The sequence below is a fragment of the Nonomuraea sp. NPDC050790 genome (genome assembly GCF_044456745.1).
Classification (GTDB): domain Bacteria; phylum Actinomycetota; class Actinomycetes; order Streptosporangiales; family Streptosporangiaceae; genus Nonomuraea.
The window spans coordinates 1,003,279-1,060,770 of the sequence record NZ_JBITGF010000004.1 but is presented as its reverse complement, the minus strand read 5'-3'; the positions used below and the strand labels follow the sequence as shown (position 1 = coordinate 1,060,770).

Genomic DNA, 57,492 nt, shown 5'->3' with positions numbered 1-57,492 from the left:
GCGAGAAAGGCCTCCGCTGGGGCGGACGCACACGCACGAACGCAGCCTGAAGCCAGTCATCCAACCCGGCGATCGTTTCCGGTCACGGCACTAGCCGACGAACTTCAGACGCGGCATACCGGGTGTGGCCGGGATACCCTGATCGGCCAATGGGTGGTTTGGGCTCCTGTGTTCGGGCGTGCTCTTGGATATTCGCAGAAGCCTGACGCGGGGCGGCGGTAGCCGTTCGTCACTTCAGAGCGTCCAGTGCGCGTTTCGCTCCTGGGTGCAGGACTACCGGATCGACCAATGCGGCCTTCTCCACGGCGATCTCCGTGGCCGCCGGGTGAACCTTCTCCAGCGCGGCCTTGTTGTCGAACATCACCTTCGTGATAGCGCAGGCGTTATTGGCAGGGAAGTTCTCCCGTACGAGGAGGACAGTGGGGGTCACGATGGACGGCAGATCGGCGGACTGTTCGTAGGCCGTGGCCGGAATGACGGCCTGTTCATACGCGGGATTGATCTGCCGCATGCCATCCAACTGCGAAGTGACGTCGAGGAACTGCACCTTGGTCTTCATGGACGTCACGAGGTCGGTGATCGGCGCGGTCGGCACTCCGGTGGACAGGAAGATCGCGTCGACCGTGCCGCTCTTGAAACCGTCCACGGCCTTGGTCAGGTCCAGCCGCTGGATGTGCAGGTCATTCTCGAGGTCGAAGCCGACGGCTTGCAGCAGGCGGTGAGCGATCACCTCCGTGCCGGACTTCGGTGCCCCGGTAGAGACCCGCTTGCCGCGTAGATCTTCGACGCTCATGATGCCGACGTCGCTGCGTACCACGACCTGGAGATACTGCGGGTACAGCCTGGCCAGCGCGCGGATCGGCTGCGGCTTGCCCTCGAAGGATCCCTTACCGGCCACCGCGTCGGCGGCAATGTCAGCCTGCGCGAAAGCGACGTCGTGGCTGCCCGAGGCGAGGAGCTGGATATTCTGCAGCGAGCCTCCGGTCTCCGCCCCGGTGGCCTTGAGCTTGGTGTTGCCGCTGATGAGCTGGGCGAGCCCGCCGCCGAGCACGAAGAACGGCGTGCCCAGGTCTCCGGTGGCCAGGACCAGTCGGCCTTCCGACGCCTCGCACGAGGCCGCGTTCGCACTGGATGTGGACACGGGGGCGTCGGTGGTCTTGCCTCCGCAACCGGTCGCTAACAGCCCGAGGCCTAGGGCGGCCGCCGCTAGCCGGAAATATCGTCGATTCATTAGTTCGTCTCCCTCGCTTTCGAAACCTCGAAGATTTACGCGGTCTCCGGCTTTATGGATTTGGGCTTTACAGGCTCCGGCTCCACCGGTTCGGGCTTTACAGGCACCAGCTCCACCGGTTCAGGCTCTGCCGGTTCGGACTCTGCTGGCTCCGGCACCCCGGGCTCCGGGGCGTCTGATGCCGGAGGGTCCGACATATGCCGCCGAGGGCGGGTGGCCAGGTGGATGACCACCGCTGCCAAGAAGAAGGCCGCGCCGACGGCAATCGACGCGGGCTGCAGGTAGAGCAGCAAAGCCGCGGCGGGCACGCACAGCGCCCGCTCCAGCCATTGCGCGGGCCCTACCATCCAGCCGCTGGTGACGACGGCGAGCGCCACCACCCCCAAGGCGGACACCGCGGTCGCCCACAGCACTTCGAGCGGCGGCCGCTGCCAGAGCAGCGCGGATCCGGTGTCGGTCAGCACGAACGCCATCGGCACCAGGAAGGCCGGCAGGGCGTACTTCCAGGTCTGCCACATCGTCTGATTCACCGCACCGCCCGTGACGGCCGAGGCGACCGCCGAGGCGAGCGCGGTCGGCGGCGTCACGTCGGACAGCACGGCGTAGTAAAACAGGAACATCGCGGTTTGGATGGGGCTCACCCCGAGGTCGGTCAGCGCCGGTGCGAGTGTGACCCAGGCGATGACGAAGGACGCGACGACCGGCACCGCCAGGCCGAGCACGCCGAGTGCCACCACCGAGAACACCACGGTGAGCACGAGCACCGCGGTCGGATCGTCGGCCAGGGTGCGAGCCGCCTCCACCAGGGAGGAGGACAGCACATGCCCGAGCCCCGTCTTGGTCACCGTCGAGGCGATCACCCCGGCGGCCGCGCACACCGCGACTGCGGGCAGCGCACCGTGGATGCCGGCCGCCAGCGCCCGCAGCAGGGATCTCAACCACTCGATGGCTGCCCCCAGCGGTGTCTGGCCGCGTTCGACCAGCTTCGCCACCAGGCCGAACACGGCGGCCGCTGCCGTCGCATTGACCACGGCCAGGAAGGGCGGGAGGTCCATGGCAAGGAAGGCCACGATGATCCCCAACGAGGCGAAGTGATAGCCGCCGCGCCTCAGCAGCCGCCATGGATTCTCCGCGCTCACCGCCACGGACCTGGCGCCGAACTTCCTGGCGTCGGCCTCCACGGCGAGCAGGATCCCGAGGTAATAGAGCAGTGTCGGCACGATCGCCCACACCAGAACATCGAAGTAGGAGGTGTTCAGGTATTCGGCGATGATGAACGCCGCCGCGCCCAGCGTGGGTGGCGACAGCGTCGCCCCGATGCCTGAGGCCGCGAGCAGACCGCCGGCGTTCTCCTTCGTGTATCCCGCACGGCGCAGGATCGGCCAGGTGACCGTGCCGACGCTGAGTGTGGTCGCGGCCCCGGAGCCGGATACGCTGCCGAGCAGGAACCCCGACATGATGGCGGTGCGGCCGGGAGCGGTGCGCGAGCGACGGAACGTCGAGAGACTGATGTTCACGAAGAAAGTGCTGGCGCCCGAGGCGTCCAGCACCGCACCGTAGATCGTGAACAGCAGGATGTAGGTGGCCGCGACATCGAGCGGCGTGCCGTAGAAACCGCTGGCGTTGTTGTAGAGGCCATTGATGATCTGGTCGAAGTCGACGCCCGCGTGGGCGATGTCCCAGTCCGCCGGCAGATAGCCGCCGTAGTAGGAGTAGCCGACGAACAACACGCAGACCAGCGGCAGCATCAGCCCGCTTGTGCGAAAGGCAGCCCCCAGGACCAGCAGCAACAGGGCGGCACCGGCCACGACGTCGGGGGCCGACAGGATGCCCTGGCGATCGAGGAACGCGTCGAAGCCACCGGCCCCGATCGGCAACGGGAGCACGGGGTAGAGGCCGACCAGCAGCAACAGCACCGCCAGGACCCAGTCGCGAACCGTGGGTGTGTCGGCCGCCGGTAGGCCCTCCGGTGTCGTCCGCCGATGGCGGGCAGGGCGATAGTAGAGGAACACCAGCGGCAGGCTGAGCCCTAGAAAAATCACCAGGTAGTACTGATTGCCCTGGCTGAGGGGGAAAAAGACCTGCCACAGCACCAGTAACCCGATCAGGCACGCCCAGACGCCCAGCCCGAAGTTCAGCCCGCGAGGCAGCTTTCGTACCTGCCCCGTGTCAATCTCGCCGATTTGCTCCAGTTTCGCCGCTTCCGGCACTACAACATCCTGTGCCATTAACGCCTCCCGGCCGGAAGACGCCCATGCTGGCCTGTCACAAGCTTCCGCGAAGGGATACCGCGAGTCTTGCCGCGCCGGCCTCTGAATGGGCACACGGGCATCACCATGCCTTCGGGCGGGATTCGCAAATGATCACAGATGAGCCGGGCAGAATGATACTACCGTCATGGACGGCAGAAGTGGGCAGCCATGATTCGTTTGCATTGACAGCTCACCCATTTATCGACCATGCATCCACTCTTGTCGCGTGTTTATGCAAGCCCCGAAGGCGGGACCGTAACCGTGCGGCAGCTATCAGGATTGCCTGAATATGGATATTTCGGGCTTCCCATATGGCGAGTCCGCAGCCCAGTTATCACGAACCCGTACCGCTGCGTTGCGGCATGCCTGCCGACGGCCGCAATACGGCCACCTTTCAGGTAAACCGGACAGGGGGTTTATGCGGATCCGGCGCAGGAAATACTCCTTCTCCCTGAGCTTGGCGCTATTCGGAGCCCCGAGGCGGCGGCCAAGCCCGCGGAGGCGGATGTCCAGGCGGTCTACTGCCTCGCCACCGCGCACCGGGTGCAACTCGCCGAGGCGGCCGCCGATCTGGGCATCGCCGGGCAGGTTCCGGGCACGGTCGACAGGCTGTCGTTCAAACCGGGGACCTACACTGTCGAGGAGTGGCACGCCAAGGCGCCCGACGCCTTCACCCGAGCATGCAAGGCGCTGATGTCCACCGTGCCGCAGCCGCGCCGTCGCCCCGTACGAGACGGTGGAGCCACGACGTTTCCAACTGGAGGCGAAGCTTCGTGCTTCCTCCCTTTTCGGCGCCACCAGGCACGCGGCTCGGCGTGGTGTACCGCGACCGTCCCGAATACCGGCTGAAGAACCGACCCGGGCGGGCGGTCCTCGGCAGGGAGCAGCTCCAGCGGATCTCCCAGACCGTCGTGGACGTGGAACGGCTGATCCACGATCACAGGTTCGGGGCATCCATGGTTCTTCCGCCGTAACGTGGGCCGGAGTCTCGACCCACCGCGTGCGGCAGCCAAGGGAGCATAGTCGTGACGTTCAACATCTTCGGTGTGCCGGTGGTGCGCAGGAAGATCGACGGTAACCCCGAGATCGCCAACGCGAAGGGGCCCGCTGCCGTACCCGTGGCTGATCGACGGTCTCGAGGACCTCTACGTGGATGTCGACGACTCCGAAAAGGCGTACCCGGATTTTGTCGCCGTAGGACCCCAAGTGGACGACATCCTCGAAGACGGTCACCTCGACTTCCGGAACAAATAGGGCACGAGGAGCATTCGTGTCGTCGACCTCGGCAACGACCCGCAAAAAGTCACCCATGATGACAAGAGGCAACGTCGGCCACCCAATAAGATAAATCTCAATATATTCAATAGAATAGCCCGAAGCATCCGCGACTTCAGCGAGAATGCAAATCTTTCCGCTCATCCGGGACACGTTGTTACACGTGGAGAACTCCGGACTGAGTGACAGATATCAGCAGCTCAGTGAGATTCTTTACGACACGAAGCGTTTTGCTTTTGATCACACCCTGACTTCATGCTGTCACACCTCACCCACAGTGCGCGCCACATCGTCTTCTTCGCCGAGACGACCTCGCCGGATGTCCTTGTCCCGATTTCCCATCGGGAGCAACCGCAGCGACGCAAAGGTGTTCGTGACGGCGAGATGGGCCAGGCGAAAGAGCACGACCGGTCATCCTGCCGCACTGGCTCTATAAGGGCCGGAGCCTGCCCGCAAAGAGAGGCAGTGCATGGCCGTGACTTGGACGGATGGAATTATCGGCAGGCGCAGGGCTGGCCGGACTGGAGAAGACCTACACGTTCAACCTCTCCGGCCACGTGCTGCACTCGATCTTCTGGCAAAGCCTCTCCCCCGACGGCGACCTCGGCGACTCCATCACCGAGCACTTCGGCTCCTTCGAGGCCTTCCAAGAACAGCTCACCACCGCCACCGTCCAGGGCTCCGGCTGGGGCATCCTCGCCTGGGAGCACCTGGCCCGCCGTCTGGTCGTCGAGCAGGTCTGCGACCACCACGGCAACGTCGGCATGAACACCACGCCGCTCCTGGGCTTCGACGCCTGGGAGCACGCGTACTACCTGCAGTACCGCAACGTCCGCCCCGACTACGTCGAAAAGCTGTGGAGCCTGATCAACTGGGACGACGTCAACGCCCGCTTCGCCGCGGCCAAAGGCGCCTGACCTCCGTTGAGCTCGGCGCCTGCCCACCAGTGTGGTCAAGAACAGCGGGCAGGCGCCGTACAGGCCCGCATCCTCCTCGTCTCCGCCCCGGACGTCGCCGCCTTCCCCGCGCTCGCGGACGTCGGTGGCTCCATCTTCACCCGGCCGCCCTGGCGCGAGCCCTACCCCGCCGCCCGTTCCGTCGCCTCCCCAGCCCTCGCCGACCGCCCCCGGCCCGGCTTCGTCCTCGCCCCCGCCGTGCACGGCGAGGAGGTGTACGGCTTCGCCTTCGGTCACCGCTGCTCCACGCTCGCCCTCGCCTCCAGCCCTCCCCGCGACGACTTCACCCGTCCCACCGCATGATCATGCGACGCGATTGACGGCCCCGCCGCACGGTCCTGGCCACAGGTGTCAGTCGCTCCATTCCGGGCGGCGTTTGCCCAGAAACGCGGACATGCCTCCGCAGGCGGCGACCGTCTGCGAGGAGGCGGCCATGACCGCGGTGGCCAGCCGGTAGGCATCGGCCTGGGGCAGGGACAACTGCTGGTTCAAGGTCGCTTACCCAGAGCCTTGGAGGCGCGACTGCCCCGGGTGGCACGGCTGAGCAGGTCGGCCACGGCGCTGTCAAGATCGTCGGCGGGCACCACCCGGTTGAGCAGTCCCCACTCCAGAGCCTGGGCGGCGGTGATGGTGTCACCGGTATAGGCCAGCTCAGCCGCACGCTTACGGCCGATGGCGACCATCGGAGTGTGACAGAACCAGCCGCCCTTCCCACCGGGCGCGGCAAAGCCCGCGGAGTCGGCGGCGATCGCCAGGTCGCAGGCGGCGACCAACTGGCAGCCCGCCGCGGTCGCCAGCGCGTGGACCCGGGCGATGACCGGCTGAGGTACGGACTCGATCAATTCCATCAGCTGGAGACAGGCGTCTAGCAGGGTACGCACCGCGGCCTCGTCGGCCTCGGCCACATGGGCGAAATCATGCCCGGCGCTGAAGACCGGACCTGCCCCGGCCAGAATGATCCCCGAAGCGTCGCTTTCACCCGCGGCATCGAATGCGGTGATCAGGTCGCGCAGATGCGACAGTGACAGGGCATTGCGGCGCTGTGGCCGGTTCATCGTGATCGTCACGAAATCGGCTTCACGACTGACCAGTACATGATCGAGATTCATGGGCGAACTCCCTGATGCTTGCGCGGTTACGGCCACAGGCGGATCGTTCCCACCTCGCGGCGGTCGGACGTCCTGAGAACCCTCCACCCACCCGCATCAGGGAACGGATCGATCCGCGCCCATGCGGCATCGGTCTGCTCAAGACGACGGACCACGTGAACACCTCACCCCAGCCCGGTGATCGGCCTCAGCCCAACTCCAAGATCGAACGGACACGGCCTAGTCTCCCTTCCCTGGCTGATCTATGCGCTGGCAGGCGGGGAGTCTGGTGCGCGGCTCTTGTCGAGTAGTTCGCGTTTTCCGTAGGCGTGGTAGGCGGCGGCGGCTTCGCATGGAAATCGGGGGATGGCGTCGCGCTGGTCGGCTGAGTAGGACGTCAGGAGCGCCTGGAGGCGATCGTCTGCGGCTGTTGCCTCCATGTCCCCGTGATTGGGCAAGCGCCACCGCGCTCGCGTAGGCGCCGACGGCGGCGGCCAGCGCGCCGACGGTCGGCGCGACCGAGGGGAATGTGGTCAGGACGGCGGCCAGGACGACCAAGGAGATCCCCGAAAGCACGGCGCGTACCCGTCGTCTGTGCATCGGTCAGTCCAGGTAGTCGCGTAGCACCGCGGCGCGGGAAGGGTGCCGGAGCTTCCGGAAGATCTTGGCCCGTAGCTTGTCCAGCTGATACCTGGTCATCCTGAGGTCGTTCGCGATCTGGACCCACGTTCTCTCATCGAGATAGGCGCTGCGGACGACCTTCTCCTCTATGGGCGACAGGGAGTCGAGAACCGCGGAGAGGTGCTCGTTGAGGAAGGCGTTCGCGACGGTGTCGTCGACGTTCTGGGCTGAGCCGACTATCGCCTCGACCAGCGCCAGGGAGTCTTGGCCAGGCAGCGTGTCCAACAGCATGGCCACCGGAGCTCCGCGTACCTGTGTCTCCCAGACCGGCCGATGCAGCCGGTGCTGCCGCTTGGCCTCGCGGCGGAAAAGCGTGGCCTGGACGCGCAGGTCGGTGACGACGTCCTGGACGTCGGTGAACTCAGCGCCGATCGACGCCCGTCGCCAGCCATCGGAGAGCAGGGCCGCGATCGTTCCGTCCACGCGGCTGTCGGTCGGCGCGAGGCCAAGCCAGCGATCGACGAACCAGCGGACGGTGGCGGTGTCACCGTCCAGGGCCGCACCGCGCGTGAGCAATGCGGCCGCCAGAGTGAGCTGAGCGACTTCGCGCCGCTCGCCGGACGCGTGACGCGCGATGTCGCACCAGTCCCGTAGCACTTGTCGCAGTACGGGGACGATCTCGCTATCGGAGCTCCAGTGGCTCAGGAGTTCGCTGGGCAGCCGTGGACGCGGCGCGACCAGGAGCGCGCCGTACTGTGAGGTTTCTTGCGGACCTTGGGCGTCACCCACCGATGCGATGAGCGCCTGCGCGGGGCGGGCGAGTGCCTCCCAGATTTGGCGGCGCGTCGGCGCGAGGAGGTCGATCGCGCCGAACGCCTTCGTGACCTCCCGCAGCACCTCCAGGTTGTGCCCCGTTTCGGCCGGACCCCTGATCCGCCGCAAGAAGCCCACGGCCTCGGCTGACTCATCGACCCCGCCGGAGATGCTCCAGACCGGCTCCAGCACGGGCGCCACGTCCGCGAGAAGTCGCTGCGCGCCGTTCACGGCGGGTGTCCCGGCCAGGTCGTCGAGTTGCTGCCGCAACCACAGCAGGCGCGCGATCTCCTCGGTCTGCTCCATCAGCACCAGATCTCCTCGGTCCAAGAATGCGGTGGGTTCCTCACTTCTCAGGGCGAGAACAGGGTGCTCTGTCGTAGGGGAGGAGGCGTCCGCGTCCCCAGCAAGGCTGCCTACCGTAGCTGACCTGGCGAATGTGGTGGTTTAGACACACCTCCCTTACCCCTGCCTGGACTTGGTGAACGGAGCACCTGACCAGCGAGCATCTGGCCGGCGGCACCCTGATCGAACTGGACGCCACCAACACCGACCAGCTGAGCGCCTGCATCCAAGGCGGGCATCCGCGGCCCGAACTGCCGCTGGTGCTGGACCTGGCCGAGCTGACACTTCCTGGACAGCGCCGGCCTGCACCTGGCCGCGCCGCACCGACGCGTCGGTCGCATCCTGCAGCTCACCGACATCGGCCAGATACTGCACACCTATCCCACCGTGGAGCAGGCCGTGACGGCAGCCGACCTGATCGATCCCGAGGTGATCGACAAGGCGTGGGCCGTGGTCATGGGTAAGTCGATGGAGCGTCTGGACATCGACCTGGACGAGATGTTCGTCCGCCGCAGCGTGGACTGCGATCCCGTCGAGCAGCCCGAGGTGTGCGGCTGAGGATCTGGTGATCTTGCCGGGTTTCCCGTGGGCCCGCTAGGTTCGACGAATGCCCGGGAACGCTTTGAGGACAGTCCGCTTGCCCTCCCGCCTTGCACTGCTCATCTCTGTGGTTCTGCTGCTGCCTGCCGTCTCTTCCTGCTCGAAGGGCTGGAGCAACTCCGAGGTCGGAACGTGCTTCACCACCAGGAACTACGAGGTCGTTGAGTGCTCGTCACCTGACGCGGGCCGCAAACTGCTCAGGATCTTGGAAGGTCCGTCGCCCAGCATCGGCGATTGCCCCAACGGCACCTCCGTCATGCGGGAAGACGACGGCAAGGGCTTCTGCATCGGATGGCCGTGACGGCCTGGCAGAGCCCGTTGAGGGCCCGTACTTCGAAACCGGCGCCGGAGCCATGGCTCCCGGGCGGAGGCGGAGCGGCCCATCGACTCGGGGACCGGGAGGGGAGCTGGATGACCCTCCGCTTTGGGGCCGAAAGGTCTTTACGGGAAGGGACAGGGCGTCATGCGTGCAACACGGGGGGCCGGGCCGCCGCGCATAGGCCCGTTCCAGACGGTGGCCGAACTCGGGCAGGGTGCCGTAGGGCGCGTCCTGCTCGCCGTCGCCCCCGACGGCCGTCTCGTCGCGGTCAAGCAGGTGCACCCCGCACTGGCCGAGGACGCCGGGTTCCGGGTCCGGTTCCGGCACGCGGTGGCGGCCTCTCGCAAGGTGTCGGGTGCTTACACCGCCGCCGTACTGGACGCTGATACTGAGGCCGAAGCGCCCTGGCTGGCCTCGGTGTTCGTGCCCGGTCCCTCGCTGAGTCAGGTCCTGGCCGTCGCGGGCCCGTTGCCCGAGGAGGCGGTCAGACTGCTCGCGGAGGGTCTCGCGCAGGCGCTGGTCGATGTGCACCGGGCGGGTCTGGTCCACGGCAACCTCAAGCCGTCCAACGTGCTGCTCGCCGAGGACGGCGTACGCGTCATAGACTTCGGTATCGCACGGGCCGCAGAGGCACCCACGAAGCTCACCGGCGCCGTTGTGAGCTCGCCGCCGTTCATGGCGCCGGAACAGGTACAGGACCTCCCGCGAACCGGCGCCGCCGACGTGTTCTCGCTCGGCTCGACCCTCGTGATGGCGTGCACGGGCAGGCCGCCTTTCGCGGGTACGTCGGTGCCGGGCGTGCTCTACAACATCGCGCACCGAGCACCGAACCTGGACGCGGTGCCGCAGGCACTGCGGTCGTTCATCGAGTGGTGCCTGGCCAAGGACCCGGCGCAGCGCCCGTCGCCACTGGAACTCCTCACCGCGATCGGCACGGTGGCGCCCGCGCCCCGGCCTTGGCCCGAGGCGGTGCATCGGCTCGCGGCTGAACAGCAGGCTGAGATCAATCAGTTGGTCGGTGGACCCATCGCGTCCAGTGCCCCCACGCTCGCCGCACCCGTCAGGATCCCGGCTCCGCCTGTCGTGCCCCCGCCGCCGTTCCCGCCCGCGCCGCCTGCCACCGCGCCTCGTCGCAAGCACACCTGGTGGCTGGCGGGGGCCGCGGTGGCGGCCACGGCGGCGGTCTTGACCTTCCTATTCCTGGACGGCAGCGGCGGCGACCCGTCGAACCCGCTCCCGGGGAAACCGGACGCCCAGGAGCCGGGCAACAGCGCCACCGTCCCAGCCCCCGGGACGACGCCCTTGTCGAAGGTTCCCGACAAGTACACGCAGCGGGTGCCGACGTGCAAGGAGGCCACGGGCAAGGTGGAAGTGCCGGCGGGCTACGGAAAACCGAGCGGCAACCTGGAGGCTGTCGGTGAAACGCCGAAGCAGTCCAACCAGTGCTTCTGGAGCAACCAGAACGGAGACAGGATCGTCGTCTCCTGGGATCATCACCTCTCCCAAGGCGGCAAGACCGGAGCGGAGCTGGCAGACGAGCGCTTCGAGAGCGGTTACGCCTCCGCCCACGGGTCGTACGAGCGCACTGCCGTGGGTGTCGGTGAGGAGGCGTTCTGGCAGCGGGGCATTGCCAATCTGTACGCCCGGGACGTCAACATGAGGCTCAACGTCATCGTGGAGAGCCAGCGATACTCCCCCGGCGAGGCCAGGGACATCGCCCAGACCGCGGGGAAGTCCGCCTTGAAGCTGGCGGAGTCTCAGTGATGACCACCGCAGTGCACACCAAGCCTCGGGTATAGCGCGGCGGCCCGACATGGGCTTGTCCGGCTGTACTGCTTCGCCGCGGTCGAGCACGCCACCCGGCGAGTCGACGTGCTGGGGTCACGGCGAACCCGACCGCTGGCCGGGTCGCCCAGCAAGCCCGCAACCTGACACTCGACCTGGGCGATCGGATCGGTGACTTCCGATTCGTGATCAGAGACCGGGACAGCAAGTTCACCGCTCTGTTCGATGAGGTGTTCACGACCGAGGGCATCCGTATCTCCCGACGAGACTGGCTCGGCGGCTTTCAACATGAATACGCCCAGGTTGCTTGAGATATTCGGCACCCACAGATCCGGAAATCGATGACGGTGATAACGAAGGTGCGGGACTCACAGATGGTCACCGGCCGGTGAGGAGCTTTTCCACCTCGTCGGCGGCCGCCGTCGCGCCGCCGGCGGTGGTCAGTTCGCCGTGCATCCAGTCGAGGCGTTCGCGGACCCGTTCGTCGTCCGCGACCTGTTCCACCGCCGTCCACAGTGTGGTGGCGTCGACCTGGGAGGGTGGGAGCGCCGTGCCCAGTCCGAGTTCGGCGATGCGGTCGGCGTTGGCCCGCTGTTCGGCCATCTGCGGCACCGCCACCATGGGCACCCGGCTGTGCAGGCTCTCCATCGTGCTGCCCATGCCCGCGTGGGTGACGAACGCGCGCGCGTGCTCCAGTACCGCCAGTTGCGGCACGTGCTCGCGCACGTCGACGTTGGGCGGGATCGGGCCGAGCGTGGCCGGGTCCGTCTGGCCCACGGACAGCACCACCTGCCAGGGGCGGTCTCTGGCCGAGTCCAGCACCATGCGGTAGAAATCGGGCCGGTCGTTGTAGGCGGTGCCGAGGGAGACCAGCACCACGGGCAGGTCGCCGGACGGGTGCCACCCGCCCTGGTAGGCCCGTTCGGTCAGCGCCGGGCCCACGAAGGCGTAGCCGTCACCGAAGGTGGAGCCCGCGTACTGGAAGGCACGCGGCAGCATGACCAGCCGCACGCCCGCCTCACCGCCCTCCATGAAGCTCCGCATGTCGGCGAACCCCTCCCGGCGCAGAAAGCCGGCTATCGGCACGACGGCGAACAGGAAGCGCAGGCTCCGGGGGTTGAACGTCGTGTACTTCTCGGCCATCGACCAGTGCTTGTTGCCGACCAGGTTGGGCCAGACCTCCGCGGAGGGAACCTGCCAGCGCCTGGCCATAATCCGCCCCCACCAGCCGAGCGGCCCGTCGTGAACCACCAGATCGGGACGTTCGCCCTGCTGCACTTGCGTCAACATCGCCTTGGTCTCGGCGAACAGCATGCGCATGGCCCGGACGAACTCCTTGCCGTGCATCTGCGGCGCCCGCGCGCCGTCGAGCGACTCCCACAGCGAGGTGACCGGCACCACCTCGGCGCCGGTCTCGGCCACGCGCCCGGCGAACGCGGCCGTGGTGGCGAAGGTGAGGCGATGGCCTCGCCGGACGAGCTCCGCGGCGAGGCCGAGCATGGGGTTGACATGCCCCGCGGCAGAGGGAGCGAAGAACGCGATGGTCGCCATACCGCTGTATTATAATACGCCGGTATGAGAACGGAGCACCATGCCGAAATGGGTTGACCACGACGAGCGGCGGCGCCACATCGCCGAGGCGGTGCTGAGCATCGCGGGCCGCGACGGGCTGGACCGGGCCACCCTGCGCGATGTGGCGCACGAGGCCCGCGTCTCGCTCGGATCGGTGCAGCACTACTTCCACACCAAGGACAACATGCTCCGCTTCGTGGTCGGTTACCTGGGCGAACAGGTCACCGCGCGGATCGTGGCTGGGACGGACTTCGAGGCGGAAGACGGTCCGGTCCAGGCGTTCCTGCGCTCGCTGGCCGCCGAGATACTGCCCCTGGACGCCCGGCGCACGTCCGAGCGCCGGGCCGGCCAGGCACTGGCCGCACGGGCGCCCGGCTCTCCAGAGCTGGTCGAGGTCCTGCGCGAGAACAGCTCCTGGCTCCACGCCCGGGTGGCCGAGCTGATCACACGCGCCCAGCTGGACGGCCAGGCCCCTGCCCACCTCGACGCCGAGCAGGAGTCGATCGTGCTGCTCGCCCTGCTGGAAGGGCTGGCCGCCGACATCCTGCACGGCGTACGCGAGCCCGGACAGGCGCTGGCGAGCGCGCACTACCACCTGGACCGCCTGTTCACGACAACCTGAGGGGCGCCGATCCGCCGCAGCCGCGCGTGGACACCGGCTGACATCGATCAAGCAAACTGATATTCCGTGGGTCGTGGGTTAAGTCCCACCCGCCCTATTCTCCCATACCTCGTTTGACATGGGGTTTCTCGGACTTCAGCCCCCTGAACCCCGATGTTGATCATGTTTGGTCGCTCGCGCGTACTGGCAGTCAATGTCATCTCAGATCCCTAAGGCGACCAGGAAGCGACCGAGCTGATCATCGTGCACATCCCCGCACGATGATCAGCCTTCCCATGGATCGGCTCGACGCGACGCTGGGCTGCCGGTTGAAGCTATTCGCGGCCTCCCACAACGTCTCTCTCCGTACCCTGTACGCCCTTTTCGCGGGTCTCCCGAGCCTTCCGCCAAACCTTCGGCACCAGCCCCAGCGCCTACCGCCGCTCGGTGCCGTCACCGTCTCCTTGACGCAGCCTGCGCGCTTTCCCCGCAGCGCTCGTACGAGGCTTCACGTGCCAAGCCCCCCATCGCGGGTCGCACTGCCCGGCGACACCCCCAGCAGTCGCCGTGACTTGTCACAGCGTGCGGACATCCTTTGCCATTCCTGCAGAAGGCTTCCGGATCGGGCATAGGGCCCGATATCACGAATAGACAGCCTGCAGACCAGGGAGAAGCAGCAGCGCGTCTGTCGGCAGATCCAAGGCCGTCGATGCCCCCGAAACGGAACGGGTCACGTCAGCTTGGTCTCTGGATGCCGTGCATGACCGCTTCACAGTGATCTTTGTCGAGGTGGACATCCCCCGGAAGGGACCGACTTGTCTCAGCGCACAGGAATCGCGGTGGAGACCTGGGCCTTGCCTGCAGAATCCGTGTCAGGTCCAGTGGCCGACGCAGCCCTGGCCTGCATTGTGGAACCTCTCTCCATCGAACGGCACAGCCAGGCGCGTACCGTGTCCATCGCGGTGACGATGAACCGGGACGGCTTGCGCCTCACGGTAAGAGACGATAGGCGGGCAAGAGCCGGTACGGGCATGGCGCGCTCAAGGCGGCCCTCGGCGAGCTTACGAGAGCGATCGGCGATGTCGGCCACGAGGGCGCGGGTACCGCAGCGGTGCCGAACCCCGTCAGAAGGAGCTGGACCACCATGCTGGCGTGCGAGGTCGGCCAGTTGAAGCCTGAGTATCCGGTTTCGCCGGAGAACGCAAGACTCGATGATCGAGAATCGCGATTTATCGTGAAAAAGCCCCATCGGCAGCCTCGCCAGTGATGGGCGCCAGAGCACGCGTGCCACCACCGAGTCCGGGATGTTCCGCGAACGAAAGGGTGTTACATGTTGTCGCGCTTAGCCAGGTTACCGATCGCTGTCGTCACGACGGCAGCCCTCATCGCAGCACCCGCGCAGGCCCGGCAGGCTTGTACCGGAGCGCCGGGCCACGTCCAGAGCCCCGTGGAGATCGACCGCTCCCAGAACTGCGGCGCCGCCACCCCGGCGATCACCATCAGCTACGGCTTCGCCGACGGGCAGATGCAGTTCCGCGACAAGAACCTCAACGGTGTCGTCGACAACCACGACGACGTCTCCTTCATCCCCGACAACTTCAGCGACCCCCACATCATGTACGGCACCACGAAATACGATCTCACCGAGGTCCACTACCACTTCGACGCCGAGCACAAGTTCCAAGGCCAGGCCGCAGCCCCGGCAGAAGCCCACTTCGTCCACAAAGACGCCACCGGCGACACCGTGGTCCTCGGCGTCCTCATCGACGGCGTGAGCGTTCCGGCCACCGACGCGCACGACCACCCCCTGAACGGCGTGCCGACCACGCTGGGCGCGAGCTGGAGCGTCGGCTCGGTCAACCTCGCCGGAATGCTCCCGGCCGGCAAGGCGAGCTTCCGCTACTCCGGCTCGCTCACGTCGTCCCCCTACACGCCAGTGCACTGGGTCGTCTTCAACGATCACGTCGAGGCCACCGGCAGCACCATCGCCCAAGCGAAGGCACCTTTCGGTACGGCAGGCAACAACCGCAACCGACAAAACGTCGCGCCGAGAATCCACCCCGGCAATCCCTGACCAACGGATCGGCGAGCGCGCCACTGGCGGATGCCACCCGCTGGTCAGCGCGCTCGCGCCCGCGACGTACGCCCAGCCCGGAGCGGCCTCGCGCCGGCCGGCACCACGGTCGCGCCGAGACCGTCCTGGCCAGGGGGACAGTGATCGTAGGGACGCCCGCCGTGCACGGGCGGGCAAGCTTCGACCTTTCGCGCCGCCGGGTCCTGTTCGGCCCCTAAAGCTGAGGTACAGCAGGCTCAGAACCAGCACGTGGAGGGGACTGAAGAGCGTGCACGGGCACCCGTGGCCCGAATGCGACGCCGCTGCGACAGACCTCACCGACCGGGTTCAGAAGCGCGCTGGAAGGCGCTAGCGGCACCGCGGGGTTTCCTCAGCCACCGCGGTAGCCGCCTGACCGACCGCGCCGCCGACATCCACACTGGCCGTGGCGATGCCTGTGGCACCGACGACGACCCCTGCGGCCTGCACGTCCTGCGCCACCCAGCTCATCTGCAACGGAGAAGACCCGCCTAGGTCTTGGCTCCAACTGTTGTCCGGGATCGGTGCGACGAGTTCGGTGATCGGTGTGGGTCCGTGCCGGTGGACAGGATGAGGGGACGGCGAAGTGGCCGCTGTTGTCGAGGTTTCGCGGAGTTCCACCGCCCGCACTCTTCGGGCAGGGGTACGGCGATCGCCACGCCGCCGGTCGACCACCGCCATCCCCACATGCGCTGACCTGCCATACCCATCGGCGTACGCTGTATCTCAGCTGTCTTTCCCGCTGTCTGCTCAGTCGTCGCCGAACAGGGCGAGGAGCTCCAGCAGCTTGACGATGTCAGCCCTGAGCTCGGCGTCGGGCAGGTCGTTTCCCGAGTAGGAGTACTTTCCCTTGAATTTCGAGGGCGCGTCGGAGGGCTTGACCTCGGTCTCGTTCACGGTGAAGAAGTAGTTTCCGTTATGGGTGCCGCCCGTAATGGTGAGATGGGCGCTACTGAAATAGAAACTCTCGTCCGAGTCGCCCATCGGGCTGAGGCTGATGTGGCCGTTGTACCACTTGTCCTTGATCTTGTACTGGAGCCCCTCCAGGAAGGACTGCTCGCCGCTGCCGCCGTCCGTACGCGTCTTACCTGTGGCTATGCGGAGCGAGGGGAAGGACCACTGGTCCCAGTCGAAGGTCTTGAACGTGGTGATCGCCTGCGTGATTGTCCGGGTGGAACGTTCCTGTACGCCGTCGGTCACGTCGACTCCTTTGTCGCCACGGGGGAATAAGAAATGCGCTCGACGCATCGTGCGCCGTGCTCACCTTCTCGTCAAGAGCCCCATTTCGGGCGGAAAACAATAGCCTCCATGGCCTGTACGCCTTGGCGTACCAGTCGTGCGGCGGGGCCGGGTCCTCCGGAGGGGGCAAGTCCGGCAGCCAGGTCCCGGTGGAGGCGGCGCAGAACACCGCGCTGAGATTCTTCGCCGGCCGGCAGCCCCACACCCCGCGACCTGGACCTTCGGCACGCTTTGCCCGACACTCGGCGGCGGTCGGCGACCGCCCCGGGCGAGACCGTGCCGATCTCGTTTCCAGGGTGCGGACTCCGGCCACGCGGCGTTCAGGACAGCAGGGCCCGCCGACCTGCTCGATCGCCCGCCGCAGCACGCTCAGGCGGATTGGCTCGGCGCGGTGCACCTCCCGCACCGCGGTGATCGCGCTCGCAGCGCCATGATCGCCAGGATCCCGGTCGCGACTCGGCCGAGTGCGCGGGCGTGTCTGATCGCGCGTCCGATGACGGCCAGGATGTGCCGACGCCGCCCATCAAGGGTGACGGTCTCGATGAAATCGCAGGCCAGCGGCGCGTCACCTGAACATCGGCGCCGGGCTGCCGTTCCGAGACCATGACCTGGTGGCGTGGAACGAGAATCCCTGCGTCCTTGTCACGATCGCTCATCGGTGGCAGCCGTCGCGCGGCGAAGGCGTTCGTGATGGTCAGACAGGCCAGACGGAGGAGCACGACTGATCATCATGCCGGACGGGATCGTCGGCAGGCGCGATGTCCCGGGTGCGCCTGGTCCGCTCTCGTCTGAGCCCGCGTCCTATCGGGGCGGCGGTCCCTACCCGGCCGCAGCAAGCGCGACCGCGAAGCTGTTGATCCTGGCCTGGTCGTCGACGATCGGTGCGAGCCCCATCACCTCGTCGACGCCCGCAGCGGCCAGGCGGCGCAAACCCTCCCGCGCCTCGTCCGGCCCGCCGACGAGCTGAGCCGCCGCGTGTTCCGCACCGGCGCGACGCTCCTCGTCCGTCAGGTCGTCGCACATCCCCGGAACCGGCCGGCGCAGGCCCGCCGTACCGCCGCGAGAGGCGTCGACGGTCATGCGGAGCACGGCGTCGTAGAGACGCGCCCCCTCCTGCACGGTGTCGGCGAGTACCAGAGTCACCGACGCGATCACGTGCGGTTCGCCGCCGTGGCCCGGCTCGAAGCACTCGCGATACCTGGCGATCGCCGGTTCGAGCGGCGCGCCGCCGAGGTGGTGGGCGAGCGCCAAGCCCAGCCCGAGCCGTCCGGCCAGTTCGGCCGTCGCCGGGCTCCCGCCCAGCACGTACATGGCCGGAGCGTGGTCCAGCCGCGGAGTGACCCTCGCCGAGCCCCGAAGGAGTGATCGGACCTCGACCAGCCGGCTCTCGAACTCGTCGCGGTCCAGGGGCCGGCCCTGCCGGAGCATCCGGGCCGTGTCTGGATCCGTGCCGGACGCGCGTCCCATCCCCAGGTCGATGCGGCCGGGGAACAGCGCCTCAAGCGTCGCGAACTGCTCGGCCACGGCCAGCGGCGCATGGTTGTTCAGCATGACCCCGCCAGAGCCCACCCTGATCCGTGCGGTCGCGGCCGCGATGCGGCTCACCAGGACCGCCGGGGACGACGACGAGCTCGCGGCGCTGTTGTGGTGCTCGGCCACCCACAACCGATGCGCCCCCAAGCGGTCGAGCCGCCTCGCGTCCTCGACGACCGCGCGCAGCGCCTGCCCCGCGTCGCGCCCCTTCCAGGCAACGGCCAGTTCGAGCGCCGAAATCTTGATCGAAGTCACGTGTCACAGTCCCATCGCTCGAACCCAGCCCGACCGGCCCGATGAGAACGCGAGCCCGAGCGCCACACCTGTCGTGCCGTACATCACGCCGGGGTCGTCGACGGCCACACCCGACGACTCCACGTTCCTGAAGCCCAGCAGAGCGGCCTCGTCGAACCGCTCGACCAGCAGGTCCGTCAGCGCGTCCGCGAGCCGGAGGACCTCCGCCCGGCCCGTGTCCCGCGCGAACTCCCGCGCGATCACGAGCAGTCCGGCCACTCCGTGGCACAGTCCGGGGTTGGACGGCCAGGAAGACCGGTCCGCCGCCAGCCGCTCCATGACGTCCATGGCCAGCTCACACGGCTGCGCCGTTCCGGTGGCCGTGCCCGCCAGCCACAGCGACCGCGCGATGCCCGCGCTGCCCGTGCACCACCAGCTCAACGACGAGGCCGACACCTGGCCGCACACTCGGTGATCGCGGTCGAACAGCACGGCCCTCGGCCACAGCAAGGTGTCCGTCCGCTGCGCCATCAGCCAGGACGTCGCAGCGCGGAGGGTGTCCAGCGTGGGCCCTGCCTCGCCGTCCGCCAAGGCCAGCCGGGCCCGCGTCGCGATCAGGCCCGCCACCCCGTGGGCCATGCCACACTGCACCGAGGTCGCGACGCGCGCGGGGAAATCGTCCTCGGCGGCGACCGGGACGGCGAGTGGGTGGGCGCCGGACAGCCGCAGGGAGCGGTCGCACGCCTGCCGCACCGCGAGCCTGGCCTGCTCGTCCCCCGCGCCGGAGTTCAGGTAGACCCCGTGCCCCGCCAGCCCCGACAGCAGATCGAACGGCCCCGCCCCGGCGGCCGCCGCTGCGCCGATGGCGGGCACGAGTCGCCGCGCGAGCTGAGCCGCCAGCGTGGTGTACGAACCCTCCTCCGCCAAGGTGGCGGCGACGAAACCGAACCCGGTGGCGCCGTCGAACAAGCCCAGGCCCCGCTCGGCGGCCAGCCCCGCCACGCCGTACCGCAGATACTCGTGGGCGCGGTGCGCCCAGACGTCACCGCCGCCCGCGCGGTGCGCCTGCGCGCACAGCATCGCGAGCCCCGCGCCGCCGAAACCCCAGCCGGCGGGCGTCCACCGCACGGACGCGGCGAACCTCGACGTCGCGGCGTAGGAGTCCAAGGCCGACCGCAGCGTCCGGTCGCAGTGGAGGCGTCGCGCGAGTTCCCACAGCACGTCGCGGCCGTCCATCAGCCCAGCATCAGCACGTCGCGCCAGGGCGTCGAGGACATCCCGCCCTGGCTGTAGGCGTACAGGATCGCGGCGGTGCCGGCCGCGCCCGTGAGGAAGGTCGCGTCGTCCATGTCCGGGCTCGCCGGAGCGTGCGGGTAGCGGTACAGGAACGGCAGCTCGTCGTCCTGATGCGCGACGATCCGGTCGATCACGCCGTCGAGGCACGCCTCGATCTCTGGACTGGGCCCGCCGTCGCGCAGCGACATCAAAATGGCGGCGATCCCCGCCCAGCCGTGGCAGATGCCCATGTCCGTCACTGCCTTGGCGGCCAGCGAGTCGCAGGCCCGCACGAGCGCCTGCCGTCCCAGCGCGCCGAGCTCATCGCGGCCCAGTGCGCGCCCCGCCATGCAGAGGGCGGCCGCGACTCCGGGGGTGCCGTAGCACCAGGCCATGCGGTCGAGCATCGCGGAGCGCCCGGCCGCCTCCTCCGACGGCCACACGGCGGTCGGCCAGCCGTCCGTCGCCGCTCGCCCCCGCCAGCCAGCCAGCCACGTGGCGGCCGTGCCGATCGCCTCGTCGAGCCGGGGAACCCGGACTCCCTCCAGCTTGGCGACCGCGAGCATCGACATCGCCCCCGCCACCCCGTGCGCCACCCCGAGATCGAGGAGCCGGCTCTCGCCGGGATCATGCCCGCTGTCGAGGAGCGCCGGGTTTCCTCCCACCAGCCAGGGCGGCAGGCCGTCCGCGCGCGGGACCGGCGGGCACAGAAACCTGGAAAGACCGGTCACGGCCGCTACGGTCTCCGGCCCGTCCGCGCCGTCGCGGGCCAGGAGGAAGCGCGCCAGGCCGGACAATCCCTCGATCACGTCGTAGTGCAGGAAGGTGCGCTCGTCACCCTGCCTTTCGAGGACGGCCGCGCGTTCACGAGCCATCGAGACCGCGTCCGCGGTGCAGGTCGCGAGGACCCGAGCGCAGTCACCGGGCTGCCTGGCGATGGCCGCCGCCGCGTAGCCCAGCCCGGCCAGCCCCTCGTACAGCCCCGATCCGTACGCGCCGTGCAACCGATACTCGCCCGCGGCCGCGCTCAAGTGCGCACGTGCCGCGGGCAGGTACGCGTCACCGAACCCCGCCAGCGCCAACGCCACACCGGCGTGACCACCGGCCAGCGAGAACCCGGTCCACGTCACGAAGCCGTCGCCCTGGGACCGGCGCGCCACCGCGGCGACCTCCCGAGGGTCGGCGAGCCGTTCCGCCAGCCGTACCGCCGTCGCCTGCGCCGCCTCAGCCCGCGACATCGGACATCCGCAGCTTCTGGCCGACGCCCAGGGCGTGCTTGGCGAGATGACGCGCCAGGACCAGCCCTTCGTCCTCGTCGTTGCGGCTGCGCGTCATGTTCACCAGGCGGTTGAAGTGCATGTGCGCGAGCGTCAGCCCGATGTCGGCCGCCACCCGGGGATCGCCGAGCCGGCGGACGCGCTCACCGTAGTCGAGCCCGGCCGCCCGGAACTCGCCGAGAATCCTCGCCGGCTCCGGCGGCGGCGCGTGCAGGACGGCCTCGATGCGGCTCCTGACCTCACGCCGCCGTTTCGTCTCGGCGCCCTGCGGCAAGTGCGCGACCAGCCATGGCGCCGCCTCGCCGGGGGCGATCAGCTCGGCGATCGTCAAGATGGTGAGAACTCCGATCTCGGACCTCGTCAGGCCGCCCAGTTCCCGTTCGGGTGCGGACAGCAGGTCGAGTACCGCGCGGCTGTCGGCGCAGAACAGGCGCTCGGCGGCGGGCATCAGACCGGGGCCGCCGTAGCGGGTGAACTCCGGCGCGTACGTGTCGACGAGGAAGTGCGCGGCCTGTCCGTGCTCGCACATCGCCCGGAGGCGCCGCTCAGCCAGCCTGCGGACCTCGGCCGCCCCGTCGAGATCGGGGCAGTGGATCCGGAGGCGCAGGTGGGGGGCGGCGTCGCCGTACCGGATGAAGAACCAGCGGTCGACTTCATCGGGCAGTTCGTCGATCAGGTGGCGCACCGGTCCGCGCAGCACCGCGTCGTGCAGATCCGCCGAGACGTAGATCTTCGCGTAGTACCAGTGCCCGCCGGGCCGGTGCACGTCCGGCTGGTGCCGCACCGTGACCAGGGGACGGCCGGTCGACGGGGCGGGTGCCGTGGGGCGCAGCGGCAGATAGATCTCATGGGCCCGGCCGCCGCACCAGCCCAGATTCTCGGCGAGGCTCTCCCGATTCTCGTAGATCAGGGCGCCGGGGCGGCGGCAGTGCCACGCGAGGAGGTCGCGGTGCGAGGCCACGTCGAGGTCCAGTGCGATGCGCTGGTCCCCCATCGCCAGCTGAACCGCGCTCGGCACCCGCATCCGCTCCCGCCACTCGCCGATCACCCGATCACGCTCCGGCGCCTTCGCCAGGCCGGCGGGCGGCGTCCACTGCGCCTTGGCCAGGGTGGTGCGGCCGTGGGTAACGCGCGGCAGGTACGGAAACTCCTCGAACGGTCCCCAGCTCCAGTTCCATACGGTCCGCTCGCGATCGGGCGCGAACTCCCGCAGAAACCGCACGACGTTGTTCGTGGCGTGCGGGTTCAGCATCGTGTACGCCCGCGGAACCACCTCGTCCCCGGTCTCCATCGAGACCAGGCGCAATCTCTCATGATCGGCGCAGACGCCGAGGCCGGCCAGGTCGACCACCCCGGGCTCGGTGGGATCGTGGAAGGTGCCGACGTGAATGGTCCGGTCGAAGACAGCCGCGTGCCGGGCGACGTTCGTGGCGCGGATCGACGGAACATGGAACGAGAGGTGCGCCGCGGTCTCCATGTTCCCGAGCGTCTCCGCCACGGCCGCACGATCCAGCAGGTGGAAGAACCGCCCGAACCCGGTCAGCAGCTGCGTCGCCCCCAGGTACGGCGCCCAGACGAGCTCGAAGTCACCCTCGTCCAGGGCCGCCGTGGATCGCGCGAGCAGGTGGAACCCGAACTCGTACGGCAGCCCGGCGGAAGGGGCGTCCCCGGGCCGCATGGCCCGCAGATCGTCATCGGTGAGGCGCAGCTCCTCGGCGCCCGACATCCACGCTTCCTGCAGACGGGCCCGGAGATGGCGCGAACGGGCCTCATCGGCGTCGATCACCGCCTGCGGCCGCAGTTCCCCTTCCTGCCGCCGCGTGCTGACCGGCCGTTCGTAGGTGGCGGGTGCCCCGATCCCCCGCTCTGCGTCCAGCGCGATGGTGAGCGGCACGACCGTGGACATGCCGTACCTCGCCACGAAATCGTCGTAGTAGCCACGCAGGTGCGCCGCCATGCGCGGCACCGGGTTCGCCCGGTGGGCCGCGTCGGCCGCCCGTCCCGCCTCCCGCGCGACCTCACGCGAGATGACGACGTCGGCGTCGAGTCTCAGCTCTGCCTGCAGGTACGCGTGATCCACCACGACCAAGTCCGCCATCCGCCGTTCGACGCCCCGAAGCAGCGGCACCCGATCCCCGGCAGGCGCCGAGGGGTAGCTCACCAGCGACTCGGCCAGCTCGGCCAGCCGTTCGCGCCGGCGTTTCGCCCCTGGGTGGCGGTCGAGCACGGCCAGCACGTGGTCGAGGATCGCCGGCTCATGGAAGGGCGGGAACAGGTCGCTGACCAGGAACTCCTGCCGCAGCAACGTGACGACGAACGCCCTGGCGCCATCGGCCGTGGCAGAGGGTAGCTCGGCGAGCAGGCCCTGGATCAGGTCGGTGGCGGGGATCGGTGTCCGGGTGCGGTTCAGGACGTAGGCCAGGGCGGGCGTCAGCCGTACCGACGTCTCGGCCGGATGCGAGTCCGGCACGGGATGGAGCTCCTGGGGATAGGGGTTGACCCAGCGGTCCCCGCGCCGGAAGCCGAGGTTGCCACGCACCACCGTCAGGCATTCGAGCACATCGGGCTCACCTTCCCAGTCGGCCAGCAGGGTGATGAGCCACCCCCAGTCGGGCCGGGCGCAGCGCAGATGGTCCGCCCCGAACCGGGCGGTTGCGGGCGCGCCCGGCCCGGCCACGCGGGCCATCGCGACACCGGCCATGGTGCCGAACGGCGTCGGACGGCCGCTCATGCGCAGCAGATAGTTGGCCATGGACCGGAACAGGCGCACCAGTTCCTTGTGACCCGGCTGCTCGCCTTGCGAGAGCCGGTCCATCGACCGGTACAGCGAGGCGCTGGCCAGCAGGATCGCCTCCGGCACCGCCGGGATCGCCCACCACTCGCGCAACCGGGCGAGAAGCGGGCCGGCGGAGCCGGGGTCGGTGACCTCGACGTCGAGGTGGGTGCGGACGGCCTCGCTGACCGGCAGCGTGGTGGCGCGCAGGAAGCACACCGGCCCGGCGACGTACGGTTCGTGGGCCAATGAGATCAGCAGGCGCAGGGCACGCCGGTCCGGCCGGTGCAGGACCAGGCGCAGGTGTAGGTCAGGACGAAGGAGTTGAGACCGCAGTAGTTCGTCACCCCGGCCTGCGGGGCTCGCACACCCTCGCCGGCGATGAGGTCGATGTCGAGGTCGAAGATGTCTTCGGTCGTCGGTGTGGACATGGCGCACCCTCCAGATCGTTTCCCCGTTCGAGCTCAGCATGACCGACCCGCGTTGTAGGAAGGTTGTGGCCACGTTGCGCCCCTGGTGCCGGCGGATTCCGGCCCTGGCGCGGTGACTGATTCTCGCCGGATCCGTGATCGGATCGGGGACGCCATGGCTTGGCCTGATGAGCCAGAGTCACGCCGACCTGGGTTCGGAGCAGGCCGGATCGCGCGGCGATCTGATCACCGCGCAGCGGATCGCCCCGCCGACTCAGCGGTGGGCGCTCCCGTTTTCCGCCTCCCGTCACGCCACTCGGCCGTCGCCATCGGACGAACTCGTGACCGGCGGCCCCGTCGCCTGAGCTTCTGCGTTGCCGCCCGCAGGAGCCAAAGCACGTCGTTTTGGTGAGGATTCCTCATGAAAGGCACACAACGATCTGCCAACGATGCGTCAACGTTTGTTCGATAGCTTCGCTTCGGTCGATGTCCGACGAGCATATCGGAGGCGAAAGTGAATACCGAGCGCCTGGCGTTCCTGGAAAACATCGAAGCCGATCTGACCGCCCGAAAACCGAGCGAGCCGAGCTCGCGACCGACGCCCGCCGGCAAGTCGCGGAAACTACTCCGAAAGCTGGGCATGTTCGGCTTCATGCTGGCTGCCGCCGCCTCGTTCTCGGTGCTGAACAGCACCGCCGCCAACGCCACCCCCTACTGCGGCATCCCCAACCCCATTCCGCGCAGCCACACGAAATCATGCGGTCTCAACTTCTACAGCCACGATTTCATCTACAGCTATCCTTCGGGCCCCGGAGGCCTGAAGGAGTGCTACGTGTTCTGGTCCACCCTGCACGACTTCGGGTGCGGCGCCGATCCCGGCCGCGAGACGAGAATCTGCAAGTGAGCTAGAAACGGGTGCTTACCTCGCGAGCCGGCGAGGTAAGCACCCGGGCATTTCCTGGGGGTGGAGATCATCGTGGATCATCAATGGATAAGGCGGCTTTTCCCGCCGCTGACAGCCCTCGGCACCGCCAGTACGCCGGTGGAGTGCCCGGTGACCGTGGTGGTTCTCGCCCGGGATGAGGAGCGATGCCTGGCGCGTTGCCTCGACAGCGCGGTCGGGCGGGGCTTCGACGAGATCCTGGTCGTCGACACGGGGTCCGTGGACAAGACGCTGGACATCGTGGAGGAGTACGCGCGGCAGGGCGTCCGATTGGTCAGGTGCCCGTGGACGGACTCCTTCGCCGACGTGCGAAATTTCGCCATCGAGACTGTCGGGGCCGGGTGGATCGTCTTTCTCGATGCCGACGAATGGCTCGACGAGGGTTCCGCCGATCGGTTACGGGCCTGCCTGACCTCGCTCTCCGCCATTCCGGACCTGGATCGCATGGTGTTCTCGCCGATCATTCAGCATGTCGATCGTGACGGGTTTCTGGACGATGTCGCCCGCATCTTCAAGGCGGAAAGCGGGATCCGCTACCGCGGGGCGGTGCACGAGTATCCGGCGCTCTCCGGCAAGCCGGTGAACATGGCGGGCCTGGACCTCCTGTTTCACCATGACGGATATGACGCGGCCGTGATCGACGGCAAGGACAAAAGGGGCCGCAACCTGCGGTTGCTCGGCGCGGCGATGGAGGCGGAGCCGGACAGCCCTCGATGGGTATATTTCATGATTCGTGATGCGCTTCCCCTGCTTGAGCACGCCCAACTCCTGGAGCTGTGCGAAACGCTGCGAGATCTGGTGAGGCGCGAGCCCGTGACCGACGACCGCCTGGATGCCCGGCACTATTACCGCCGCGCGCTCGGTGTCGCCTGCCAGGGGTTCGCCGCCATGGGTGATTGGGCGACGCTGCATCGTTACTGCGACGACCTGGACCGGCTCGACGGGCACGACAACCCGGACGCCCACTATTTCCGCTCGGTCGCCGAACTGCTCAACGGGGTGGCGACCCAGAGCGATTTACTGCTGACGATGAGAATCCGCCGTGATGAGAAACTCGTCGAGACCAGCGCCGTGGACAAGGCAGGGGGGCACCTGGACGCTCTGCTGGCGGAGTTGCTGAACCGGGTCAAGGGTGAGTCGGACGGCGATCGCTACCGCGGAATGTGCGAGCCCTGGACCGACGTGTTCTTCGAACGGTCTATATTGCGGCGCTGGTAGCGGCCATTCTTTCCACCTCCGCGAAGTAGCGGGCACGCCGCGTGCCGTAGCCCTGGACTCGATCCTTCTCGACCGTGAGCCGGTCGGCTGAGGTCTTCGGCTGGAGGTCAGCATAGGCGCCCGGCTGACGCGCCGGCTGGGGGCCAGCCGCCTGCCCCGCGATCAATTCCCAGGAATGTCGAACACAGTCCCTATATCATCCCCACTAGGCCTGCAGGGGAGGCGTTTCGCGTTCAGCCTGTCCCGGTTGACGCGTTGGATACGGAGTGGAGTCGATGTCATTCGGCCAGGTCGTCCGGCAGCGACGACGTGCTCTGGGACTGTCGCAGAAGGACGTGGCCGCACGCGCCGGAGTGAGCCCCCGTACCCTGCGAGGGATCGAGCTGGGCCGTGTGGCCCACCCCCGGCACGAGACGGTGACGAGGATCGCCGCCGTGCTGGGTCTGGGCGATCAGGCGATCCACGCCGGCCTCTCCATCGCCGTGCTGGGGCCGCTGGAGGTCTCCAACGGCGGTGAGACCGTCAACGTGACCTCAATGAAGCAGCGCCTTCTGCTGGGGCTGCTGGCGATCCACCCCAACCAGGCGGTGGGACTCAGCAGGATCGCGGCATCACTTTGGGAGGATGGAGCCCCGGCCAAATGGCGGGGACTGGTGCACAACTACGTGGCGCGGGTGCGGAGCGTGGTGGAGCCGGATGCGCTCCTTACTCATACGCACCATGGATATGCGTTGCGCATAGGCGCTGCCGCATTGGATTCCCTGCGCTTCGATGAGCTCACCGAGCGGGCCCTGGCCTGCGACGATCCGGATGAGACGGTGACCTTGCTGACCGAGGCGCTCAGCCTGTGGCGCGGGCCCGTACTGGCGGATCTTCCTTCGGCGTTGTCGGAGGATCCGGCCACGGTGAGGATGTCCGATCGGCGGGCGGCGGCCGCGCTGCGGCTCGCGGATGTGAGCCTGGAGCGCGGCGAGTTCGAGGCGGCGGTTTCCGCGCTCCAGCCCGTGGCCGCGGCGGTTCCGCTGCACGAAGGAGTCCATGCGCGCTTGATGCTGGCGATGGCGGGACAGGGCAGACAGGCCGACGCACTCGCGTTGTTCACCCGGATCCGCGATCGTCTCTCGGCTGATCTGGGAGTAGATCCTGGCCCGGAGCTGACGAAGGCCCATCTGCGGGTGCTGCGGCAGGAGATTCCGGCCTCGCGTCCTGAACTCGCCTCGACATCACCCCGACTGACTCCGGCGGAACTGCCGGCCGATGTGGTGGGGTTCGTGGGCCGCGCCGATGAGAGCGCACGGCTGCGGGACCGGCTTCTCAGTGGCTCCGGATCGGTGTCGGCGATCAGTGGGGGCGGCGGAGTCGGCAAGTCCGCGCTGGCCGTCCATGTGGCCTGGCGCCTGGCCGGCCACTTCCCTGACGGCCAGCTGTACGTGGACCTGCGTGGGACCACCCCGGACGTCAGACCTGTCGATCCGCACGACGCGCTCAGCTACTTCCTGCGCTCCCTCGGCGTGAAGAACATCCCGCGCGTCACCGAGGAGGCGGCCGCCCGCTTCCGCTCTCTGGCGGCTGAGCGACGCCTGCTCATCTTGCTCGACAACGCCTCCGACGCCGAGCAGGTACGGCACCTGCTCCCGGGCGCTCCTTCCTGCGGCGTGCTCATCACCAGCCGTCGGATCCTGCCCGGCCTCGGCGCCGTCCAGGAACACCTCGACGTGCTCGCCGAGGCCCAGTCGATCGATCTTCTCCGCAACCTGCTCGGCGAGGGCCGGATGGGCGCCGAACCCGATGCGGCGAGGGAGTTGGTACGGCTGTGCGGTGGATTGCCGCTGGCATTACGGATCGTCGCGGCCCGGCTGGCCGCCCGCCCCGCCTGGACCCTGAGCTCCATAGTCGAGCGTCTGCACCAGCGGCGCCTTGATCAGCTCCACGCCGGCGATCTCGACATGGACGTGACGTTCAGGATCAGCTACAGCGAGCTCGACGCCACCCACGCCCGCGCATTTCGGCTCTGTGCCCTGCCCGATGCGCCCGACATCGACGGCGCCGCCGCCGCGGTCGTGCTCGACACACCCGAAGAGCGGGCCGCGGAATTGCTCAGGAACCTGGTCAACCTCAACCTGCTCGAATCCCGCGCCCCGGGCCGATACCGCTACCACGACCTGCTGCGTCTGTTCGCGCGCGCCCGAGCCGACCAGGAGGACGCGCCCGATCAGCGAGCCGCCGCGTTGCGCCGGCTCCTCGACTTCTACGCCGCGACCACCAGGAGCGCGGTGAACACGGTGGACGCCAATTGGGGCTGGCCGGAAAAGCTTCTCAACACTCGAAGCCTCGGACTCCGGTTCCAGGACTCGGCAGCGGCGACCGCGTGGCTGCACGAACAGGCGCCGCACGTGCTGGCGGCCATCACCCAGACCACGGAGAGCGCGGATGAGGCCATCGGGATCGCCGCCGACCTCACTTACAGTCTGCAATGGCTGATCCGCGCGGGAATCAGCTGGCATGCGGTCGCTCACGCCGCACACACGGTCGTCGAGGCGAGCGAGAACACCGGGGATCACCGCAGCGAGGCCATGGCCAGGGTCCTGCTCGGCGAACTCGCCTACTCCAGATCGGAGCCGCCCACCGCTGCCAGGCACTGCGACCGCGCCATCAAACTGGCGCAGGCCACGGGGGACGGCACGCTGCTCGCGGAAGTACGCCACCTGCGGGCGATGCTGTACATCATCCAGGGGTGCCCGGAGTCGGCCATTCGCCCCTTGCGCGAAGCGGCTACTCAGTTCGCCAAGCTCGGACGCCTTCGCGGTGAGGCCAACGCCCTTCTAGATCTTGTCGAGGCCCTTGACCAGGCCGGGCGAAGCGCCGAAGCCGGGGCCACTTTGGAGCAGGTCCACGCCCTCACAGAAGGGCGCGACGACCCCGGCATCACGGCCAACCTCGCCAAGGCCCACGGAATTCTCCTGCGCGGAATGGGCCGGTACGCCGAGGCCGTGGAGGCGTTCGGCAAGACCTTGGCGTTCGACACCGCCACCGGCAGGAGCCGAGGAAGGTCCAACATCCTTTTCGAGATCGCCGATACGTGTTTCCTGGCCGGCGATGACGGCGAGGCGATCAAACATGCCACGCAGAGTCTGGCGATCGTCCGGGAAATCGGCGATGGCTTCAACACGGCACGCGCGCTGACCGTCCTGGGGAACGCGCACACGCGTCAAGGAGAGGTCGGGAGGGGGCAGACCGAACTCGAAGAGGCGCGCGAGATCTTCACCCGGCTCGGCGTTCTGTAGCCCATCAAGCTTGCCCGCCAGGTGTGGCGGAGTCGATCGAGGTGAGCCCCAGTTGCCGGAGGATGTCGGCTGACTTACGCCAGTTGAGTTCCGCCTCCTGCTGCCGGCCGAGGTCGCGCAGTGCCAAGCCCAGTCGCCAGTGGTTCTCCGCTTCCGCGTAGGTGTTCACCAACCCCTCGCGGCGGCTGAGCCTGATCGCCTCCTCGAAGCGGGCAGCGGCCTGCCGCGCGTCGCCGGCCAGCCGATGAGCCTGGGCGAGATCGCCGACCGCGCACACCCTGGCACGAGTCCCGTGTTCCTCGGCCAGGACGACGGCGCGGGTCAGTGTTTCGATGGCGTCGTCGAGCCGGCCCAACTGGGTGTAGGCAGCGCCCAGATTGGTGAGGTTGAAAGCCTCACCGACCGGATCGTCCTGCTCCCGGTTGAGGGCGAGCGCGAGCCGAAAACAGGCGATCGCCTCGTCGAGGCGTCCCACCCGCTGATGAACGCCGGCCAGCCCCACCAGGGCGTGCGGCTTCAAGTGGTTCAGGTCGTGCTCGCCGATCAGCGACAATGCGCGGGTCAGGTGTTGTCCGGCCGTGTCGAGCAGGCCGAGCCGATGCTGTGCCCAAGCGAGATCGGTGCGCGCGTACGCCTCCAGCCGGCCGTCCTGCGACCTCAGAGCCGAGTCCAGCGCGATCTCGCCCAGCGCGAGCAGATCGCGCCATCGCCCCTGGTCATAGAAGGAGAACGACAACGCCGTGGCCAGCGCGACAGCGAGTTCATGCTCGCCCATGCGACCGGCCTGCCCGACGGCGGCGATGAGGTTGGCGGAGTCGGTATTGATCCACGTGTTGACGTCCGCGTTGCTCGTCAACAAGAGCCGGCGTGCGCCTCGGGTGGCCGGCCCGACCTCCTGACGCCACGGCTGACCGAGCCCGGCCAGTTCGCTGGCAGCCCGTGCCGTTGCCAGGTACAGATGCAGTGCCCGTAGCACCGACTCCTTCCGGGCCGGCGGGCGATCGTCGACCGCCCCACGCTCCAGTGCGAAGAGCCGGAGCAGGTCATGCATCCGATAGCGGTCCGCCGCGTGCGCCTCGACCAGATGCGTGTCCAGCAGCGCCTCAAGCAGAGTGCCGGCCTTGTCCGGATCGAGATCGGCGAGGGACGCGGCCACCTCCAAGCTCACATCAGGGCCATCGAGCAACGCCAGCGACCGGAACATCGCGGCCGCTTCGGCATCGAGATCGCGGTAGCTGCACAGGAAGCTGGCGCGGACCTCGAGATCGTCCACCCGTAGCACGTTGAGCCGGGAGTGTTCGGCCGCCAGCTTGTCGGCCAGGCCACGCAGCGGCCAGACGGGGCGAGCGGCCAGACGTGCCGCGACGATGCGGACCGCCAGCGGAAGCCGGCCACACAGCCGCACCAGGTCGGCCGCCGCCTGGGGATCGGCCTCGACCCGGCTGGCGCCCACCAGGCGTACCAGGACGTTCACGGCCTCGCCCTCGGACAGTACGTCGAGCTCGCGATGAGCGGCGCTGTCCAGCGCGGTCAACGTCCGGCGGCTGGTGACCAGCACCCCGCAACCGGCGCCTCCCGGCAGAAGCGGCCGAACCTGCGCCGCGTCGCGCGCGTCGTCAAGGACGAGCAGCATCCGTTTGCCGGCGACGAGCGACCGGAACCGCCGCGCCGCTTCGTCGTCGGTCCCCGGAATCGCCGAATCGGACACCTTGAGCGAACGCAGGAGCGCGCCCAGCGCCTCGCCCACCGTCAGCGGCGCCTCACCCGGGACTGCTCCCCGCAGGTTCAGATAGAGCTGTCCATCGGGAAAGTCCTGCGCGAGCCGGTGTCCGACATGGATCGCCAGCGCTGTCTTTCCCACACCCGCGGCGCCGGTGATCGTGGCCACTCCGCCGCATGCCAGCAGCTCACAGAGCTCATCCCCCTCTGCCGTACGCCCGACGAAGGAGGCGGTCTCGGCGGGCGATTCAGCCAGCGCCAAGGGAACGGCCACTCCGCACCCCGGCGTATCCTGAGGCGGCACCCGGATTCGCGCCTCCCGAAGCTCCCATCCCGGTTCGAGCCCCATTTCGGCCAGCCGGTCATGGATGTGCGCGTACGTGGTCAACGCGGCGGCCTGTTGCCCGTCACCGGCCAGAGCGAGAATCAACCGCGCGTGCACTCCTTCGTGCAATGGCTCTTCTCGCGCCAGACCTTCCAGTACGGCTACCGCCCGCCCGGGCCGGCCCAGCGCCATAACCGCGTCCGCGAACGCCAGAGCGGCTCTCAGCCGATCGTGGGTCAACTCGTCGATCGCGGCTTGATGCGGACGCAGCCGGTCGGACAATCCGTCGAGCACCTGTCCCCGCCACAGGTCCAGCGCCTGCCGTAACAGCTGGGCCATGCCCTTGAGATCGCCCGTGCGCCGGCACCGCAGCGCGCTGTCAAGAGCCCTGGAGAACCGTACGACGTCAATGCGCTCGTCGTTGACATTGAGCGCGTACCCACCACGGGCGGTGAGGATGGCGGTTTCCGACCCCAATGCGTTTCGGAGCCGGGCCACATAGGTGTGAATGAGACTCTGCCACGATCTGGGTGCGGGATCGTCCCACAGGACCGTGGCGATGCCGTCGAGTGTGGCGACGCGGCCAGGCCGGAGAGCCAGCAACGCGAGAAGTCTCCGCTGTTTCTCGGCTTCGATGGCGACCGGCTCGCCGTCCCTGTACACCCGGAGCGGTCCGAGTATGTGGATGCTGAGCTCGGCTGTCCGGGACAGCGCAGAAGCGCTCTCCCCGAGTACCGCCGTCAAGCTCCGCACGGTTTCCGAATGGGGATGGGTGACCGACCCGTTTTCGATCGCACGTATCGTACGGACGCTCACGCCGGCCTTCGACGCGAGTTCACGCTGGGAGAGCCTCTGCTTGACCCGCTCAGCCCTGAGCCTTTCACCCAATGAAGTCTTCATGATCACCTAGTCCCCCGAGGACCGGCAGACGATCCAGCACGCGATGTCAAGGCTATGAGTATGGACCGGCACATTCCTGTACCGCCCTTCAACCGCGCAGCCTGGGGGTTTGCCGAGGAAGAGGCAGTTACCGGGAGGCCGGGCTTCCGTCCGGGCCGTTGGTCCGCTGTGGCACCGGGTTCTGCCGGTTGGGCGGCAGAACTCGTGGCGGCATGGCGGCCGGCCTGGGATTTCTCCGGCCGGGCTGCGGTACAGGACCGTGCCATCGGCCGTGAATACGCTCATGTGGTGCAGTCAGCCGGCACCAGCGGCATCTGGATGCGCCCACTGACGACATGTTGCTGGAGTAGACCGAGAAATGCCGCCGCACCTATGGATCCCTGTGCATGATCGCCTGCACCGGACAAACCCGAGCACCACCCCGGGACGAGATCGCCAAGACGGCGCCGCATGGTCCTCATCGCCGAAGTCTCCGCGCCTGGCTGCCGAGAGAACGGGCCGGTTGATTCACCGCGCCAGAATCTTGTTCTCCATTTTCACCCGGAGCGGCAGACAGGCATGCCGCGATGTTCGCAGAAAGACATGGAGGGGGCAACGTGCACATTGAATTCGGGGTGCTCGGGGAGCTTTGTGCGTCCATGGATGGGAAGGAGGTCGATCTCGGCCCGGCCCGGCAGCAATCCGTGCTCGCCGCGCTCTTGGCGGACGCCAATCACACGGTCTCCCTGGATCAGCTCGCGGACCGAGTCTGGGGCCAGGATCCGCCCGAGCATATGGCGGCAACGGTGCGTAGCTATCTTTCCCGGCTCCGTGCGGCGCTACCCACTGAGGATTGGGCCATCGAGAGCCGTTCCGGTGGCTATGTCGTACGCGTGGAAGAGATGGCGGTGGACCTGTACAGATTTCGCAGGCTTCTCGGACGCGCCCGTGCCGTGACCGACGAAGAGGATCAGGTGCTGCTGTTTCAACAGGCGCTCGGCCTGTGGCGGGGTGAGGTGTTCGCCAACCTGGACAGCACGTGGCTGAATCAGTTCAGAAACGCACTGCGGGCCGAACATTTCGCGGCGGTGCTGGACTACCATGACATACAGCTGCGGCGCGGCGAGCACATCCTGCTTCTCCCCGGCCTCCTCGCCCTGATCACCGACCATCCTCTGGATGAACGACTGGCCGGGCAGTTGATACTCGCGCTCTATCGCGTTGGTCGCCAGGCCGAGGCGTACAGTCACTACGAGAACATCCGCCGGAGACTGGCTGACGAGCTGGGCGTTGACCCCAGCCCTCGCCTGCGGCAGCTCTATCAGAACATGCTCGCAGGAGAGCCTTTCGACGACTGGATGCCACAGCCGCGGAAAGCCCGGATCGACACAATCGACTCCGTGATTCCTCAGCAGCTTCCGGCGAACATCAGAAGGTTCGTCGGCCGCCAGTCCGAGCTACGGCAATTGAATAATCTGCTTGCTGGAAGAAGGCAGGCGGAGGTGATCGTCATTTCGGGCTCCGCCGGCGTCGGAAAGACGTCGCTGGTCGTCCATTGGGCGCATGCGATTCGCGATGAATTTCCGGACGGTCAGATATATCTGGACCTCCGGGCGTTCGCAGCGTCCAGCCCGACCAGGGTGCGCGGATTGTTGCAGACGCTGGGTGTGCCGTCGTGGCGGATACCTACGGAGCTCGACGCGCAGATCGGGTTGTATCGCAGCCTGCTGGCGACCAAGAAGGTGCTGACAGTGCTGGATGACGCCAGTGACTCCGCACCAATACGCTCACTCCTGGCCGGCGCGCCGGGGTCCCTGACCGTGGTCACCAGCAGGAATCGGTTGATCGATCTCGTGGCGACGACCGATGCTCACTTGCTGTTGCTGGAGCCGTTCACGAGAGACGAGGCTTGGCAAATGCTGAACCATCGTCTCGGCGCGGACAGAGTCGCGGCGGAATCCGTGGCCGCGGGCAAGCTCGTCGAATGGTGCGCAGGGCTCCCCCAGGGGCTCGCGGCAGTGACCGCCTGCGCCCTCGCATACCCTCATCTCCGTCTCGCCGATCTCACCAATCGGCTGAACAGATCCGGGCCTGAACTCACACCGGCCACGCGATCCTTGAGAACGAGCGCCTAGCGAACTTCGGTCGCAGGGCTTCTGCAGCTTTGTGTCAGTTTCACGACGCACGAGGAATTGCCCGCCCAACCGGGAACTCCGCTGGTCGAGAGCTTCCAGCAGGTGCGTACGGCAGCGGCGGCCTTCCCTCAGGCGCCGGTGCTGTATTCGTAGAGGTCGTAGGCGACCATCACGAGCCTGCCCGGACCGGAGGCGTAGCCCAGGGTCGAGCCGAGCGGGCTGGTGACCGCCTGATAGCCGATGGTGTCGAGGGTGGCACTTGCGGTCCCCATCCACAGCGCCCCCTCCTCGGTGGAGGCGAACCAGCACGGCCCCCCGGCGTAGGCGCCCCAGGTCGTGGCGAAGTTGAACGCCTGCGGCCGCTGGGTGTCGACGATGAGATTCGCCTTGTCGAGGAGGGTGATCTGCCAGGTCCCGGTGTCGATCGCGTAGTACCACAGGTTGTGGTCCTGCGGGCCGACCGAGCAGTTGGCCACGAGCAGCTTGTTCCCGGCGACGGAGAGGCTGTTGATGCCGCGCTGGGCCTGCGAGTTGAACACCGTCTGGGAAAGGATCACCCCGGACGGCGCCTCGACCACCGACAGGTATCCGTCCTCGGACCCCGCCACCACGCGTGCCTTGCCGGCCGAGTCGGAGACGACGCCGATGGAGTGGATGTCGTGCAGGCCCCAGGGATTGACCGGCTGGGGGTTGCGGACGTCCACCGCGCGCACGAACCGCAGCCTCCGCTCGTGCCGCGTGTACTTCCAGATCGACAGATGTCCCGTGGTGTGGCCGACGACCAGGTTCTGCTGGGTCCCGATCGCCCCGGTGGCGACGCCGAGTGCGGGGTCGTACCCATAGGTGCCCGCAGCACGCAGGTCGGACCAGCCTCCCTTGCCCGCGACCCACAGCGCGATCGACCGGTCGTCGTTGGAGCTGGCGAACGCCAGGCCGGGCAGGGCGCCGAGCATTCGCACCCCCTGGAACGCCGGGCTGGCCACCGCCTCGTTGATGAGCGGCCCCGCGACGCTGGTATCGGTGAACCTGAAGACGCTCATCGAGCCGTCCCAGCGGCCGACCACGAAGTGCTCGCGATCCAGCCAGGTGAGCTGCTGCGCCATCTCGTACGTCGTGCCGTTGGAGGTGATCGGCAGCGCCGCCTCGGCCCTTCCCGGCGCGGGGAACTCGACACCGCGCCCGATGAGTTCCCGCCGCGAGCGCACGACCGCGGGGACATCTCGATCAGTCGCCACCGCTCTCCGCCCTTCACCCGTCGTCACGGAGACCGAAGCCGTGGCCGGCCCCGGCACCGCGATGCCCGCCAGGGCAACCGCAGAAAGAAGACCACCGCGTAATATCTGCCGCCGCCCGACCGCATACGCCGGGCGTGGCGTGGAAGGCTCGCTGGACACGCCCCTCACTATCGCACCGGCATCAAGCGCGGACAAGAAATACAATCGCGACATGGAAACAGGAAGCCGTTTCTTCACGTCCTGGAGTGGCGGCAAGGACTCGGCGCTGGCGCTGCACCACGCGATTCGGTCCGGTGCGATTCCCGAACTGCTCATCACGATGATGACCGAAACGGGAGAACGTTCACGTTCCCACGGTCTCAGTCGCGACCTCCTGACGCTTCAGGCCGAGGCAATCGGCATTCCTGCGCGTTTCGCCGCGGCCACTTGGGCGGATTACGAGGACACGTTTCAGGAAACGGTCGCGGGCGTGGTCAGGGAAGGCGTCCGTATTGGTGTATTTGGCGACATGGATATCGAGTCGCACCGTGAATGGGTGGTTTCCACCTGCGCCAGGGCGGGAGCCACGGCCGAGCTGCCGCTGTGGGGACGTGAGCGGGCCGGACTGATGGAGGAACTGGTCGCGGACGGGTTCAAGGCGCTCCTGGTCGCCGTCAGAGAGCCGCTGCTGCCGCCGGAACTGCTGGGCAAGGTCATCGATCGCGACATGATCCGCCGCTTCGGCGAGGCGGGCGTGGACCTGGCGGGGGAAAAGGGCGAATACCACACCGTCGTCGTCGACGGCCCGATCTTCCGCCACCCGCTGCCGGTAATCCTCGGGGAGAGGGTGCTCAGGGACGGCGTGTGGTTCGTCGACATCGAGGCCGCCACGGGATGAGCGCATGGGATCGCTAGGCGAGCGGAGAGGGAGCAGCCCTCCGTCCAGTCGTCGGCCCGCGAGGACGTCCAGGGGTTGACGTCGGGGCGTTCGGTTGTCTGGAGGCGCCCACACGCGATGAGTAGCCGTTCCTCCCGCACCGGAAAAATGAGCAGGGTGTACTCAGGCGCTCACAGCCGGGTGGTGTGACGGTGTTCCCCTGCCAACAAAAGGGGAGTGACATGAGCGGCAGACTCTTAGGAGCCATCGTCGGGATCCTCTGCCTGCTGGCGGTGAGCCTCGTGTCGGCCACCTCGGCCCAGGCCATCGCCACGCGTACGGTCACCGTCACCATCACCCACGTCGAATGCATCGACAACTGCAGGAACGAAGGGCTGGAAGCGGCCGGCGAAGGACCGGCCGATCTCTATGCCAAGGTGTGGATCAACGGCCAGAAACAGCCGCCGGGAAGCAGCGACGACGATCCCTCGACGCCGCACGAGGACGACAAGTCGCTCGTCACGCCGTTCTGGGCGCTCAGCGCACAGGTGCCTGACACGGTGCTGAACATCCCCGTCGGCATCCAGATCTGGGACCACGACACCACGTCGGGTGACGACCTGGGCGACATCAGCCCGCGTAACGACGACAACAACCTGGACTTCCGGGTCGACCATCTCACCGGCAAGTGGATAGACCACACCGGCCAGGAGGACAAGGTGAGCTGGCCGCAGTCCTGCGCGACCGGCGACGGCGGCGATGACGACGAGCCCCGGGTCAAGGTGTGCTTCGACGTCAGCATCGACTCCAGCAACGGCGACACCGACGGCGACTTCCTGCTCGACGGCTGGGAGCGCTGGGGCTACAACGCCGACGGCGACGCCACCATCGACGTCGACCTGCCCGCGATGGGCGCCAACTTCCGGCGCAAGGACCTCTACCTGGAGATCGACTGCCTGTTCGGCGCGAACCACAACCACTGCCCGGTCCAGGGCGCGATGACCGCGGTCGTGCAGTCCTTCGCCGACGCGCCGGTGGTGAACGCCGACGGCTCCTCCGGCATCCAGCTCCATGTCGACCTGGGCAACTTCTACGGCCAGGCCGCCGGCGTGGCCACGAACGTGCCCAGAACGGGAGGCGGCGCCGTAGGCACCTTCGGCAACTACGGCGGCGGCGGCGACCAGATCAACGAGGCGGGCAACCAGATCATCGACTGGGACGGCGCCCCCGGCAGGGCCGGGACGAACTTCTTCACGCTGAAGAACATGAACGCCGCCCGCGACTTCGTCTTCCGGTACGCGCTGTTCGGTCACCAGACCAACTTCCGCAGCGCGACCAACGACTGCACCACCGGCTGGGCCAAGGGGATCCCCGGGGTCAACTTCATGGTCACGCTCGGCGGCACCAGGGGAACCACGGGCAACCAGTGCTGGGGCCTCAACGCCAACGGGCTGTCCGTCGGCACCCAGAACGAGCAGGCCGGCACGCTCATGCACGAGTTCGGCCACACGCTGGGCCTTCACCACGGCGGCCAGGACGAGGACAACAACAAGCCCAACTACCTGAGCGTCATGAACTACGCCATGCAGTACTGCGGCGTCACCGCGGTGGCCGCGGCCGGTCTGCCCGGCGGCTGCGACTACTCCCGGATCGCGGCCGGCCCGCTGAACGAGGTGCTTCCGCCCGGCCTGGACGAGTGTCAGGGCAACGGCATCCCCGCCCTGGGCCAGATCGACTGGGACGGCGGCGGCGTGAGCGGCGCCACGTGCGCGCCACCGCTGCCGACCGCGAACGTCTCGGCCAACATCAACGACGACACCACCAACGACCTCAACGGCAACGGAAACTGGGACCCAGGCGAGCCGCTCCGCCTCAGCCGCCTCGACGGCTTCGAGGACTGGAACCGGCTCGACTACGGCTTCCGCACCAGAGAGAACTTCCGCACGGCCGGCGCGCCCACCGAGAACGAGCCGGACTGGGACATCATCCAGTCGGCCCGCGCCAACCTGGCCACCCTCGTCAAGCCCGAGCTCAAGGTGGATCTCACCGGACCGGCCGACGCCACCCCCGGCGACACGCTGACCTACACCACCACGCTCGCAAACCCCGGCCGCGGCCCGTCCCTGCAGACCCGGCTCGGCGCCGAGGACCTGGACACGCTCGTCGTCGGCGAATCGCACACCAGGACCGCGACCGTCGAGGTGCCGTGCGACACCGCCGACGGGACCGTGCTGACCCGCCAGGCGTCGGCCGGCGGCGAGGACATGCTGGGCAACCGGGCGACCGGCGAGGACTCGCTGTCCACCACCGTCCACGCGCCGCGGCTGACCGCCGGGAAGAGCGCCACGGCCACGGTGAACGCGGGTGAGGCGATCACCTACCGGATCTCCTACGAGAACACCGGCAGCGGGGACGCCTCCGGGGTCGTCGTCACCGACGTACTGCCGAAGGATGTCTACTACAGCAAGGCCCTGGACACCGGCGCGGGCCCCCAGCCCGCGACGGTGGTGCGGAACGCCGACGGAACGACCACGCTCACCTGGCAGATCGGCGGCGCGGCCGGCGGATCGGGCAAGAAGACGATCGAGTACACCGCCCGGCCGAGCCTGCTCTTCCTGCCAGGCGCCGAGGTCACCAACGCGGCGACCCTGACCTTCACCAACGCGAACGGTTGCACGTACGAGCCGGTGAAGGCGTCGGCGACCACCGAGATCACCGAGGTGCCCGCCACGGGGAACCCGCGCAGCCAGGGGTACTGGAAGACGCACGAGCAGGAGTGGACCGGCGAGATCCTGGCCCGGATCCAGGCGACCGACCAGCGCTTCGATTCCGGCGGCGACGGCGCGCTGTCGGCTCCCGAGGTCACGGCGGTGTTCGGGCCCGGGGCTCCGCACGTGCGGATCCTGCGGATCCAGTTGCTCGCAACGTACTTCAACCTGGCCACCAGGAAGGTCAACGCCTCGACCGCCATCAGCTCCGAGACCGCCGACCGGCACGACCTCGGCAACGTCCGCGACGCCGCCCGGTTCGGCATCAGCACGCTGACGCTGCCGGTGGACGGCAACACGGGCATCTACAGTGACGCGACCCGCGTCCTCGACGAGATCAACAACGACCAGAGCTGACGCCGCGTCGTCTCATCTCCATCCATGGCCACGAGGCCGTGGATGGAGAGGAGCCCTTCCGCACCTGCCCGATCACCGCTCACGTCAGCAGGGGAAACCGAGCCCGGGAAAACATGGCGCGCGACGGGTTCCTCGGGCAGCATCGGGATGTCCGCCATCACCAGCTTTCCGATCCGGAGCCGCGATGTCCCAGGGACACGATTTCTCACTGCGGATCACCCCGGCCGGGGCCGGTGTGGATCAGGCGGAGGTCGAGGAGCTGGCCATCCAGCTTCGCCGGGACCTGCTGGCGTCGGGGATCCCCGGGGTCACCCGTGTGGTGGAGGGGCCGGCTCCCGACGGGGCCCGGTCGCCCGAGCTCATCGCCACCGGGATCGGCTTCCTGGTGACGGGACTGTCCACGGCGGCGTCCGTGGCGCAGATCGCGGACTACGTTCAGCGGTGGCGGCAGGCGCATCCGCGCCGCCGCCGGGTCGTGGTCGCCGTCGAGGCCGGCCGCACACCCGATGGTTCCGGTACGGCCGGCCGGCGCAGCGCGCTCCTGGTGGCCAACGCGGCCTACCAGGATCCCGGGCTGAGCCGGCTGCGTTCGCCCGTCTCCGACATCAGGGCGCTGGCCGAGGTCCTCGGCGAGCCGGACATCGGCGCCTTCGACGTCGAGACGCTCACCGATGCCAACGAATCGGTGTTGCGGCGGCGGGTCGCGGCGCTCTTCGCCGACCGGCACCCCGACGACGTCCTGCTCCTGCACTTTTCCTGCCACGGGCTCAAGGACCAGCGCGGCAGGCTCTACCTCGCCGCGGCCGACACCGAGCTCGACTCGCTCGCGGCGACCGGGTTGCCGGCTTCGTTCGTCTCCGAGCAGATGAGCGAGTCCGCGTCGCGATCGGTGCTGCTCGTCCTGGACTGCTGCTACAGCGGGGCGTTCGCGCGCGACACTCTGGTACGCGCGGACCGTACCGTCTACCTCGGCGAGGAGTTCCGCGGTGGTGGCTCGGGGCGGACGGTCCTGACGGCGTCGAGCGCGACCGAGTACGCGTTCGAGGGCGGCCGGCTCACCTCCTACGAGGCTCAGCCGTCGGTTTTCACCGAAGCGCTGGTGCACGGGCTCCGTACCGGGGGCGCCGACCTGGATCACGACGGTGAGATCACGGTCGACGAGCTGTTCGACTACGTCGCCCGGCGCGTCCGCGAGGCCGGGGTCGGGCAGGTGCCGCGCAAGTGGAGTTTCGAGACGACCGGCGCCCTGGTGGTCGCGCGCAGTGTCCGCCCGGCCATGCTGCCGGAGGAGATCCGCGCCGACCTCGGCAGCGATCGGCGCGTCCTGAGGATGGAGGCGGTCCGGGCGCTCGCCGAGTTGCTCGCCGGGGGGCGCGAGGGCTATCGGCGGGCGGCTCGCCAGGCGCTCATCGGGTTACGCGACGACGACAGCATGCAGGTGCGGGAAGCGGCCGCAGCCGCGCTGGGCGACGTCGCGCCGCCCCGGCTGCCCCCGCCTGCCGTACCTCCGCCCCCGATCGAAACGCCCGCCACGCAGACGCCCGCCACTCAGACGCCCGTCACCGAAACACCCGCGATCGAGACGTCCGTCGCCGAGACGTCACCCCCCGCGCCTGTCACGAAGCGCCGGCGGCTGCTGGTCATCGGCGCGATCGGCCTCGCCGCCGCGGTCGCCGTGACGATCGGCATCGTGTCCGCACTGACCAACCAGAGCAGGAACACAGAGGCTCTCGGCAGTGGCAAGCCCCGCTTCGGGGAGCCGCTGTCCTCGGTCACGATGAGTCACGCCGGTTCGATCGATTCAGCCGGGCTGAGCCCCGACGGCCGCTGGATGGTCACGCTCGACAAGCCGGCCGACCAGGCCGCCGCGCGGGTCGCGAGGTTGTGGGACGCGGCGACCGGCCAGAAGGTGACGACGTTCGAGACCGACTACGGCGTCGTCTTCAGCCCGGACGGCAACGTCGTCGCCGCAGCCCGCTTCGAGGGCAAGCGTGAAGTCACCACGGTGGACGGCCAGCCGCTGGGCGTCTTCACCGGCGGCAAGACCACGGTCACGCTGTACAACACCGGCGGGGGCGCGGCCATGGCCTCGTTCACCGGCCACGACGGCGCCGCGGCCGTGGTGTTCAGCCCGGACGGCAAGATCGTCGCCACGGCCAGCCAACTCGCCGCCGAGAAGTCCTTCGACGCGCCGATCCGCCTGTGGGACGTCTCGACGGGCAAGCTGCTGACCGCGTTGACCGGCCACAAGAACGGCATCCAGGACATGATGTTCAGCCGGGACGGGAAAGTGCTGGTCACAGGCGCCGCTGGCGGGGTGACGAAGGTGTGGGACGTGGCCGGCGGCAAGGCCACGCAGACGCTCGACAACGTCTGGTTCCCGCTGTGGGTCAGCCCCGACGGTAAAACGTTCGCCGACACGTGGCAGGCGGGCAAGGGCGGCTTCGAGCTGAGGCGCGTGTCCGACGGGAAACGGCTGGCCCTGGTCACCAAGGCGGGCAGCTTCGCCGGCTTCGCGCCCGACTCCAAGGCGTACGCGACCGACAACGACGGCACGATCCGCCTGTTCGACCTGGCGACCAGAAAGGCCCGCGAAACGCTGACCGCGAAGACGCGGGGCGCTGTGGTGTTCAGCCCGGACGGCAAGCTCATCGCCGCCGTGACGAAGGACGGCGACCCGGCCCTGTTCGATGCCGCCACCGGTCAGGGTCTCACGCAGCTCACCGGCAGCCACAGCGGCACGGTCACCGACCTCACGTTCACGGCGGACGGGCAGACACTCTTCACCACCGGCACCGACAAGGTGGTGCGAAAGTGGAGCGTGGTGCGCTGAGTCAGGGGCAGGGTCACGGGTCGGGCCCGAGCAGGGGCGCGCTCCCCCCGCGCATCTTGCCGGTGACCGTCATCGGGAACCCGTCCACGACGTGCACGTAGCGCGAGCTCTGGTGGGGGGAGCTTGCCCGCGCAGAACTCCCGGCCATCAGGTCCTCGCCGTACTTCTCGTCGGGCACGCCGCATGGACCTCCGGCCACATCCTGGCCTGTCAGAACGTCCCAGATCTTGGGCGCCACCAGCCGGCGCCGGGGAGGGCACCGGCGTGGTCCCCATGGCGAGCACGGCAGCGCCCAGCGCCTTCCGTCCTCGGTGTCCGTTGGGCTTAAGGGTGGTGTCGTCGGCCATCGCGGCCTCCTTTCGACCTCTGTGGATCGGGATCATTACCGCGTGGCTCTTCACGTTCCGGAGTCGGACGTCTGCCTGCGCAGCGCTCCTGGCAGCGCGAAGGCGACAACCGCGGTGGTCAGCAGGCCACCGCCACCCGCGATGAGAAGCGTCGTCGGTGCGGAGGTGGCGTCCAGCAGGAACCCGCCTGCCAGGTAGGACAGCGCGGCGGCGACTCCGATCGCTCCGTAGAGGTTGCCGAAGACTCTGCCGAGCATTCCTTGCGGAACCAGGCGCTGCAGCATGGTGTTGGTGGCCACGTCCATCGCCGCGATGCCGAATCCGCGGATGAACTGGGTCATGAACGCGGCGGCGACGGCCCAGGCCAGTCCGGTGAGGAGGTTGCCGGCGCTGTTCACCGCGAATCCGGCGAGCAGCAGGGTCACCAGGGATGTCCGAGCGCTGTAGCGCGCCGTGAGGGCGTATCCGAAGAGCAGGCCGATGCCGACGGCGCCGAGAAGCAGGCCGACTGCCGACTGGCCGGCCGCGAAGGACTCGGTGGCCAGGAGAACCAGAGCGACGTCGTCCACTCCGTTGAAGGCCACGATGGCGCAGAAACCCAGGGCGATGACCCGGACCACCTTGGCTGACCAGATGTAGCCGAGCCCGGACTTCGCGTCCTGCAGGAGGGAGGTCTTCGTTCCTTCCGGGGAGGGCGTGGGGGGAAGCGACCGCAGCGTGAGCAGTACTGCGCCGGCGAGCAGGAAGGAGGCGGCGTCGACCAGGAGCACGCCCCGTATTCCGACGAAGGGGAAGAGCGCGGCCGCGGCCAGCGGTCCGAGAGCCTCGGCCGCGTTGGTGCCGAACCCCAGCGTGGCGTTGGCGGTCTCCAGATCCTTGTCCCGGACCAGCCCGGGTATCGCCGCGCGTGAGGCGGGCAGGAACACCTGTCCCGCGATCGCGCGCAGCCCGACCAGCACCAGCAGCAGGGGGAGCGGCGGCAACGAGACAGCGATGAGCAGGAGCACCATGCCCTGCGCCAGCTCACATGCGATCATCACCCGCTTGAGGTCGAAGCGGTCGCTGATCGCGCCGGCGATCGGGCTGAGAAGCGAGGGAACGAAGTCGCCGACGAGCAGCAGAAGTGCCACCGCGATCGCTTGCCCCGTGGTCTCGGCGACGTGGAGCATCAGCGCGACGAGACTGAGCGCGTCCCCGCCCACCGAGACGACGCGTGCCGACCACAGCGAGCGAAATCCCGCGCTGTCGCGTAACAGTTGTAACCCGCCGGCCTTGCGGGGTCCGCCGGAGCCTGACATGGTCCTTCTCTCCTCGGCCTTGGAGGTGCCCTGACGGCCCGGTCGTCCCCGGACGGGGGGTCATCAGTCCTGTGCCGACTGGGCCGACGACAGGGCGACGATGTGCTCGACGAGTTCGGTCGGGGCGTCGAGGTGCACGAAGGTGCGTACGCCGGGGATCTCGACGAACGAGGCGTCGCGGAACGCGCGTTGCAGACGCCGGCCGAGTGCGGGCTTGAAGGCGCGGTCGGCGCCGCCCCATACGATCCGCACTGGTCCGGTGAAGTCCTTCAGGCGGGTGGAGACGTCGAGCAGGTCCTTCGGATCGACGGCTCGCAGGAACCGGACCGCGTCCAGGCGGATCTTCTTGCTCAGTAGGCTCGGCTCGATCCATGCCCGGGTTTGGACTGGATCCAGCTTGTTGGCGAGCAGACCGAGCCCGAGGGGTGAGTGGCGGAACGCCCGTAACCGCATGGGCTGCATGTTGAGGCGCATCCGGAGTTCGCCGCGCAGGAGGCGGAAGATGATGCTGTAGGGGAAGGGCGGGAAGGTGTCGAAAGCGTCGCAGTTCGTGAGCACGAGCCTGCCGATCCGGCTGGCGTCGATGTCGAGCAGGAACTGGCTCAGCGCGCCGCCCGTGTCGTTGCCCACCAGCGTGACGTCGCGCAGGTCGAGGGCCTCGAGGAAGGCCAGGATCTGCCGGGCGACGCCGCGCGGGGACTGGTCGGCGTCGGCTCGCAGGGGTGTGCGATGGGCTCCGAGCGGCCAGTCGGGTGCGTAGGAACGGATGCCGTGCTCGGCGAGATGGTCGGCGACGCCGGACCAGACCGAGCCGTCGACGAGGAACGCGTGGACGAAGACCACCGGAGGCGCGGTCGAGTTTGCTGGGCCCGCGACGCGATAGCTGACGGTGCCCTGTGGCAGGTCGATCGTTGTCATGCGACTATCCTCAGATAGATACAACCTGTATGTAAACTTAGGAACAGACTGTATGCAAGTTTCCCGCCGCACGCAAGCGGACCGCACGGCCGCGACCAGGACCGCCCTGATCGCCGCTGGTAGAAGGCTGTTCGCCGAGCATGGATTCGCCGGAGTCGGAACGGAGACGATCGTCAGCGAGGCGGGCGTGAGCCGAGGCGCGCTCTATCACCAGTTCGGCGACAAGACTGAGTTGTTCGCCGCCGTACTCGCGGACGTCGAGGGCGAGATCACCAAGCACCTCGCCGCCGAGATGTTCGCCGACGCCGACGCCGCCGGTGACTTCGTCTCGCTGATGATGCGCAGCGCCGAAGGCTGGCTCGAAGCCTGCCAGCGGCCCGACGTGCAGCGGATCGTGCTGCTCGACGGGCCGTCGGTGCTGGGCTGGGTGCGTTGGCGCGCCATCTGCCAGGCCAATGTGCTGGGGTTGATCGAGGAGGTCCTCGCCCAAGGGCTGCGGGACGGCGTGCTTCAGCCGCTCCCGGTCAGGCCGCTCGCGCACCTTCTGCTGGCCGTGGCGGACGAAGCGGCGCTCTACGTCGGTGCCGCCGTCGAACCGGACGATGCCCGGCGTGACATGGTGGCCATCATCCGCCCGCTTATCGAGGCGCTCATCCGACCGCAGGCTGAGCGATCAGAAGAGGTCCGGTGACTCCTCGCGGCTCAGCACCCTTATCGCGCCACCAAGCCGCACGACGTTTCCCAGGCTGCCCATGTGGACAATGTCAAGGCCGGTCGCAGGTAGCCTGGCATGGCGGGCCTGTTGACCTGGCAGAACGCCGCGCGAAGCGTCAGGGTCCCCTGCCCGCGCCTATCGACCGACTGGAGATCTGTGTTCAAGGCAACCGGCAGACGATCAGTGGTGCTCGCCACCCTCATGGCCACCGGGCTCGCACTGACCACGGCGACCACGGCCGCGGCGAGCACCGGCCGCCCCGCGATCATCGGTGGTAAGGCCGCGACCGAGACCTACTCGTTCATGGTCTCCTTCCAACTGCGGAAACTGCCCGAGCACCACTGCGGCGGCTCCCTCATCGCCCCGGACTGGGTCGTCACCGCCGCCCACTGCAAGGGACTCATGAAGGCCGGCAAGACGCAGGTGCGGGTCGGCTCACTAGAGCGTGACACGGGCGGAGCCCTCACCGGCGTCAAGCGCGTCATCACCCATCCCAACCAGGACAAGCCCGGTATGCGCGGGGAACCCAAGGACGACATCCTGCTGGTCCAGCTGGATCGGCCGGTAGACCTTGAGCCTGTACGCATCGCCGACGGCCCAGGCCGGGTAGGCGAGCCGACCCGCGTCATCGGCTGGGGCATGACCTGCGACGACCCCGACGATCCGCTCTGCTCGAACGGTCCACGGCTGCTGCAGGAACTCGACACCGTACGCGTACGCGACAGCCGGTGCTCTTCCCTCAACCGTGGCGAGGAGCTGTGCACCGCTGAGCTCAACGGCCGTGCCGCCAGCGCCTGCAACGGCGACTCGGGTGGTCCACAGATCCGCAGGGCCGGCGGCCGGTGGGAGCTGGTTGGAGCCACCTCGCGTGACGGCGACGACATCGAGGACCGCATGAACGGCGACGCCGGCTGCTCCACCAACCCCAGAGGTGGGCCAGGAGTCGGCATCTGGACCGACGTGACCCACTACCGTTCCTGGATCACCGACACCATCACGACATACAGCGCTTCCTGATCATCCGCCCGGCCATTGCGGTCAGGGGTCGCTGGCGTGACGGTTGGTGGGTGGAACGCCACTCGAAGCCTCCGCCTAGCTCCACCCACACGCCGGGCAGGCCATGCTGGGCGATATCGAAGCAAGGCGACGCTCGGAGTTCGCCCGCCTCGACGCGCTACGATCGAGCCCGTCGGCCGGGCGCTGCCGCCTCCGCTTGATGAACCGCTGCGCCCCGGCGGGGGTTGTCCCAGGAATACAGGCCCCGGTGGGTGAGCCTCACCGGCCGCAACCCGTTCGACCTGCGCACGTTCCCTAGCGCGCCCGTGCGGGTACCGCGTCTGGCTGCCGGGCTGGTCAGCCGAGGAGGAAGGTGCGGGCCTGGTCCGCGACGGGTTCGGGGGCCATCCAGAAGGCGGAGTGGTCGTGGTCGGCGAGGGTCAGGACGGTTACGTCCGGCAGGATGGCGGCCAGTGCGTGGGCTCCGGTGCGGATGAAGGGCTCGCCGTTGCCGCCGACGGCGACCGCGATGGGTGCCTTGATCGACCAGCGGTCGGTGGGCAGGGGCTTGCCGTCCTGCAGGCCGCGCATGATCTGGCCGTCGTAGGCGTAGGTGTGGGCGTAGGCGGCCATGGCGTCCCAGGAGGGGTCCTGCTTCATCGCCGGGATGTACTCGGCCGGGACGCCGATCATCTCGGTCATGAAGTATTCGACGGCTTCGCTGCGCTTGCCCGCGGCGACCAGGGCGCTCTGGTGCTGGACGTAGTCGGCGGGCGCCGGGGGCTTGGAGTCGTCGACGATGAACGGCGGTTCGTACAGGTAGAGTCCCGTGATCTTGTCGCCCAGCGCGCTGGCGGCGTCGAGGGTCAGCCCGCATCCGCCGGAACCGCTGGTCAGGGCCGCGGAGCCGCCCGCGATCTCGATGAGGGCGGCGATGTCGTCGATCTCGCGGGCGGGGTCGTAGGGCTGGGGGTCGCCGCTGGCGCCGCGGCCGCGCCGGTCGAAGCTGATCACGGTGAAGTCTTTGGACAGCGCCTCGGCGATGCCGGCGACGCCGGTGTGGTCTTCGGCGACGTTGCTGATCACGATGATGGCCGGGCCGGATCCGGTCTTCTGGTAGGCGATGGTGGTGCCGTCGGCGGAAGTGAGGGTGGAAAGCTTGGACATGATCGTTTCTCCTTCGTGGATGGGTGAGTCGCTTCGGCGTAACCGTCGGGCAAGCGCGGTGACGGAGACGTCGCAGCCCTCGCCGGCGAACACGTCGTCGTAGGCGAGTTCGCGGTGGTCGATGTCAGAAGTGTGTGATGGGTGGTATGCCGTCACGGGGTTGCGCGGTTGCGGTCGTACAGCAGGCAGATCGCGCCGCTGCCGGTGGTGTGGGCGGTGGTGAGTGACCATGAGGCGGCCGTGCCGTCGGGGAACAGGCGGGCGCCGCCGCCGAGGAGTTCGGGGCACTGGGTGATGCTGAGCCGGTCGATCTCGTCGGCTTCCAGCAGTTGCCGGATGACGCTGGTGCTGGCCAGGACGATGATGTCGCCGCCTTCCTCGTTCCTGAGCTGTTTGACGACGGTGGCCGGGTCAGTGGTGGCCAGGCGCGTGTTGTCCCAGTCCGGCTGCTTGAGGGTGCCGGTGAAGACGATCTTGTCCACGTCGGTGAGCCAGCGTGCGAAGGTGCGGTCATCGGGGTCGGCGTTGTCGTCGTCGGCGACGGCGGGCCAATACCCGGCGAACCCCTCGTAGCTTTTGCGGCCGAGCAGGGCGGTGGTCGCCGTGCTGGTGACGGCGGCCGTGTGCGAGCGGGCGCCGCGGGTGAGGGCGTGCGGGACGACCCAGCTTGCGTCGTATTCGCCGCCCGGGCCCGTGACGCGTCCGTCGAGGGACAGAGCGATGTCGGCGACGACGGTACGCGGCCGCTGGCTCTTTCCGGTGGTCATCACGGGCTCCTTCCGTGTCCGGCGGGTGGTGTCCCGGTCGTTGCTGGTGTGACCAGGTTGTCGTGCCGGGTGGCATGCTGTCGTCGTCAGACTTGGTGAGATCGAGTCCGGGCTTGGGGGTGAGATGGGGATGGTCGGGTCGGCTGCCGGCCTGGTTCTGGTCGGTCGGCACAGGCACAGTGCCGCGATCTTGGCGGCGTATGAGCGGGCTCGCGCGCGCCGGCCGGTCACCGTTCTGGTCTGCGGTGAGGCGGGGATCGGCAAGTCCCGGCTGGTGGCCGCCGTGACGCAGGATCTGCCCGGCGAGCCGCTGGTCCTGGCGGGGGGCTGTCTGGAGCTGGGCGCGGAAGGCGCCCCGTACGTGCCGTTCGTCGCCGTTGTACGCGAACTCGTCCGCCGGCTCGGCCGCGATCGGGTGCGGGCTCTGCTGCCGCAGGCAGGTTCGGCGCTCGGTGACTGGCTGCCGGACCTCGGCCCGGCGCCGCGGCAGTACGCGCGGACCAGGCTGCTGGAGGAGATGCTGGCTCTGATCAGCCGGGTGTCGGAGAGCCTGCCGGTCGTACTCGTGATCGAGGACCTGCACTGGGCCGATGCCTCCAGCCGGGAGCTGTTCGCCTACCTGACCCGCAACCTGGCGGGCAGCGCCGTCCTGCTGATCGGTACCGTCCGTACCGGCGAACTCGCCGCGGGCCACCCCAACCGCAGGCTGCTCGCCGAGCTGAGCCGCGGCGACGACGTGGTACGCCTGACGCTGGACCCGCTGGAACACGAGCACGTGGCCGAGCTGCTCGCCCACCTCGACGGGCAGCCACCGGAGCCGTCACGGAGCGTCCGAATTCACCGGCGCAGCGGCGGCAACCCGCTGTTCGTCGAGGCGCTGCGCAGCGCCGATGAGGCGGCGGCCGACGACTTGAGGACTCTGTTGCTCGACCGGATCACCAGCCTGCCCGGCCCCGCACGCGAGGTGATGGCGCTGCTGGCGGTGGCCAGTACCGCAGTGACCGACGAGACCCTGCACGAGATCGCCGACCTGCCCGAGGAGACGCTGGCGTCGGCCCTGACCGACCTGGCCGGGCGGGAACTCGTGACGGCCGGAGAAGAGGGGTATGCGGTACGGCACGATCTGATCAGGGAGGCGGTGTACGCGTCGCTGCTGCCGGTCAAGCGGCGTCGCATGCACGCCCGGTACGCCGGCGTACTCGCCTGCCGCGCACCCGACAGCGCCGCACTGGCAGAACACTGGACGGCCGCGGGGAAGTTCGCGCACGCGTTGCCGGCCGCATGGCGAGCCGCCGAGCGCGCCGGCCGCCAGAACGCCTACGACGAGCAGCTCCACCTGCTCGAAATGGTTCTGACGCAATGGACGCGGGTCGCCGACCCGCCCCGGCTCATCGGCGCCAGCCGTACGGAAGTGCTGGAACAGGCGGCCGCGGCGGCCTTCGCGGCGGGCAAGTCCGCAGTCGGCATCGCCCACTGCACCGCGGCGCTGGACCTGCTCGACCCGTCGGTGGATGCGCACCGCGTGGCCGGGCTGCTCGGCCTGCGTGGCCGTATGCACAACCGCACCGACGGCACCGGAGCACACGACCTGGAGCGCGCGCTCACGCTGCTGCCACCGGGCCGGTCGGACGTGTCGGACGCGCTTCGGAGCCGGCTGCTGTCCGCTCTGGGCTTCGTCGGCGTCGTGACACATGATCCCGACCAGGTACGGCAGCACGCGGCCGAGGCGCTGCGCATCGCCGAGCGGCTCGACGACGACCGTCTGCGCGCGCCGGCTCTGCTGATAGTGGCCCAGCTCGACGGCACCGCCGGGGAGCTGGAATCGGCCAGACGCACCTTCGGCGAGGCCCGCCGTATCGCCGAGGCGGCCGGGGACGAGCACACCTATCTGACCACCTTCCAGTGGGAGGCGGACGTCGTCGAGGCCAGTGGCCGGTACGCGCAGGCGGCGGACATGGCCCACGCCGGGCAGCGGGCCGCGCGACGGCTCGGCCAGGCCCGATCCCGCGGCAGCATGCTCGCGGCGGCACGTGCCTTCCCCCTGACGTTCCTGGGCCGGTGGGACGAGGCCCTCACGGTCGTCCAGGACGCGCTCGCCGAAAACCCGCCACCGCTCTACGCCGCGTTCCTGCGCCTGGCGGCCGCCGACATCGCGCGCTGCCGGGGCGAAGTGGGCCGGTTCGAGACGCTGCTGCGTCAACTGACGGAGTTCGCCCGGCACACACTCGCGGCGACCGAGGTCAAAGCCGGCCTGACCCTGCAGCGGATCGCCTGGGGGCTCGACCAAGGCGACCCGGACCTGGCCGATCGCATCCTCGGCGAGCATCTGGCGCTCCCGCCCGCCTGGCCGCCGCATTACGTGCTGCGGCTCGCCGTACTCGGGGCCCGGGTGCAGCAGGTACGGCGGAGCTCGGCGCCGCGCAACCGGCAGGTCGCCCGCCACAGCGCCGACCGGCTCGCCGACCTCGACCGGATGGTCGGCGACGTACGGCCCGCCACACCGACGCTCACCGCCTACCACCTCACCTTCCGCGCGACGGCCGCCTCCGACAGCCTGCCCGCCTGGGACCGGGCCGCCGCTGCCTGGCGCGACCTCGGCAACCGCTACGAGACCGCGGCCGTGCTGACCGACGCGGCGCGCACCGCCCTGGCGACCAACAACCGACCGGGCGCCCGCTCCCGGCTTCGCGAGGCGCACACCATCGCCACCGATCTGGGCGCTGAACCGCTGCTCGCACGCATCGACGACCTCACCGGCCGTGGCCGCCTCGGCGACGCGGCCACGACCCCGGCACCCGGTGTCTTCGACCTGACCCGCCGCGAACTGGACGTGCTGCGCCTGCTCGCCCACGGCCGATCCAATCCCCAGATCGCCGGAGAGTTGTTCATCACCACCAACACCGTCGCCACCCACGTGGCCAGAATCCTCACCAAACTTGCCGTCTCCACCCGCACAGAAGCCGCCTCCCGCGCCCACCAAGCCGGCATCTTCGACACCTGACAGTCAACGCACGCGCCCCGCGGCACCGGCGGGAGATGAAGCCGGCCACGCGACGTCGTCGACCGCGAGCCACGGCGCGACCGACATGGTCGTCGGCGTGAGCCCGGCGAACGTCGCGACCTCGCGGTGAAGGTGGGACCCGCACCCGGCCACGATGCTGCCGCGCTCGTGCCGGCCAGGGGCTTCGTAGACGACGCCTTCGCCTTCGCCCAGATCGACAAGCAGGGTGACGCACGGCTAGGCGATCATGGAGCTATCCACCGAGGCCGGCAGGCAACACCCGGCCGGTCCAGGCATCAGGGATCACGGGTCGTCGCCGGGCCCGCCGCCGTGAAGTCCAGCAGCAGCTTGCCGATCGTCTCGGGCGCTTCCAGCATGGGCAGGTGCCCTACACCGGGTAGCAGTTCGACTCGCGCGCCCGGCACCGCGTCGTATCGGCGCGCCGACGACGGCTCCCAACGGGGGTCGGCAGCACCGAAGATCACCTGCACGGGTACCCCGAGGGCGGCGAGCCGCTCGGGCACGCTCCGTTCGGCGATGTAGGCGGTGTTCTGGCGCAGCACCGTCCTCATCACGCGGTAGGTGATGCCCCGTACATCGGCGATCACATCGTCCGGGAGGTCCACGGGGCGAACGGCCGTCGCGCTGATCCCCTTGCGGATCATCGCATCCGAACGCCTCGGCCAGATGAGCGGGCCCAGCGGCGGGGCCAGCAAAACCCGAAGGATGAACGGCTGCCGCAGAAGCGCATCCGGGCTCGGGCCACTACTGATCAACGCGAGCGAACCCACGAGGTCGCGACGTTGCTCGGCCAGCGCGGTGGCGACGTAGCCGCCGCTGGAGTGCCCGGCCACGGCGACGTGACGAAGCCCGAGCTCGTCCAGCAGCGCCGCCACCTGACCCGCCTGCGCGGGCACGTCGTACGACGGCGCGGGCGGGGACTGGCCGCAGCCCGGCAGGTCGACCCGAATGACGTGATGCTGACCGGCCAGCGCCGGGACCACCGGACCCCAGAAACCGCCCGAGGCCCCCGACCCGTGGATGAGCAGCAACGGCGGCGCCTGCCGCGGACCGTCATGGACCACGTGCATCCCATGCGAACGTGCAATGTCGAATCCACTCATGCGAACACAATGCACGCGCGGCCGGCCACCGGTCTTGGACAAATGTTCCCGCGCAGCCGAAGACCGGGGACCGTACCGAGGGCCCAAGGCCGGAACACGGCCCGGCGGGCCCATTCCCGCGCGGCAGGAGCTTCCGAGGTGCATCGTCGAGATCGCCGTCACGACGGGTACGGCGAGCAACGCGGCCAGCCCCATCCGCCAGTCGAAGGCCGGGTTGGGTGGGACACGGCCGCCGGATCGACGCCTCGTTCGCCGGCCACCAGCGCCGCGTGTTACGGCAGGGTCTGTCCAGTGAGCGGCGTGATTCGATCTCGCACTTCCGAGAGGGCGCACCCGCTCTGCGGCAGGCACGCCTCCGGGGTTACTGCGACAGCCGTCGGCGGTACCCGTGAACTCGGCGGGGTGACCTGCTACGGCGGCATCACTACCAGTAGGTCACGTTCCATCCCTGCGAGGGAGTGGTGACGCAGGTTCCGGGCGACACGTTGGCCCCCTCCACGGCGAGAGCGGGACTCAGGCAAAGGTTGCGGCCCGTGCTCGTGCTGACAATGGCGAAGTTCTGATGCGTCCAATATTGGATGCGATGGTCGATGCAGCGCTGCAACTCGGCCACCTGGACGCCGGTGCCCGCGGATACGGAAGCGAGGCAGTAGCTGCTCTGGAGATGGATGAGCCACCCGCCGTTCCACCAGCCCCACCTCTGGCCGGCGTCGCCGCTGTGGCAACGACCCAGGTAAACGCTCCGACCGAGGTTGCCGGTGGTGTCAAGGCACAACCCCAGGTCCGCATGATTGGCGATCTTGAATGGTCCGGGAGTACCGGGAGGGTACAGGGCGCTGGAACCTTGGCCGCCTGGGTTCGCTGATGCGCTTGCCACGCTGCCGAGGAGAAGCAGGGGCGCGGCCAGGACGGCCGCGGCCAGCCGGAGCCGAAACATTTGCTGATCCCTTCGTCAAGGGGCCCGAAATGGACTGCTTGCGTGCTCACGAGGCGGCCGTGGTTCGGTGCTCAGCCAATGACAGGATGCATGCCACAGCGAAGGTTGTCTTTACCCCTGCGTGCACTATTTTGTCACGCGAGCAGTTGATGCTGGTGAGCTCGTCCATGGAACTGTCGCGAGTCGCCCGTGACGAGCCTCCCGGTCAGTCCGGCCAGGCGGTGATGTTGCGGAAGCTCCACCGGCGATGCCGCGCCCTCGGGGGTCAACGCCAGGGCATGTGCTGCAGGCACCAGGTATTGCCGTCGGGGTCGGCGAAGTACGCGTAGAACACTCCGCCGAGGTCCTCGACCTCGCTGATCTCGACGCCGCGTTCGACGAGTTCAGCGCGGGACGCCTCGATGTCGGCGACCACCAGATGCAGACCGCGCAGTGTTCCCGGAGGCATGTCGAGGGTGGGCAGACCTTCGGCGAGGGTGATCGAGCATGCCGACCCGGGCGGGGTGAGTTGGACGATGCGGATACCGGGTTTCGGGTTGACGTCGACGTCGAGGCGGAACCCGAGCTGGTCCTGGTAGAAGGCTTTGGCCCGTTCGATGTCGGTGACCGGCACCGGCACCAGCTCCAGCAGCAGCGTGCCGGGCGGCACGGGCGGGTTGCCGGAATCCTTGGGGATCTCGTTGGCAGGGGTGGGCGTGCTGGTCATAAATGGCGCCTTTCGTGGATGAGGGTGGTGAGCCGGCCAGCGCCGCGAACGTCGCGTCCAGCGTGTCGCCTGCCACCATGTCGATAACCCCTCAGTTCTATAACCAGATGGTTTATATGCCTTGGAGTCCGAGTTTGTCAAGATCGCGAACGCTCTGGGGCACCACGGGAAAGGTCTTCACACAGGCCGGCACCCCCACGGCCGATCCGGACCGGCTGACCTACCTCACCTCCGAGGCGGCCGCCCGGTACCTGCGTGAACTCCCAGAGCGGATCGGGGCCTGTGTCGTCGGCCGCGACCTGTTCGGCCTCACCGCGGGCTGGAAGGGGCGGCGCTTAACGGCTCGCGACGCCAGTCGAACTGACGGGCGGACGCCAGCCTCAGTGGATAATGACGGCCTGGGAGCTTCGAGGAAACTCAGCGGGTTACAAGGAGGGGCGCTGGGTGAGGGAGGAAACGCCGGCCAACCGTACCGGCCGGCCGGAGATCGACGCCCTGCTGGACACCGCCGACGCCGAGCATCAGGCGCTGGCCGAGCTGCAGGTGATCGGTCAGGCCGAGCACGTCGTGACCGGATCCCGGCATGCCGCGCTCGCCGCCGAGCACCAGGCCCTCTGCGAGCGGGTACGGCGGGCCGACGACGAGATGCGCGCCGCCCAGGAGAGCGGGGCGGCGGACCGGATCGCCGCGGCGGCCGAGGCCCAGGACCGTACGTGGGCCGACTTCCACCGCCGCTCCCCCGCCCTGATCGCCGAAGCCCAGCGGCTGTTGCGGGCACGACTCGAGCACACCGGGGCCGTGCTCGGTCAGGTCGGCACCGCCTGGGCGGCCGAGGCGCGGGCCCGTGACGCCCTGGCCGGCCGCCATCAACCCGAGGCAACCGATCCCCCGCGGCCGGATGACCCGGCCGACGGCCGGGAAGAGGCGTGAGCACGGCGCGTCCGTCACCCGATCCGACCCCTCGCCGCGGTCACCGGCTGACGCCGACACCTCGTGCAGGGCAGGGCCTCGATCAACCGGGCGCTGGCCGCGATCAAGCTGCTGGACGCCAGTCCGGGCCGCACATAGAGGTCAAGCCCGCGCGAAGGAGCGTGCCCGCCTGCACGTGGCCGACGTGCGGCTACCGTGCGCACCGGGCAGCCGCGCCTGCACGGCGAAGGCGACGAACTTCGCACCATCGCGCTGCCGCCGGCCGCATCGGCTGCGCGCCCTGGCCTGGTCGGCAGTCTGTTCACCAAGGTCCCGGGTTACCAGGGTCCACGGCTGTGCGAGGCCGTCGTTGGCAAGATCGCCTAATAGGGCTGGATCGCCGCACGTCTCCATCTCGGGTCGAGGACGCGCGTCATCCAGATCGTGGTGCCGCGTTCGGCGTCCTCGGTGATGCGGCCGCTTCGGTGGAAGCCGAGCTTCTCGAGGACACGGAACGAGGGTGCGTTCCACTCCCACACGGTCGCCCAGAGTCGGCGACGTCCTGTCCGAGTCGCGGCTTCCATGACCGCACGTGCGGCTTCTGTCGCGTAACCGCGGCCATGAGCTCGTTGTGCCAGCTCGTACGCGATCTCAGGTTCGTCGAAAGATCCCTGGCCGACAGTCAATCCGCAATACCCGATGAACTCACCGGTGTCCCGCAGCTCGATAGGCAGCAACCCGAGCCTCGGATCCGCCGCCAGCGGATTGTCGAGGAGCCAGCCACGGATGTCCTCGACCGTCGGGCGTCCCTCGGCGTCGATCTGCCGTACCGGCGGCACTCTTTTATCCCGCTCAAGCCATAGCCCGCGGTACTCCTCGGCGTCCGACGGCATCCACCGCCGCAACCGCAGCCGCTCGGTCACCAGTTCCGCCGGCAGATCCTCGTAGGTCCCCACCCGACCAACCTAACCAGTGCCGACCCAGACCGGAGAACGACCGTATGAGGCACCGCGGACATGGGCTGAGGAACGCCGCACCGAAGCGCACCCTCGCCGTGGCGGGCGGCAAGCACATCGTCCCGGCCGCCGGCGACCACGTACGCGTGCGCAAGAACGACTACCGCGCGGCGCAGCAGCACCGGCAGACAATCAGTACGAGAGCTCGCCATGCCGGGTAACAGGAACCACGGGGAGCCGCCGTCGTGGAGACGGCCGGTCAGGCCACGCTTCAGCGCACCGGCGGATCGGGACTCTACTGACGGGTTGGCCACGTTGAGGACCAGAGCTCCGAGCCGGCCTTGACAACCAAATTGTGTGAGTGGTTTATTACTCACATGGCGACATCAGCATCCCAACGACAGCTGTCGACCGCCGACGAACGGAAGAAGACGGTCCTTCGCACAGCGGTCAGCACTTTCGCCCGCCGCGGTTACTTCGGCACCACGACCACGGACGTGGCCCAGCGGGCGGGCATCTCGCAGGCCTATGTCTATCGGCTGTTTCCCGACAAGGAGACGCTGTTCGTGGCGGTGGTCGAGCACTGTTTCGCGCTGATTCGCGAGAGCCTGAGCGATGGCGCCGCCGCGGCCGGGGGCAGCTCGCCGGAGAAGGTCCTGGATGCGATGGGCGACGCCTACGCCCGGCTTGTCGCCGACCGGGACCTACTCCTGGTGCAGATGCACGCGCAGTGTGCGGCGGCCTCGGAGGCTGCGATCCGTGAGGCGGTGCGCGCCGGCTACGCCCGGCTGGTCGAGTACGTGCGGGG

Annotated in this window: 45 protein-coding genes (1 of these 45 only partly in view); 21 read left to right on the top strand and 24 right to left on the bottom strand. The window is 68.6% G+C overall.

What is annotated here, in order from left to right; all coding sequences use genetic code 11:
- Positions 1-229: 229 nt before the first annotated feature.
- Complete coding sequence (locus ACIBEJ_RS25290) at positions 230-1,231, bottom strand: TAXI family TRAP transporter solute-binding subunit (protein WP_397185267.1); 1,002 nt, start codon at positions 1,229-1,231, stop codon at positions 230-232.
- Positions 1,232-1,266: 35 nt separating this feature from the next.
- The gene (locus ACIBEJ_RS25285) at positions 1,267-3,459 is read right to left on the bottom strand and encodes a TRAP transporter fused permease subunit (protein WP_397185266.1); all 2,193 of its coding nucleotides are present in this window, start codon (positions 3,457-3,459) and stop codon (positions 1,267-1,269) included.
- Positions 3,460-4,256: 797 nt separating this feature from the next.
- Here ACIBEJ_RS25285 and ACIBEJ_RS25280 point away from each other — a divergent pair.
- Positions 4,257-4,457, top strand: coding sequence for a hypothetical protein (locus tag ACIBEJ_RS25280; protein ID WP_397185265.1), 201 nt, complete (start codon positions 4,257-4,259; stop codon positions 4,455-4,457).
- A 562-nt stretch (positions 4,458-5,019) separates the two neighbouring features.
- On the opposite strand, the gene ACIBEJ_RS25275 is transcribed toward ACIBEJ_RS25280, so the two are convergent.
- Positions 5,020-5,163: a hypothetical protein gene (locus ACIBEJ_RS25275; RefSeq protein WP_397185264.1), complete on the bottom strand. Its 144-nt coding sequence runs from the start codon at positions 5,161-5,163 to the stop codon at positions 5,020-5,022.
- 83 nt (positions 5,164-5,246) lie between these two features.
- On the opposite strand from ACIBEJ_RS25275, the gene ACIBEJ_RS25270 reads away from it, so the two are divergent.
- Both ACIBEJ_RS25270 and ACIBEJ_RS25265 read left to right on the top strand, forming a co-directional pair.
- Positions 5,247-5,675: a superoxide dismutase gene (locus ACIBEJ_RS25270; protein WP_397185263.1), complete on the top strand. Its 429-nt coding sequence runs from the start codon at positions 5,247-5,249 to the stop codon at positions 5,673-5,675.
- Positions 5,676-5,681: 6 nt separating this feature from the next.
- Positions 5,682-6,017, top strand: coding sequence for a hypothetical protein (locus ACIBEJ_RS25265; protein WP_397185262.1), 336 nt, complete (start codon positions 5,682-5,684; stop codon positions 6,015-6,017).
- A gap of 48 nt (positions 6,018-6,065) precedes the next feature.
- Here ACIBEJ_RS25265 and ACIBEJ_RS25260 read toward each other — a convergent pair whose 3' ends face one another.
- The 3 genes from ACIBEJ_RS25260 to ACIBEJ_RS25250 all read right to left on the bottom strand — a co-directional run bounded on the left by ACIBEJ_RS25260 (position 6,066) and on the right by ACIBEJ_RS25250 (position 8,548).
- A complete protein-coding gene (locus ACIBEJ_RS25260) occupies positions 6,066-6,206 on the bottom strand; it encodes a hypothetical protein (protein ID WP_397185261.1) in 141 nt (46 codons plus the stop codon).
- The gene (locus ACIBEJ_RS25255) at positions 6,203-6,823 is read right to left on the bottom strand and encodes an enoyl-CoA hydratase-related protein (RefSeq protein ID WP_397185260.1); all 621 of its coding nucleotides are present in this window, start codon (positions 6,821-6,823) and stop codon (positions 6,203-6,205) included. The genes ACIBEJ_RS25260 and ACIBEJ_RS25255 overlap by 4 nt, the downstream gene beginning before the upstream one ends.
- 582 nt (positions 6,824-7,405) lie before the next feature.
- Complete coding sequence (locus ACIBEJ_RS25250; RefSeq protein WP_397185259.1) at positions 7,406-8,548, bottom strand: hypothetical protein; 1,143 nt, start codon at positions 8,546-8,548, stop codon at positions 7,406-7,408.
- 432 nt (positions 8,549-8,980) lie between these two features.
- Here ACIBEJ_RS25250 and ACIBEJ_RS25245 point away from each other — a divergent pair, with 432 nt between their 5' ends.
- Both ACIBEJ_RS25245 and ACIBEJ_RS25240 read left to right on the top strand, forming a co-directional pair.
- The gene (locus ACIBEJ_RS25245) at positions 8,981-9,139 is read left to right on the top strand and encodes a hypothetical protein (RefSeq protein ID WP_397185258.1); all 159 of its coding nucleotides are present in this window, start codon (positions 8,981-8,983) and stop codon (positions 9,137-9,139) included.
- A gap of 556 nt (positions 9,140-9,695) precedes the next feature.
- On the top strand, positions 9,696-11,264 hold the full coding sequence (locus ACIBEJ_RS25240; protein WP_397185257.1) for a serine/threonine-protein kinase: 1,569 nt from the start codon (positions 9,696-9,698) through the stop codon (positions 11,262-11,264).
- 399 nt (positions 11,265-11,663) lie between these two features.
- Here the strand turns inward: ACIBEJ_RS25240 and ACIBEJ_RS25235 are convergent, their stop codons facing one another.
- Positions 11,664-12,836 (bottom strand): macrolide family glycosyltransferase, encoded by a 1,173-nt coding sequence (locus ACIBEJ_RS25235; RefSeq protein WP_397185256.1) that lies wholly within the window; start codon positions 12,834-12,836, stop codon positions 11,664-11,666.
- 40 nt (positions 12,837-12,876) lie between these two features.
- Here ACIBEJ_RS25235 and ACIBEJ_RS25230 point away from each other — a divergent pair, with 40 nt between their 5' ends.
- Positions 12,877-13,479, top strand: a complete 603-nt coding sequence (locus ACIBEJ_RS25230) for a TetR/AcrR family transcriptional regulator (protein ID WP_397185255.1) — start codon at positions 12,877-12,879, stop codon at positions 13,477-13,479.
- Positions 13,480-14,788: 1,309 nt separating this feature from the next.
- The gene (locus ACIBEJ_RS25225) at positions 14,789-15,532 is read left to right on the top strand and encodes a carbonic anhydrase family protein (protein WP_397185254.1); all 744 of its coding nucleotides are present in this window, start codon (positions 14,789-14,791) and stop codon (positions 15,530-15,532) included.
- A gap of 768 nt (positions 15,533-16,300) precedes the next feature.
- Here ACIBEJ_RS25225 and ACIBEJ_RS25220 read toward each other — a convergent pair.
- The 6 genes from ACIBEJ_RS25220 to ACIBEJ_RS25195 all read right to left on the bottom strand — a co-directional run bounded on the left by ACIBEJ_RS25220 (position 16,301) and on the right by ACIBEJ_RS25195 (position 24,312).
- The gene (locus tag ACIBEJ_RS25220; RefSeq protein ID WP_397185253.1) at positions 16,301-16,750 is read right to left on the bottom strand and encodes a hypothetical protein; all 450 of its coding nucleotides are present in this window, start codon (positions 16,748-16,750) and stop codon (positions 16,301-16,303) included.
- Positions 16,751-17,608: 858 nt separating this feature from the next.
- Positions 17,609-18,577, bottom strand: a complete 969-nt coding sequence (locus ACIBEJ_RS25215; RefSeq protein ID WP_397185252.1) for an MsnO8 family LLM class oxidoreductase — start codon at positions 18,575-18,577, stop codon at positions 17,609-17,611.
- 3 nt (positions 18,578-18,580) lie between these two features.
- A complete protein-coding gene (locus tag ACIBEJ_RS25210) occupies positions 18,581-19,792 on the bottom strand; it encodes a lanthionine synthetase LanC family protein (protein WP_397185251.1) in 1,212 nt (403 codons plus the stop codon).
- Positions 19,792-21,069, bottom strand: a complete 1,278-nt coding sequence (locus tag ACIBEJ_RS25205) for a lanthionine synthetase C family protein (RefSeq protein WP_397185250.1) — start codon at positions 21,067-21,069, stop codon at positions 19,792-19,794. The genes ACIBEJ_RS25210 and ACIBEJ_RS25205 overlap by 1 nt, the downstream gene beginning before the upstream one ends.
- Positions 21,056-24,130 (bottom strand): lantibiotic dehydratase, encoded by a 3,075-nt coding sequence (locus tag ACIBEJ_RS25200; RefSeq protein ID WP_397185249.1) that lies wholly within the window; start codon positions 24,128-24,130, stop codon positions 21,056-21,058. Before ACIBEJ_RS25200 ends, ACIBEJ_RS25205 begins: the two co-directional genes overlap by 14 nt.
- A 5-nt stretch (positions 24,131-24,135) precedes the next feature.
- Positions 24,136-24,312, bottom strand: a complete 177-nt coding sequence (locus tag ACIBEJ_RS25195; protein ID WP_397185248.1) for a hypothetical protein — start codon at positions 24,310-24,312, stop codon at positions 24,136-24,138.
- A 493-nt stretch (positions 24,313-24,805) separates the two neighbouring features.
- Here ACIBEJ_RS25195 and ACIBEJ_RS25190 point away from each other — a divergent pair, with 493 nt between their 5' ends.
- From ACIBEJ_RS25190 to ACIBEJ_RS25180, 3 genes are all read left to right on the top strand, one after another.
- A complete protein-coding gene (locus ACIBEJ_RS25190; RefSeq protein WP_397185247.1) occupies positions 24,806-25,195 on the top strand; it encodes a hypothetical protein in 390 nt (129 codons plus the stop codon).
- Positions 25,196-25,255: 60 nt separating this feature from the next.
- Positions 25,256-26,452, top strand: coding sequence for a glycosyltransferase (locus ACIBEJ_RS25185; RefSeq protein WP_397185246.1), 1,197 nt, complete (start codon positions 25,256-25,258; stop codon positions 26,450-26,452).
- Positions 26,453-26,727: 275 nt separating this feature from the next.
- Positions 26,728-29,736, top strand: a complete 3,009-nt coding sequence (locus ACIBEJ_RS25180) for a BTAD domain-containing putative transcriptional regulator (protein WP_397185245.1) — start codon at positions 26,728-26,730, stop codon at positions 29,734-29,736.
- Positions 29,737-29,740: 4 nt separating this feature from the next.
- Here ACIBEJ_RS25180 and ACIBEJ_RS25175 read toward each other — a convergent pair whose 3' ends face one another.
- Positions 29,741-32,680 carry a BTAD domain-containing putative transcriptional regulator gene (locus ACIBEJ_RS25175; protein WP_397185244.1) on the bottom strand — a complete coding sequence of 980 codons (2,940 nt, stop codon included), beginning with the start codon at positions 32,678-32,680 and terminating at the stop codon, positions 29,741-29,743.
- A gap of 596 nt (positions 32,681-33,276) precedes the next feature.
- Here ACIBEJ_RS25175 and ACIBEJ_RS25170 point away from each other — a divergent pair.
- Complete coding sequence (locus ACIBEJ_RS25170) at positions 33,277-34,794, top strand: BTAD domain-containing putative transcriptional regulator (RefSeq protein ID WP_397185243.1); 1,518 nt, start codon at positions 33,277-33,279, stop codon at positions 34,792-34,794.
- A 128-nt stretch (positions 34,795-34,922) separates the two neighbouring features.
- Here ACIBEJ_RS25170 and ACIBEJ_RS25165 read toward each other — a convergent pair whose 3' ends face one another.
- Entirely contained in the window at positions 34,923-36,029 is a 1,107-nt protein-coding gene (locus ACIBEJ_RS25165; protein ID WP_397185242.1) for a hypothetical protein, read from the bottom strand.
- A 211-nt stretch (positions 36,030-36,240) separates the two neighbouring features.
- Here ACIBEJ_RS25165 and ACIBEJ_RS25160 point away from each other — a divergent pair, with 211 nt between their 5' ends.
- From ACIBEJ_RS25160 to ACIBEJ_RS25150, 3 genes are all read left to right on the top strand, one after another.
- Complete coding sequence (locus tag ACIBEJ_RS25160) at positions 36,241-36,906, top strand: diphthine--ammonia ligase (RefSeq protein WP_397185241.1); 666 nt, start codon at positions 36,241-36,243, stop codon at positions 36,904-36,906.
- 221 nt (positions 36,907-37,127) lie between these two features.
- Entirely contained in the window at positions 37,128-40,010 is a 2,883-nt protein-coding gene (locus ACIBEJ_RS25155; protein ID WP_397185240.1) for a hypothetical protein, read from the top strand.
- Positions 40,011-40,194: 184 nt separating this feature from the next.
- Positions 40,195-42,843: a caspase family protein gene (locus ACIBEJ_RS25150; protein ID WP_397185239.1), complete on the top strand. Its 2,649-nt coding sequence runs from the start codon at positions 40,195-40,197 to the stop codon at positions 42,841-42,843.
- Positions 42,844-42,856: 13 nt separating this feature from the next.
- Here the strand turns inward: ACIBEJ_RS25150 and ACIBEJ_RS25145 are convergent, their stop codons facing one another.
- From ACIBEJ_RS25145 to ACIBEJ_RS25135, 3 genes are all read right to left on the bottom strand, one after another.
- Complete coding sequence (locus ACIBEJ_RS25145; RefSeq protein WP_397185238.1) at positions 42,857-43,021, bottom strand: hypothetical protein; 165 nt, start codon at positions 43,019-43,021, stop codon at positions 42,857-42,859.
- Positions 43,022-43,240: 219 nt separating this feature from the next.
- A complete protein-coding gene (locus tag ACIBEJ_RS25140) occupies positions 43,241-44,488 on the bottom strand; it encodes an MFS transporter (protein WP_397185237.1) in 1,248 nt (415 codons plus the stop codon).
- A 63-nt stretch (positions 44,489-44,551) separates the two neighbouring features.
- Positions 44,552-45,406, bottom strand: coding sequence for an alpha/beta fold hydrolase (locus ACIBEJ_RS25135; protein WP_397185236.1), 855 nt, complete (start codon positions 45,404-45,406; stop codon positions 44,552-44,554).
- A gap of 52 nt (positions 45,407-45,458) precedes the next feature.
- On the opposite strand from ACIBEJ_RS25135, the gene ACIBEJ_RS25130 reads away from it, so the two are divergent.
- Together ACIBEJ_RS25130 and ACIBEJ_RS25125 are read left to right on the top strand one after the other, a co-directional pair.
- On the top strand, positions 45,459-46,097 hold the full coding sequence (locus ACIBEJ_RS25130; protein WP_397185235.1) for a TetR/AcrR family transcriptional regulator: 639 nt from the start codon (positions 45,459-45,461) through the stop codon (positions 46,095-46,097).
- A 180-nt stretch (positions 46,098-46,277) separates the two neighbouring features.
- Positions 46,278-47,138: a S1 family peptidase gene (locus tag ACIBEJ_RS25125; RefSeq protein ID WP_397185234.1), complete on the top strand. Its 861-nt coding sequence runs from the start codon at positions 46,278-46,280 to the stop codon at positions 47,136-47,138.
- Positions 47,139-47,474: 336 nt separating this feature from the next.
- Here the strand turns inward: ACIBEJ_RS25125 and ACIBEJ_RS25120 are convergent, their stop codons facing one another.
- Positions 47,475-48,284: an alpha/beta fold hydrolase gene (locus tag ACIBEJ_RS25120; RefSeq protein ID WP_397185233.1), complete on the bottom strand. Its 810-nt coding sequence runs from the start codon at positions 48,282-48,284 to the stop codon at positions 47,475-47,477.
- 152 nt (positions 48,285-48,436) lie between these two features.
- Positions 48,437-49,051 carry a dihydrofolate reductase family protein gene (locus tag ACIBEJ_RS25115; protein WP_397185232.1) on the bottom strand — a complete coding sequence of 205 codons (615 nt, stop codon included), beginning with the start codon at positions 49,049-49,051 and terminating at the stop codon, positions 48,437-48,439.
- 124 nt (positions 49,052-49,175) lie between these two features.
- Here ACIBEJ_RS25115 and ACIBEJ_RS25110 point away from each other — a divergent pair, with 124 nt between their 5' ends.
- Entirely contained in the window at positions 49,176-52,052 is a 2,877-nt protein-coding gene (locus ACIBEJ_RS25110; protein WP_397185231.1) for an AAA family ATPase, read from the top strand.
- A gap of 296 nt (positions 52,053-52,348) precedes the next feature.
- On the opposite strand, the gene ACIBEJ_RS25105 is transcribed toward ACIBEJ_RS25110, so the two are convergent.
- The 3 genes from ACIBEJ_RS25105 to ACIBEJ_RS25095 form a co-directional block, all read right to left on the bottom strand.
- Positions 52,349-53,176, bottom strand: a complete 828-nt coding sequence (locus tag ACIBEJ_RS25105; protein WP_397185230.1) for an alpha/beta fold hydrolase — start codon at positions 53,174-53,176, stop codon at positions 52,349-52,351.
- Between the two features lie 424 nt (positions 53,177-53,600).
- The gene (locus ACIBEJ_RS25100; protein WP_397185229.1) at positions 53,601-54,113 is read right to left on the bottom strand and encodes a ricin-type beta-trefoil lectin domain protein; all 513 of its coding nucleotides are present in this window, start codon (positions 54,111-54,113) and stop codon (positions 53,601-53,603) included.
- Between the two features lie 265 nt (positions 54,114-54,378).
- Positions 54,379-54,819, bottom strand: coding sequence for a VOC family protein (locus ACIBEJ_RS25095; protein WP_397185228.1), 441 nt, complete (start codon positions 54,817-54,819; stop codon positions 54,379-54,381).
- A gap of 444 nt (positions 54,820-55,263) precedes the next feature.
- On the opposite strand from ACIBEJ_RS25095, the gene ACIBEJ_RS25090 reads away from it, so the two are divergent.
- The gene (locus ACIBEJ_RS25090) at positions 55,264-55,749 is read left to right on the top strand and encodes a hypothetical protein (protein WP_397185227.1); all 486 of its coding nucleotides are present in this window, start codon (positions 55,264-55,266) and stop codon (positions 55,747-55,749) included.
- Positions 55,750-55,944: 195 nt separating this feature from the next.
- Positions 55,945-56,115 (top strand): hypothetical protein, encoded by a 171-nt coding sequence (locus ACIBEJ_RS25085; protein WP_397185226.1) that lies wholly within the window; start codon positions 55,945-55,947, stop codon positions 56,113-56,115.
- Here the strand turns inward: ACIBEJ_RS25085 and ACIBEJ_RS25080 are convergent.
- Positions 56,112-56,684 carry a GNAT family N-acetyltransferase gene (locus tag ACIBEJ_RS25080; protein ID WP_397185225.1) on the bottom strand — a complete coding sequence of 191 codons (573 nt, stop codon included), beginning with the start codon at positions 56,682-56,684 and terminating at the stop codon, positions 56,112-56,114. The two genes, ACIBEJ_RS25085 and ACIBEJ_RS25080, sit on opposite strands and share 4 nt — an antisense overlap.
- Positions 56,685-56,728: 44 nt before the next feature.
- On the opposite strand from ACIBEJ_RS25080, the gene ACIBEJ_RS25075 reads away from it, so the two are divergent.
- Together ACIBEJ_RS25075 and ACIBEJ_RS25070 are read left to right on the top strand one after the other, a co-directional pair.
- Complete coding sequence (locus tag ACIBEJ_RS25075) at positions 56,729-56,905, top strand: hypothetical protein (protein ID WP_397185224.1); 177 nt, start codon at positions 56,729-56,731, stop codon at positions 56,903-56,905.
- A gap of 156 nt (positions 56,906-57,061) precedes the next feature.
- Positions 57,062-57,492: the 5' portion of a TetR/AcrR family transcriptional regulator gene (locus tag ACIBEJ_RS25070; protein WP_397185223.1), read on the top strand. 139 nt of this gene lie beyond the right edge of the window; the window shows 431 of its 570 coding nt (coding positions 1-431); it begins with the start codon at positions 57,062-57,064; its stop codon lies off the right edge, out of view.

Excerpts from the sequence above, each read along its gene's own strand:
- ACIBEJ_RS25230 (WP_397185255.1), top strand. The coding sequence starts at position 12,877 with ATGCCGAAATGGGTTGACCACGACGAGCGGCGGCGCCACATCGCCGAG.
- ACIBEJ_RS25110 (WP_397185231.1), top strand. The coding sequence starts at position 49,176 with ATGGGGATGGTCGGGTCGGCTGCCGGCCTGGTTCTGGTCGGTCGGCAC.
- ACIBEJ_RS25180 (WP_397185245.1), top strand. The coding sequence starts at position 26,728 with ATGTCATTCGGCCAGGTCGTCCGGCAGCGACGACGTGCTCTGGGACTG.
- ACIBEJ_RS25130 (WP_397185235.1), top strand. The coding sequence starts at position 45,459 with ATGCAAGTTTCCCGCCGCACGCAAGCGGACCGCACGGCCGCGACCAGG.
- ACIBEJ_RS25150 (WP_397185239.1), top strand. The coding sequence starts at position 40,195 with ATGTCCCAGGGACACGATTTCTCACTGCGGATCACCCCGGCCGGGGCC.
- ACIBEJ_RS25075 (WP_397185224.1), top strand. The coding sequence starts at position 56,729 with ATGAGGCACCGCGGACATGGGCTGAGGAACGCCGCACCGAAGCGCACC.
- ACIBEJ_RS25205 (WP_397185250.1), bottom strand. The coding sequence starts at position 21,069 with ATGTCGCGGGCTGAGGCGGCGCAGGCGACGGCGGTACGGCTGGCGGAA.
- ACIBEJ_RS25290 (WP_397185267.1), bottom strand. The coding sequence starts at position 1,231 with ATGAATCGACGATATTTCCGGCTAGCGGCGGCCGCCCTAGGCCTCGGG.
- ACIBEJ_RS25115 (WP_397185232.1), bottom strand. The coding sequence starts at position 49,051 with ATGACCACCGGAAAGAGCCAGCGGCCGCGTACCGTCGTCGCCGACATC.
- ACIBEJ_RS25225 (WP_397185254.1), top strand. The coding sequence starts at position 14,789 with ATGTTGTCGCGCTTAGCCAGGTTACCGATCGCTGTCGTCACGACGGCA.
- ACIBEJ_RS25210 (WP_397185251.1), bottom strand. The coding sequence starts at position 19,792 with ATGGACGGCCGCGACGTGCTGTGGGAACTCGCGCGACGCCTCCACTGC.
- ACIBEJ_RS25255 (WP_397185260.1), bottom strand. The coding sequence starts at position 6,823 with ATGAATCTCGATCATGTACTGGTCAGTCGTGAAGCCGATTTCGTGACG.
- ACIBEJ_RS25270 (WP_397185263.1), top strand. The coding sequence starts at position 5,247 with ATGGAATTATCGGCAGGCGCAGGGCTGGCCGGACTGGAGAAGACCTAC.
- ACIBEJ_RS25235 (WP_397185256.1), bottom strand. The coding sequence starts at position 12,836 with ATGGCGACCATCGCGTTCTTCGCTCCCTCTGCCGCGGGGCATGTCAAC.
- ACIBEJ_RS25140 (WP_397185237.1), bottom strand. The coding sequence starts at position 44,488 with ATGTCAGGCTCCGGCGGACCCCGCAAGGCCGGCGGGTTACAACTGTTA.
- ACIBEJ_RS25160 (WP_397185241.1), top strand. The coding sequence starts at position 36,241 with ATGGAAACAGGAAGCCGTTTCTTCACGTCCTGGAGTGGCGGCAAGGAC.
- ACIBEJ_RS25155 (WP_397185240.1), top strand. The coding sequence starts at position 37,128 with ATGAGCGGCAGACTCTTAGGAGCCATCGTCGGGATCCTCTGCCTGCTG.
- ACIBEJ_RS25100 (WP_397185229.1), bottom strand. The coding sequence starts at position 54,113 with ATGTTTCGGCTCCGGCTGGCCGCGGCCGTCCTGGCCGCGCCCCTGCTT.
- ACIBEJ_RS25120 (WP_397185233.1), bottom strand. The coding sequence starts at position 48,284 with ATGTCCAAGCTTTCCACCCTCACTTCCGCCGACGGCACCACCATCGCC.
- ACIBEJ_RS25105 (WP_397185230.1), bottom strand. The coding sequence starts at position 53,176 with ATGAGTGGATTCGACATTGCACGTTCGCATGGGATGCACGTGGTCCAT.
- ACIBEJ_RS25195 (WP_397185248.1), bottom strand. The coding sequence starts at position 24,312 with ATGTCCACACCGACGACCGAAGACATCTTCGACCTCGACATCGACCTC.
- ACIBEJ_RS25095 (WP_397185228.1), bottom strand. The coding sequence starts at position 54,819 with ATGACCAGCACGCCCACCCCTGCCAACGAGATCCCCAAGGATTCCGGC.
- ACIBEJ_RS25175 (WP_397185244.1), bottom strand. The coding sequence starts at position 32,680 with ATGAAGACTTCATTGGGTGAAAGGCTCAGGGCTGAGCGGGTCAAGCAG.
- ACIBEJ_RS25135 (WP_397185236.1), bottom strand. The coding sequence starts at position 45,406 with ATGACAACGATCGACCTGCCACAGGGCACCGTCAGCTATCGCGTCGCG.
- ACIBEJ_RS25285 (WP_397185266.1), bottom strand. The coding sequence starts at position 3,459 with ATGGCACAGGATGTTGTAGTGCCGGAAGCGGCGAAACTGGAGCAAATC.